The 55,876-nt window shown below is 71.3% G+C and carries 50 protein-coding genes and 2 pseudogenes (1 of these 52 cut by a window edge); 31 read left to right on the top strand and 21 right to left on the bottom strand.

The window, feature by feature from the left end:
• Window positions 1-91: pseudogene (locus ACZ7L4_RS41515) on the bottom strand (electron transfer flavoprotein subunit beta); the annotation flags it as partial.
• A gap of 128 nt (window positions 92-219) precedes the next feature.
• On the opposite strand from ACZ7L4_RS41515, the gene ACZ7L4_RS41520 reads away from it, so the two are divergent.
• The gene (locus ACZ7L4_RS41520; RefSeq protein WP_472110271.1) at window positions 220-939 is read left to right on the top strand and encodes a TetR family transcriptional regulator; all 720 of its coding nucleotides are present in this window, start codon (window positions 220-222) and stop codon (window positions 937-939) included.
• Between the two features lie 133 nt (window positions 940-1,072).
• On the top strand, window positions 1,073-1,504 hold the full coding sequence (locus ACZ7L4_RS41525) for a Zn-ribbon domain-containing OB-fold protein (RefSeq protein WP_472110272.1): 432 nt from the start codon (window positions 1,073-1,075) through the stop codon (window positions 1,502-1,504).
• 39 nt (window positions 1,505-1,543) lie between these two features.
• On the opposite strand, the gene ACZ7L4_RS41530 is transcribed toward ACZ7L4_RS41525, so the two are convergent.
• From ACZ7L4_RS41530 to ACZ7L4_RS41540, 3 genes are all read right to left on the bottom strand, one after another.
• Window positions 1,544-2,020: a (2Fe-2S)-binding protein gene (locus ACZ7L4_RS41530; protein ID WP_472110273.1), complete on the bottom strand. Its 477-nt coding sequence runs from the start codon at window positions 2,018-2,020 to the stop codon at window positions 1,544-1,546.
• Window positions 2,021-2,083: 63 nt separating this feature from the next.
• Window positions 2,084-4,429 (bottom strand): xanthine dehydrogenase family protein molybdopterin-binding subunit, encoded by a 2,346-nt coding sequence (locus tag ACZ7L4_RS41535; protein WP_472110274.1) that lies wholly within the window; start codon window positions 4,427-4,429, stop codon window positions 2,084-2,086.
• A 151-nt stretch (window positions 4,430-4,580) separates the two neighbouring features.
• On the bottom strand, window positions 4,581-4,982 hold the full coding sequence (locus ACZ7L4_RS41540; RefSeq protein ID WP_472110275.1) for a nuclear transport factor 2 family protein: 402 nt from the start codon (window positions 4,980-4,982) through the stop codon (window positions 4,581-4,583).
• A gap of 96 nt (window positions 4,983-5,078) precedes the next feature.
• On the opposite strand from ACZ7L4_RS41540, the gene ACZ7L4_RS41545 reads away from it, so the two are divergent.
• A complete protein-coding gene (locus tag ACZ7L4_RS41545) occupies window positions 5,079-5,681 on the top strand; it encodes a PadR family transcriptional regulator (RefSeq protein ID WP_472110276.1) in 603 nt (200 codons plus the stop codon).
• On the opposite strand, the gene ACZ7L4_RS41550 is transcribed toward ACZ7L4_RS41545, so the two are convergent.
• Window positions 5,639-6,307, bottom strand: coding sequence for a TetR/AcrR family transcriptional regulator (locus ACZ7L4_RS41550; protein ID WP_472110277.1), 669 nt, complete (start codon window positions 6,305-6,307; stop codon window positions 5,639-5,641). The genes ACZ7L4_RS41545 and ACZ7L4_RS41550 overlap by 43 nt on opposite strands.
• A gap of 81 nt (window positions 6,308-6,388) precedes the next feature.
• Window positions 6,389-7,330 carry an alpha/beta fold hydrolase gene (locus ACZ7L4_RS41555; RefSeq protein WP_472110278.1) on the bottom strand — a complete coding sequence of 314 codons (942 nt, stop codon included), beginning with the start codon at window positions 7,328-7,330 and terminating at the stop codon, window positions 6,389-6,391.
• 159 nt (window positions 7,331-7,489) lie between these two features.
• On the opposite strand from ACZ7L4_RS41555, the gene ACZ7L4_RS41560 reads away from it, so the two are divergent.
• From ACZ7L4_RS41560 to ACZ7L4_RS41605, 10 genes are all read left to right on the top strand, one after another.
• The gene (locus ACZ7L4_RS41560; RefSeq protein ID WP_472110279.1) at window positions 7,490-8,884 is read left to right on the top strand and encodes an MFS transporter; all 1,395 of its coding nucleotides are present in this window, start codon (window positions 7,490-7,492) and stop codon (window positions 8,882-8,884) included.
• A complete protein-coding gene (locus ACZ7L4_RS41565) occupies window positions 8,881-9,684 on the top strand; it encodes an enoyl-CoA hydratase-related protein (protein WP_472110280.1) in 804 nt (267 codons plus the stop codon). The genes ACZ7L4_RS41560 and ACZ7L4_RS41565 overlap by 4 nt, the downstream gene beginning before the upstream one ends.
• 154 nt (window positions 9,685-9,838) lie before the next feature.
• Window positions 9,839-11,338: a long-chain-fatty-acid--CoA ligase gene (locus tag ACZ7L4_RS41570; RefSeq protein WP_472110281.1), complete on the top strand. Its 1,500-nt coding sequence runs from the start codon at window positions 9,839-9,841 to the stop codon at window positions 11,336-11,338.
• Between the two features lie 76 nt (window positions 11,339-11,414).
• Complete coding sequence (locus ACZ7L4_RS41575; protein ID WP_472110282.1) at window positions 11,415-12,227, top strand: SDR family oxidoreductase; 813 nt, start codon at window positions 11,415-11,417, stop codon at window positions 12,225-12,227.
• Window positions 12,224-12,853 (top strand): HAD family hydrolase, encoded by a 630-nt coding sequence (locus tag ACZ7L4_RS41580; RefSeq protein ID WP_472110283.1) that lies wholly within the window; start codon window positions 12,224-12,226, stop codon window positions 12,851-12,853. Before ACZ7L4_RS41575 ends, ACZ7L4_RS41580 begins: the two co-directional genes overlap by 4 nt.
• A gap of 11 nt (window positions 12,854-12,864) precedes the next feature.
• Window positions 12,865-14,106: an acyl-CoA dehydrogenase family protein gene (locus ACZ7L4_RS41585; RefSeq protein WP_472110284.1), complete on the top strand. Its 1,242-nt coding sequence runs from the start codon at window positions 12,865-12,867 to the stop codon at window positions 14,104-14,106.
• Entirely contained in the window at window positions 14,103-14,855 is a 753-nt protein-coding gene (locus tag ACZ7L4_RS41590; RefSeq protein ID WP_472110285.1) for an SDR family oxidoreductase, read from the top strand. Before ACZ7L4_RS41585 ends, ACZ7L4_RS41590 begins: the two co-directional genes overlap by 4 nt.
• A 54-nt stretch (window positions 14,856-14,909) precedes the next feature.
• On the top strand, window positions 14,910-15,260 hold the full coding sequence (locus tag ACZ7L4_RS41595; RefSeq protein ID WP_426906363.1) for a luciferase domain-containing protein: 351 nt from the start codon (window positions 14,910-14,912) through the stop codon (window positions 15,258-15,260).
• Window positions 15,261-15,279: 19 nt separating this feature from the next.
• Window positions 15,280-15,858, top strand: a complete 579-nt coding sequence (locus ACZ7L4_RS41600) for a dihydrofolate reductase family protein (protein ID WP_472110286.1) — start codon at window positions 15,280-15,282, stop codon at window positions 15,856-15,858.
• Window positions 15,859-15,925: 67 nt separating this feature from the next.
• Window positions 15,926-16,285: a helix-turn-helix domain-containing protein gene (locus tag ACZ7L4_RS41605; protein ID WP_472110287.1), complete on the top strand. Its 360-nt coding sequence runs from the start codon at window positions 15,926-15,928 to the stop codon at window positions 16,283-16,285.
• 7 nt (window positions 16,286-16,292) lie between these two features.
• Here the strand turns inward: ACZ7L4_RS41605 and ACZ7L4_RS41610 are convergent, their stop codons facing one another.
• Window positions 16,293-16,670, bottom strand: a complete 378-nt coding sequence (locus ACZ7L4_RS41610; protein ID WP_472110288.1) for a DUF488 domain-containing protein — start codon at window positions 16,668-16,670, stop codon at window positions 16,293-16,295.
• A 117-nt stretch (window positions 16,671-16,787) separates the two neighbouring features.
• On the opposite strand from ACZ7L4_RS41610, the gene ACZ7L4_RS41615 reads away from it, so the two are divergent.
• Window positions 16,788-17,414, top strand: coding sequence for an HdeD family acid-resistance protein (locus ACZ7L4_RS41615; RefSeq protein ID WP_472110289.1), 627 nt, complete (start codon window positions 16,788-16,790; stop codon window positions 17,412-17,414).
• Window positions 17,415-17,503: 89 nt separating this feature from the next.
• Here ACZ7L4_RS41615 and ACZ7L4_RS41620 read toward each other — a convergent pair whose 3' ends face one another.
• The 4 genes from ACZ7L4_RS41620 to ACZ7L4_RS41635 form a co-directional block, all read right to left on the bottom strand.
• Window positions 17,504-18,568, bottom strand: a complete 1,065-nt coding sequence (locus ACZ7L4_RS41620; RefSeq protein ID WP_472110290.1) for an ABC-2 transporter permease — start codon at window positions 18,566-18,568, stop codon at window positions 17,504-17,506.
• Between the two features lie 129 nt (window positions 18,569-18,697).
• A complete protein-coding gene (locus ACZ7L4_RS41625; RefSeq protein ID WP_472110291.1) occupies window positions 18,698-19,195 on the bottom strand; it encodes a response regulator in 498 nt (165 codons plus the stop codon).
• Between the two features lie 66 nt (window positions 19,196-19,261).
• Window positions 19,262-19,420, bottom strand: coding sequence for a hypothetical protein (locus ACZ7L4_RS41630; RefSeq protein WP_472110292.1), 159 nt, complete (start codon window positions 19,418-19,420; stop codon window positions 19,262-19,264).
• A gap of 113 nt (window positions 19,421-19,533) precedes the next feature.
• Window positions 19,534-19,935: a VOC family protein gene (locus ACZ7L4_RS41635; protein WP_385770743.1), complete on the bottom strand. Its 402-nt coding sequence runs from the start codon at window positions 19,933-19,935 to the stop codon at window positions 19,534-19,536.
• 162 nt (window positions 19,936-20,097) lie between these two features.
• Between ACZ7L4_RS41635 and ACZ7L4_RS41640 the strand changes: the two genes are divergently transcribed.
• From ACZ7L4_RS41640 to ACZ7L4_RS41650, 3 genes are read left to right on the top strand one after another with little or no spacing between them, the layout of a single operon-like run.
• Window positions 20,098-21,897, top strand: a complete 1,800-nt coding sequence (locus tag ACZ7L4_RS41640) for a thiamine pyrophosphate-requiring protein (RefSeq protein WP_472110293.1) — start codon at window positions 20,098-20,100, stop codon at window positions 21,895-21,897.
• Window positions 21,898-21,953: 56 nt separating this feature from the next.
• A complete protein-coding gene (locus ACZ7L4_RS41645) occupies window positions 21,954-23,150 on the top strand; it encodes an AAA family ATPase (protein WP_472110295.1) in 1,197 nt (398 codons plus the stop codon).
• Entirely contained in the window at window positions 23,147-24,556 is a 1,410-nt protein-coding gene (locus tag ACZ7L4_RS41650; RefSeq protein ID WP_472110297.1) for a VWA domain-containing protein, read from the top strand. Before ACZ7L4_RS41645 ends, ACZ7L4_RS41650 begins: the two co-directional genes overlap by 4 nt.
• A gap of 34 nt (window positions 24,557-24,590) precedes the next feature.
• Here the strand turns inward: ACZ7L4_RS41650 and ACZ7L4_RS41655 are convergent, their stop codons facing one another.
• On the bottom strand, window positions 24,591-25,538 hold the full coding sequence (locus ACZ7L4_RS41655) for a cation diffusion facilitator family transporter (RefSeq protein ID WP_472110441.1): 948 nt from the start codon (window positions 25,536-25,538) through the stop codon (window positions 24,591-24,593).
• Between the two features lie 60 nt (window positions 25,539-25,598).
• Here ACZ7L4_RS41655 and ACZ7L4_RS41660 point away from each other — a divergent pair, with 60 nt between their 5' ends.
• From ACZ7L4_RS41660 to ACZ7L4_RS41690, 7 genes are all read left to right on the top strand, one after another.
• Window positions 25,599-25,769, top strand: coding sequence for a hydrophobic protein (locus tag ACZ7L4_RS41660; protein ID WP_450812107.1), 171 nt, complete (start codon window positions 25,599-25,601; stop codon window positions 25,767-25,769).
• A 181-nt stretch (window positions 25,770-25,950) separates the two neighbouring features.
• Window positions 25,951-26,943 carry an LLM class F420-dependent oxidoreductase gene (locus ACZ7L4_RS41665; protein ID WP_472110299.1) on the top strand — a complete coding sequence of 331 codons (993 nt, stop codon included), beginning with the start codon at window positions 25,951-25,953 and terminating at the stop codon, window positions 26,941-26,943.
• Window positions 26,944-26,959: 16 nt separating this feature from the next.
• On the top strand, window positions 26,960-28,090 hold the full coding sequence (locus tag ACZ7L4_RS41670; protein ID WP_472110301.1) for an enolase C-terminal domain-like protein: 1,131 nt from the start codon (window positions 26,960-26,962) through the stop codon (window positions 28,088-28,090).
• Window positions 28,091-28,185: 95 nt separating this feature from the next.
• The gene (locus ACZ7L4_RS41675) at window positions 28,186-28,758 is read left to right on the top strand and encodes a hemerythrin domain-containing protein (RefSeq protein WP_472110303.1); all 573 of its coding nucleotides are present in this window, start codon (window positions 28,186-28,188) and stop codon (window positions 28,756-28,758) included.
• Between the two features lie 104 nt (window positions 28,759-28,862).
• Window positions 28,863-30,056 (top strand): zinc-dependent alcohol dehydrogenase, encoded by a 1,194-nt coding sequence (locus ACZ7L4_RS41680; protein WP_472110305.1) that lies wholly within the window; start codon window positions 28,863-28,865, stop codon window positions 30,054-30,056.
• A 145-nt stretch (window positions 30,057-30,201) separates the two neighbouring features.
• Complete coding sequence (locus tag ACZ7L4_RS41685) at window positions 30,202-30,624, top strand: four-helix bundle copper-binding protein (protein WP_472110443.1); 423 nt, start codon at window positions 30,202-30,204, stop codon at window positions 30,622-30,624.
• A gap of 120 nt (window positions 30,625-30,744) precedes the next feature.
• Entirely contained in the window at window positions 30,745-31,923 is a 1,179-nt protein-coding gene (locus ACZ7L4_RS41690) for an acyl-CoA dehydrogenase family protein (RefSeq protein ID WP_472110307.1), read from the top strand.
• On the opposite strand, the gene ACZ7L4_RS41695 is transcribed toward ACZ7L4_RS41690, so the two are convergent.
• Window positions 31,880-32,902 carry an endonuclease/exonuclease/phosphatase family protein gene (locus ACZ7L4_RS41695; protein ID WP_472110309.1) on the bottom strand — a complete coding sequence of 341 codons (1,023 nt, stop codon included), beginning with the start codon at window positions 32,900-32,902 and terminating at the stop codon, window positions 31,880-31,882. The two genes, ACZ7L4_RS41690 and ACZ7L4_RS41695, sit on opposite strands and share 44 nt — an antisense overlap.
• Window positions 32,903-33,012: 110 nt before the next feature.
• On the opposite strand from ACZ7L4_RS41695, the gene ACZ7L4_RS41700 reads away from it, so the two are divergent.
• From ACZ7L4_RS41700 to ACZ7L4_RS41710, 3 genes are read left to right on the top strand one after another with little or no spacing between them, the layout of a single operon-like run.
• Window positions 33,013-33,894, top strand: a complete 882-nt coding sequence (locus ACZ7L4_RS41700; protein ID WP_472110311.1) for an oxygenase MpaB family protein — start codon at window positions 33,013-33,015, stop codon at window positions 33,892-33,894.
• A gap of 26 nt (window positions 33,895-33,920) precedes the next feature.
• A complete protein-coding gene (locus tag ACZ7L4_RS41705; protein WP_472110313.1) occupies window positions 33,921-36,194 on the top strand; it encodes a serine/threonine-protein kinase in 2,274 nt (757 codons plus the stop codon).
• A gap of 51 nt (window positions 36,195-36,245) precedes the next feature.
• Entirely contained in the window at window positions 36,246-37,805 is a 1,560-nt protein-coding gene (locus tag ACZ7L4_RS41710) for a phytoene desaturase family protein (protein WP_472110315.1), read from the top strand.
• Window positions 37,806-37,828: 23 nt separating this feature from the next.
• Here the strand turns inward: ACZ7L4_RS41710 and ACZ7L4_RS41715 are convergent, their stop codons facing one another.
• Window positions 37,829-39,589, bottom strand: a complete 1,761-nt coding sequence (locus tag ACZ7L4_RS41715) for a serine hydrolase domain-containing protein (protein WP_472110317.1) — start codon at window positions 39,587-39,589, stop codon at window positions 37,829-37,831.
• Window positions 39,590-39,803: 214 nt separating this feature from the next.
• Between ACZ7L4_RS41715 and ACZ7L4_RS41720 the strand changes: the two genes are divergently transcribed.
• Together ACZ7L4_RS41720 and ACZ7L4_RS41725 are read left to right on the top strand one after the other, a co-directional pair.
• Window positions 39,804-40,904 (top strand): NAD(P)H-dependent flavin oxidoreductase, encoded by a 1,101-nt coding sequence (locus ACZ7L4_RS41720; RefSeq protein WP_450812120.1) that lies wholly within the window; start codon window positions 39,804-39,806, stop codon window positions 40,902-40,904.
• A 9-nt stretch (window positions 40,905-40,913) separates the two neighbouring features.
• Window positions 40,914-42,479: an acyl-CoA synthetase gene (locus tag ACZ7L4_RS41725; RefSeq protein ID WP_472110319.1), complete on the top strand. Its 1,566-nt coding sequence runs from the start codon at window positions 40,914-40,916 to the stop codon at window positions 42,477-42,479.
• Window positions 42,480-42,500: 21 nt separating this feature from the next.
• Here the strand turns inward: ACZ7L4_RS41725 and ACZ7L4_RS41730 are convergent, their stop codons facing one another.
• Complete coding sequence (locus ACZ7L4_RS41730) at window positions 42,501-44,912, bottom strand: penicillin acylase family protein (protein WP_472110321.1); 2,412 nt, start codon at window positions 44,910-44,912, stop codon at window positions 42,501-42,503.
• A gap of 150 nt (window positions 44,913-45,062) precedes the next feature.
• Here ACZ7L4_RS41730 and ACZ7L4_RS41735 point away from each other — a divergent pair, with 150 nt between their 5' ends.
• A complete protein-coding gene (locus ACZ7L4_RS41735; RefSeq protein WP_472110322.1) occupies window positions 45,063-46,580 on the top strand; it encodes an acyl-CoA synthetase in 1,518 nt (505 codons plus the stop codon).
• A gap of 12 nt (window positions 46,581-46,592) precedes the next feature.
• On the opposite strand, the pseudogene ACZ7L4_RS41740 reads toward ACZ7L4_RS41735, so the two are convergent.
• The 5 genes and pseudogenes from ACZ7L4_RS41740 to ACZ7L4_RS41760 all read right to left on the bottom strand — a co-directional run bounded on the left by ACZ7L4_RS41740 (window position 46,593) and on the right by ACZ7L4_RS41760 (window position 54,116).
• Window positions 46,593-49,349, bottom strand: a pseudogene (locus ACZ7L4_RS41740) (alkaline phosphatase family protein).
• A 5-nt stretch (window positions 49,350-49,354) separates the two neighbouring features.
• On the bottom strand, window positions 49,355-50,752 hold the full coding sequence (locus ACZ7L4_RS41745; RefSeq protein WP_472110324.1) for an ABC transporter permease: 1,398 nt from the start codon (window positions 50,750-50,752) through the stop codon (window positions 49,355-49,357).
• Window positions 50,752-51,753 (bottom strand): ABC transporter ATP-binding protein, encoded by a 1,002-nt coding sequence (locus ACZ7L4_RS41750; RefSeq protein ID WP_472110326.1) that lies wholly within the window; start codon window positions 51,751-51,753, stop codon window positions 50,752-50,754. Before ACZ7L4_RS41750 ends, ACZ7L4_RS41745 begins: the two co-directional genes overlap by 1 nt.
• Window positions 51,754-51,917: 164 nt before the next feature.
• A complete protein-coding gene (gene paaK, locus ACZ7L4_RS41755) occupies window positions 51,918-53,219 on the bottom strand; it encodes a phenylacetate--CoA ligase PaaK (RefSeq protein WP_472110327.1) in 1,302 nt (433 codons plus the stop codon).
• Between the two features lie 108 nt (window positions 53,220-53,327).
• A complete protein-coding gene (locus ACZ7L4_RS41760; RefSeq protein ID WP_472110329.1) occupies window positions 53,328-54,116 on the bottom strand; it encodes a GNAT family N-acetyltransferase in 789 nt (262 codons plus the stop codon).
• 82 nt (window positions 54,117-54,198) lie between these two features.
• On the opposite strand from ACZ7L4_RS41760, the gene ACZ7L4_RS41765 reads away from it, so the two are divergent.
• The gene (locus ACZ7L4_RS41765; RefSeq protein WP_472110331.1) at window positions 54,199-54,588 is read left to right on the top strand and encodes a VOC family protein; all 390 of its coding nucleotides are present in this window, start codon (window positions 54,199-54,201) and stop codon (window positions 54,586-54,588) included.
• A 43-nt stretch (window positions 54,589-54,631) separates the two neighbouring features.
• On the opposite strand, the gene ACZ7L4_RS41770 is transcribed toward ACZ7L4_RS41765, so the two are convergent.
• Window positions 54,632-55,876 carry the 3' portion of an acyl-CoA synthetase gene (locus ACZ7L4_RS41770; RefSeq protein WP_472110332.1) on the bottom strand. 375 nt of this gene lie beyond the right edge of the window, so only the last 1,245 of its 1,620 coding nucleotides appear in the window; its start codon lies beyond the right edge, outside the window — the gene reads right to left on this strand; its stop codon occupies window positions 54,632-54,634.

A 55,876-nucleotide genomic window follows, 5' to 3' on the forward strand; every position in this document is an offset into this window, starting at 1 on the left:
CGTCACGGTCCAACGTCAGGTCATCGGCGAAACCCCGGTCGCCCGTGGCGTCCGGCACGTACTTCACGGTGACAACGATCCTCAAGCTCACGCCGACTCCTCCACTGCCCTGCTTGCCCAACTGCAGTCGTCCAACTACTCCCGCCAACGTATGGCACTCAGTTCCCTCTGTAAAGGTACCTAGTGCCAAAGGTGACGCTCCGGTGTTACGTTCCCGGCATGAGCGAGGCGCGCGAGGTCAACGGGGCACAGAAGAAGGCACCCATGCGGGAGGTGCTGGCCGAGGCGGCGTTCCAGCTGTTCACGGAGCGTGGGTTCGAGCGGACGACCGTGGACGACATCGTGGCGCGGGCCGGGGTCGGGCGGCGGTCCTTCTTCCGCTACTTCCCGTCCAAGGAGGACGCGGTCTTCCCGGACCACGAGAGCTGCCTCGCCGACATGACGGCGTTCCTCGACGCCGCGAGCGACGAGAGCGACGCCGTGGACGTGGTGTGCGACGCCGCGTGCCTGGTGCTGCGCGTCTACTCCACGAACCCCGAATTCTCCGTGCAGCGCTACAAGTTGACCCGCGAGGTGCCGGGCCTTCGGACCTACGAACTGTCCGTCGTGCGGCGCTACGAGCGCATGCTCGCCGGGTATCTGCGGCAGCGCTGGGCCGACACCGCCGACGCCTCGCTGCGGGCCGAGGTGGTGGCCGCCTCCGTCGTCGCCGCGCACAACAACGGCCTGCGCTCCTGGCTGCGTTCGGGTGGCGAGGGCGACGCCGAGGACGCGGTCGACCGCGCGCTGCGGCTCGTACGGCGAACGTGGGGTGAAGGTGCCGCCGGTGCGGCTGCGCCCGAGGCCCAACAGGAGGATGTCGTCGTGATGGTGGCGACCAAGGGGGCCCCGATGTGGCGGGTCATCCAGCGGGTGGAATCGGCGCTGCGGGACGACTGAATCGGAGCCCGAAGCAACTTGATGGTACTCAGTGTCTTTACCGGCTGGCACTGAGTGTCATACGCTGAGAGGGCGTCGAGGCACTGCCGCCCGGCGCGCGCCGGCGAGTGCGGGAGGCCGAAGGATGTCAGTGATGTCAGGGACGTTCACGAGCGGCATCGGCGTCATGGCGCCGAAGGGTGGCGAGGGCGTCAGCGGCGCCCCGGACGGTGCGGACGGCGACGCGGGATTCCCCTATCAGCGCTGCCGTTGGTGTCGCACTCCGTCCTTCCGGCGGCTGTTGTGTCCGGTCTGCGCGTCGAGCGAGCTGACCACCGAGCACAGCGCGGGCCCCGGCGTCGTGGTCCAGTCCCGCGTCGTCCACCGCGGTACCGGAGTCGCGCGCAACGAGGCGCTGGTCCGCTTCCCGGAGGACTTCATCGTGCCCTGCCGCATCGTGGGCACCGCACCGCACATGGTGTGGCTCGGCGCCACCGTGCGCCCGGTGGCGAACGCGGCCGCCGACTCCGGCGAGGTCTTCTTCGAGCTCGAGGACGACTTCACCGTCGACTACGACCTGCGCTGACCCCGGCGCCCCGCACCGGTCCCGGCCGCGCGGGCCGCGTCACATGGCCCGCGCCCCCGACTTGATCGCCTCACGGATCCGGTTGTACGTCCCGCAGCGGCACACGTTGCGGATCGCGTCGAGGTCCGCCTCCGTGATCTCGCGGCCCTCCTCCCGCACCTTGCGCACGGTGGCCACCGCGGCCATGATCTGGCCCGGCTGGCAGTAGCCGCACTGCGCCACATCCTGCTCCAGCCAGGCCTCCTGCATCGGGTGCAGCTCGCGGCCGACGGTGGCGGGCAGTCCCTCGATCGTCGTCACCTCGTCGTCCGGATCGATCCGGGAGACCGGCACCGAACACGGGTTGAACGCCTTGCCGTTGATGTGCGACGTACAGGCCTGGCAGACGCCGATCCCGCAGCCGTACTTGGGTCCGGTGACGCCGAGCAGATCGCGCAGGACCCACAGCAGCCGTACGTCGTCCTCGGCCTCGACGGTGATCCGCTCGCCGTTCAGCGTGAAAGTGTGGCGCGGCATCGGGGAATCAGGTCTCCTCGGTAGTCGGGGAACAGCGGATCCAGGATCAGTACGCCGCGTCGATCAGTACGCCCGGTCGAGCCCGTCCGTCGGTGACTGCGGTGTCGACGGCTCGCGCGGCAGCGGCTCGAACGCCAGCTCCGCGTGGTCGATGGGGAAGCGCGTCGGCAGTGTGCCGGTCGCCCGCGCGTAGGCGCACGCGACGGCGGCGAAGGCGGGCGCGACGCCCAACTCCCCGGCCCCCGAAGGCTTTTCGCCGGTGTTCGGCATCACGATGACGCGGAGTTCGGGCGGGGTGTTCCACTGCCGCGTGTAGAAGTAGTTGTCCCAGCTGCCCTCCAGCGGGAGGCCGTCCTCGATGTGCAGGCTTGAGGTGAGCGCCATGGCGAGGCCGTCGTTGAAGCAGCCCATCATCTGCGCGCCCAGGCCCCGCGGATTGATCGCGAACCCGGCGTCCACCACGATCAGCGCCTTGGTGACCCGCGGCCCCGTCACCCCGTCCCTGACCTCGCGGCCCACGGTCTCCGGCCGGCAGTCGATCTCGACGAGGATCGCCACGGCGCCGCGGTACTCGGTGTGCAGGGCGATCCCCTGCGCGACGCCGTCGGGCAGCGACCGGCCCCACCCACCCTCCTCGGCCGCTTTGTCGAGTACGGCCCGCAACCGCTCGTCCTTGAGGAACGAGCGCCGGAACTCCACCGGGTCCCGGTCCATCTTCCGCGCCAGCTCGTCGACCATCAGCTCGCGCGCGCAGGCCACGTTCGGCGAGTAGATGTTGCGCATGCTGCCCGTCGCGAACTTGAGCGGCACCTCGCTGAGCAGCTGCGTGGTGACACCGAAGTCGTACGGGGTGGTCTGCGTCAGCGTGAAGATGGTCTCGGCGAAGGTGAGATTGCCGGCCACGGGCAGCTTCGCGGCCGTCGACGTGATCATCTCGCCGAGCCCGTGTCCGAAGTCCGTCTGCGAACTGGCGTGCCGCTGCTCGTAGCTGAGGACTTCCCTGCCGGTGTACGTGGCGCGCACCCGCGAGACGGACATCGGGTGGGCGCGGCCGTGCCGGAAGCTGTCGGTGCGCGACCAGGACAGCTTGACCGGCTTGCCCATCTTCTGCGAGATCTCCGCCGCCTCGGCGGCGACGTCGTGGAACAGATGCCGGCCGAACGAGCCGCCGCCCTCCACCACATGCACCGTCACCGCGTGCTGCGGGAGGCCGAGCCGCGTCGCGATGTCGCGCTGGGCGACGATCGGGACCTTGAGGCTCGACCAGATCTCGGCCTTCCCGTCGCGCACATCGGCGATGGCGTTGTCCGGCTCCAGCGGGCTGTTGCTGGCGAACGCGAAGGTGAACTCGGCGTCGAGCTTCTTCGTCAGGACCGGCGGCACGATCATCGGGGGAGTGGCCGCCTTGAGCTTGCGCTCGACCGAGTCGTCGGACTCGCCGTCGACGTCGCCCGGGCCCCAGTCGACGTCCAACTCCCTTAGCGCGTCGATGCATTGACCGAAGGTCTCGCCGCGCACCGCGACGCCGTGCTTCAGCTCCACGACGTCCGTGATGCCGGGCATCCGCCGCACGGCGTCCGCGTTGCGCACGGCCCGTACGGTCCCGCCGAGCGTCGGCGGCCTGCGCACCATGGCCGGCTTGGCGTCGGGCACCGCGTGGTCCATGCCGAACTTCTTGCGCCCGGTGACCGCCTCCAGCGCGTCGACGCGGTTCTGGGGTGTGCCGAGCACCTTGAACTCGGACCGCTCCTTCAGCGGCGCCGCCGTCACCTCCAGCGACCGCGTGCTCGCCGCGGCCTTCGCGAGGGAGCCGTACGCGGCACGCCTCGCCGAGGAACCGGAGCCGTGGGACACGATGCCTTCTCGCGTGGTCAGTTCGGAGGTCGCGACACCCCACTGCCGCGCCGCCGTCGCGATCAGGCGCTGCCGCGCGAGGGCGGCTGCGGTGCGTACGGGGCGGTAGATGCTGCGCATCGAGTTGGAGCCGCCGGTGAGCTGGTTCATCAGCAACTCGGGGCGCGCGTCGGCCAGGGAGACCCGCACGGCGTCGAGCGGCAGGTCCAACTCCTCCGCGATCATCATCGCCACCGCGGTGGTCATGCCCTGCCCGACCTCGGCCCGCGGGACAGCGAGGGAGGCGGTGCCGTCCTCGTGCACGCGAACGGTGATCAGGCCCGAGGTCGGGGCCGCCGCGAGATTCTGCATGTCACCGAGGTCGAAGAGCTCCTCCGGCTGGGGCGGCGAGGGCACCGACGCCGCGGCCTCGGCGGAGTCCGCCGCGTCCAGGGCGAACCGGGCACCCACGGCGAGCGTCGGCGCGGCCAGCAGATAGGCGAGCACTCTGCGCCGCCCCGGTGCGCCGGGCGTCGACGGCTCGTCGTGGTGAGGTGAGCGACTCTGCTCGGCCATGGGCGGTCCCTCCGGAACGCGGGCGGGCGCTCGGGCGGGATCGGCCCGGCACCACGGCGGAGCCTGGCACGCCGCCCGTGCGCCCGACATGGACACGGCACGTTCCTCGCCGCTGGTCCACAGGACCGTCACACTTGCCGCGAATTGCCGCTCAGGACCCGTCGGCCCCCGACGCCTCCTGGGCGATCCGGTCGAACTGGGCGCCCATCGCCTCGGCCAGCGCCTGCGCGGCGGACAGCGGACGCACCATCACCATGAAGTCGTCGATCAGGCCGTCCTCGTCGAAGTGCAGGAAGTCGGCGCCGGTGATCTTCCGGTCGCCGACCCGCGCCTCGAAGACGAGCACGTGGTCCCGCCCGTCGGGGTCGCCGATCTCCCGCACGTAGCGGAAGTCCTCGAAGACGCGGGTGACGCCGCGCAGGATCGCCGCGGTGATCGCCCTGCCCGGGTAGGGCTTGAACACGACCGGGCTGGTGAAGACGACGTTCTCGGCCAGCATGGCCTCGACCGCGTCGAGATCGTCCTTCTCCACGGCCGCACGGAAGGGATGCATGCGTGTCACCTCGGTTCCTCGCCCAGGACGTCCATCCATAGGCAACAAGTTGAATAGGTGCGGGTGACAGTAATTGCATCGCTGTATGGTGTCCACATGTCGCTCAAGTACGCCGTCCTGTCCGCGCTCCTCGAGGGCGAGGCCTCCGGGTACGACCTGGCGAAGATCTTCGACGTCTCGGTGTCGAATTTCTGGGCGGCGACGCCCCAGCAGCTCTACCGGGAGCTGGACCGGCTGACCGCCGACGGGCTGATCGACGCCCGGGTGGTGCCGCAGGAGCGCAGGCCGAACAAGCGGATGTTCACGCTGTCCGGGGCCGGCCGCGCCGACCTCGCGGCGTTCACGCGGCGGCAGCCCAAGCCGCTCGCGCTGCGCGACGAACTCATGGTGAAGGTGCAGGCCGTCGACGTCGGCGAGCTCGATGCCGTGCGCGGGCACATCGAGGAGCGGATGGACTGGGCGCGCGGAAAACTCGCCCGTTACGAGCGGGTGCGGCGGCATCTGCTCGGCGAGCTGGACGAGGCGGACTTCCTCGCCGACGGGGAGCGGATCGGCCCCTATCTGACACTGCTGCGCGGCATCTCCTTCGAGGAGGAGAACCTGCGCTGGGGGCGGCGCGTCCTGGAGATCCTGGAGCGGCGCGCCGCCCGCGCCGCTCAGCCCTCCGGGTCCGCGGAGGGCTCGGGCTCCTTGAGCTGAAGCCCGTTCTCCCAGATCTTGTTGAGCGTCGTCACCAGCTTCTCGTACGGGATGCGCTGGCCGAGGACGAACACCAGGTACGCCATGCGGCTCACCATCACCGACAGGGCGTGCGCGGTCACCAGTGGGTCGAGGGCTGGGTCGGCCGCACCGGCGTCCTGCAGGGAACGGATCAGCTTGGCGTTGCGGCGCGCAAACGCGTTGCCCCGCTCGATGCGCAGCTGCTTGAACGTCTCGTCGACCTGGGCGACCTGCTCGAAGAGCGCCATGAGCCGCGCGTTCTTCTTGTACGCGCGCAGATACTCGCGGTTCGACGCGTCGATCATCTCGCGCGGATCCGTGATGCCCGTGCGCTCGCGCAGATGCGGGTGGAGCATCTCCTCCTGCACCTGCGCGACGAGCGCCTGGAAGATCTCTTCCTTGCTGTTGAAGTACGTGTAGAACGAGCCGGACGCGACATGTGCGGCCTTGGAGATGTCCGTGATCCGGGCGTCGAGATACCCGTCGCGCTCGAACACCTCACGGGCGGCGGCCACCAGCGCGTTGCGCGTGCGGACGCCGCGGGCGCTGCGCGGTGTGATGGGTTGCTTCTGTCCGCCGTCTGCGGCCGGGGCGTGGGCAGCCAACGCGGGTCCCTCCGTTCGTGTTTCCACTGGTGGGCGAACATTCCTCAGGGGGTGTGCACCCACCGGTGGCTGCGGATCGTATCAGCCGACACCCTCGAGGAACTCCAGGAGAGCGGCGCTGACCGCACCGGCCCGCTCCTGCTGGATCCAGTGCCCCGCCCCGTCGAGCACGACGTGCCCGCGCAGATCGGTCAGCACCTCCTCGAGGCGGTCGGCGGGCATGAACCGGCCCACCGGGTCGGCGGATCCGGTGACGAACAGCGAGGGGCGGTCGACGGTGCGTCCGGCGAGGTGCTCCGTCAGCTCCCAGGTGCGGTCCAGGTTGCGGTAGTAGTTGAGGCCGCCGGTGAACCCCGTGCGCTCGAACTCCTCGACGTAGTAGGCGAGTTCCTCCTCGCTCAGCCACGGCGGCGGCGGGAACTGCTCGTCCGGGCGCTCGGCCCACTCGGCCGACCAGATCTCCCGCGTCACCAGCGTCCTGCGCACGTTCTGCGCGAGGGCCCGGTCGGCGACACCCGGCTCCTGGAACCACACCATGTAGAAGGCGTCGCCGAGCCTGCGCTGCATGACGGGCAGCGGCGCCACGGGGGAGCGGGGAGCCACCGGCACACTCATCCCGACCACACCCCGCACCCGCTCCGGGTGGGCGAGCGCCATCTGCCACACCACCTGCGCACCCCAGTCGTGCCCCACGAACACCGCGTCGTCCGCGCCTACGTCATCGAGCAGCCCGACGAGGTCCGCGCAGATGGTGAGCGTGTCGTACGCGTCGACATCCTCCGGCCGCGAGCTGCCGCCGAAGCCGCGCATGTCCGGGGCGAGCACCCGGTACCCCGCCGCGCCGAGCGCGAGCACCTGATGGCGCCACGAGAAGGCCAGCTCCGGAAAGCCATGGCAGAACACCACCAGCGGCTTGTCGGAATCGGCGGGGCCGTGCTCGAAGACGCGCAGCGAGATCCCGTTCACCTCGACCTGCCGCGCGGCCACGCGCTTCCACTCGGACACGGGGGCGGGGGTGGTCATCTGGGCAACTCCTCGAACTCGGCACCGGGTGACAACTTGAACAGTCCCTGTTCAAGGGCGTGTTCAAGGTATTGAAGTTGACGTTGGGTTCAAATATACAGGGGGCGGCCGCAGGGCCGCAGCGGTCGTGACATGTTCGACGACGGAGGAGCCCCGCACGTGAATCCGCCCACCGCACAGCCCCGAAAAGGCTCCGAGCAGGCAGCCGCCGGAACAGCTCCGGCGCGCGCCTCGGGCAAGCTCCTTGCCGCGGGTCTCATCGGAAGTTCCATCGAGTGGTACGACTTCTTTCTCTACGGGACGGCCGCCGCGCTGGTCTTCCCGCAGGTCTTCTTCCCCGACTCCTCGGCGCTGACCGGCACCCTGCTGTCGTTCAGCACGTTCTGGGCGGGCTTCGTCGCCCGGCCGATCGGCGGAGTCGTCGCGGGACACCTCGGCGACCGGCACGGCCGCAAGGCGATGGTCGTCCTGTCCATGGCGCTCATGGGCGCCTGTACGTTCCTCATCGGCTGCCTGCCGGGCGCCGGGGTCATGGGCGCCGCCGCGCCACTGCTGCTCGTGCTGCTCCGCTTCGTGCAGGGCCTCGCGTGCGGCGCCCAGTGGGGCGGCATCGCGCTGCTGCTCACCGAGTCCGCGTCACCCAAACGCAAGGGGTACGCGGGCACCTTCGGGCAGATGGGTGTCTCGCTCGGGGTGTTCCTCGGCAACGGGGTCTTCCTGCTCGCGAGCGCGGTCACCTCGGACGAGGCGTTCATGAGCTGGGGGTGGCGCATCCCGTTCCTGGTGAGCGCCGTGCTGCTGCCCGTCGTGATGTACGTGCAGAACAAGGTCGAGGACTCGCCCGAGTTCCGGGCCATGGCCGAGCAGGCCGCCGCGAAGAACGAGAAGGAGAAGGTCGCCCGGGCGCCCGTCGTCGAGGTCATGCGCACCAAGTGGCGCACCGTGCTGCTCGCGGCCGGACTCCTCGCCGGCACCAACTGCCTGTTCTACATCAGCATCGCCGGTGTCATCAGCTACGCCGCCGAACACCTCGGCCTCGACAAGGACGACATCCTCCTGGTCGCGATGCCGGTGACGGCCGTAGGCGCCCTGTTCGTGCTGTGGGCGGGATGGCTGTCCGACCGCGTCGGACGGCGGCCCGCCGTGCTCGTCGGCGCGGCCATCATCGTGCTCTGGGCGTTCCCCTACTTCTGGCTGGTCAACACCGGTTCGCTGCTGTGGCTCGGCGTCGCCGTCCTGATCGGCGGATTCGGCCAGTCCCTCACGTACGGGCCGCTCGCCGCCTACATCGGGGAACTCTTCGAACCGCGCGTGCGCTACTCCGGCGCCTCGCTCGCCTATCAGATCGCCGCGCTGACCATCAGCGGCGGCACCCCGCTCATCATGACCGCGATCATCGGCGGCACCGGAGGCACCACCTGGGTGTCCGTGTTCGTCGCGGTGATGGGCCTGCTCACCTTCGGCTGTGCCTGGGTGCTGCGCGAGACCAACCCGCGCGAGGTGCGCGAGGACCCGACAGCGGTGCCGGGCGCCGCGGAAGGAGCGCGAACGTGACGACGACCGACCAGGACCTCGCGTACGCCGAGCGGCGCGGCGCCGTGACCGTGGTGACACTCAACCGCCCCGACCGGCTCAACGCCTGGACCAACGAGCTGGAGGACCGCTACTTCGCACTCCTCGACGAGGCGGAGGCCGACCCCGAGGTGCGCGCGGTCGTCGTGACCGGAGCGGGCCGCGGGTTCTGCGCGGGCGCCGACATGGCCGAGCTGGAGCGGATCGGCTCGGCCGACGCGGCGAGCGAGGAACGGCCGAAGAGGGAGCGGCCCCGCTGGTTCCCGCTGAGCCTGCGCAAGCCGCTGATCGGCGCGATCAACGGGGCGGCGGCGGGGCTCGGCCTCGTCGAGGCGCTCTACTTCGACATCCGGTTCAGTACGCCGGAGGCGAAGTTCACCACGTCGTTCGCGCGCCGCGGGCTCATCGCCGAGTACGGGATCGCGTGGCTGCTGCCGCGGATCGTCGGGCCCGCACGGGCGGCGGACCTGCTGTTCTCGGGGCGGGTGGTGCGCGGCACGGAGGCGTACGAGATGGGGCTCGTGAACCGGCTCGTCGAGCGGGACGCGCTGCTCGACGAGGCGGTCGCCTACGCCACGGAGCTGGCGACCTGGTCGTCTCCGACGTCGATGAGCGTGATGAAGCAGCAGCTCGGCGAGGCGTTCGAGACGGACTTCGAAGGGGCGGCGCGCAGGGCCGAGGCACTGATGGAGGAGTCGTTCGGGCGGCCCGATGCGGCGGAGGGTGTGCGGAGCTATCTGGAGGGGCGGGAGCCGGTGTTTCGGCCGTTGGGGCCGGCCTGACCGTTTCGTTGCGGTCACCCCGGCGCGGGGTCGCGGGGCTCTGCCCCGGGCCCCGCTGCTCAATCGCCGCAGGGGCTTGATATTGCCGCCGCCGCCGACGGGCTCGATTCGCCGACAGTAGCGACGGCCGGGAAATCCAAACGGGAAGGTTCGCATGACCAACGCCTCCGCACCCATCTGGATCCATGCCGCCTCCGCTCCGGACCGGATCGCATTGCGCGGTTCGACGTCCGGTGTCTGGTCGTACGGACAGCTGCGTGAACGGGCCTCCGCCGTACGGGAGGTGCTGGACTCGCACGGTGTCCGGCCCGGCGACCGAGTCTTGCTCGTCGCACCCTCCGTCCCCGAGTTCGCCATGGCGTACTACGGGATCCTCGCCGCGGGCGGCATCGCGGTCACGGCCAACACCATGGCCACCGAGCGCGAGTTGACGTACATGGGACGGGATGCGGGCGTGCGGCTCGTGCTGGCGTGGAGCGCGCTCGCACCGGTGGCACGTCGTACGGCCGATGAACTCGGCGTCGCGTTCGTGGAGGTGAAGGAAGGGCTGGCGGGAATCGCCGCCGTCTCCTCCACTCCCGAGCCACTCCCCGCCGATGCCCACGACACCGCCGCCCTCCTCTACACCTCGGGCACCACCGGCAAGCCCAAGGGCGCCCAGCTCACCCACGGGAATCTCGAATCCTGCGCCGCCATCTTCTGCGACATCCACGCGATCGGACCCGACGACCGCGCCGTCACCGGGCTTCCGCTCTTCCACGTGTTCGGGCAGGCCTGCGTGATGGGGACGACCCTGCGCGCCGGCGGCTCGCTCACCCTGCTCGAACGGTTCGACGCCGGGGTGATGACAGCGCTCATCCGGCGCGACCGGCCCACCTTCATCGCGGGCGTGCCGACCATGTGGAACGCGCTGCTGAGGGCCACCGACGACGAGGAGGCCGACTTCGCGGGGCTGAGGCTCGCGTCCTCCGGCGGGGCCTCCCTTCCCGTCGAGGTCATGCGGGCCTTCGAGGAGCGGTTCGGGTGCACCATCGTCGAGGGGTACGGGCTCACCGAGACCACCGGCGCGGGCACCTGTCATCTCGCGGGCGAACCGGCCGGGCCGGGCACCGTCGGGCGCGCCCTGCCGGGCTGTGCGGTCGCCGTGCGTGACGACGAGGGCGCCGAGCTGCCGCCGGGGGAGGTGGGTGAGGTGCACATCAAGGGCCCCGTGGTCATGAAGGGGTACTGGAACCGGCCCGACGCGACCGGCGAGGCCCTCGACGCCGACGGCTGGCTGCGGACCGGGGACCTCGGCTCCCTCGACGCCGACGGCGATCTGCGCATCGTCGACCGCAAGAAGGACCTCGTCATCCGCGGCGGCTACAACGTGTACCCGCGCGAGGTCGAAGAGGTGCTGTACGAGCATCCCGACATCGTCGAGGCCGCCGTCATCGGGGTGCCCGACGCGCACTACGGCGAGGAGGTCGCGGCCGTCGTCGCCCTGCGCGCCGGCGCCTCGCTCGATGTGCAGGCGCTGCGGTCCTGGGCCAAGGAGCGGCTGTCCGCCTACAAGGTGCCCCATCTGCTCGCCGTGGTCGACGAGTTGCCGAAGGGGGCCACCGGAAAGATCCTCAAGCGCGCCATCGACCCGGACCTCGTCAGGACTCTCTAGAACTTGACGTCGGATTCAAGTACGGTGAGTGGCACGCACCGGGTGGGACGAAGGAAGCGAAGGAGCGGACAGCGGGATGTTGATCAACGACAAGGTCGCGATCGTGACCGGAGCCGCCGGGGGGATCGGCGCCGCCGTGGCCCAGCGCCTCCTCGAGGCCGGCGCCCGAGGTGTGCTGCTCACCGACCTCGACGCGGCGCGCCTGGACGAGACCGTGCTGCGGCTCGCCGGGAGCCACGAGGGACGTGTCGCGGGACTGGCCGGGGACGCGGGCGACACCGAGCACCTCCGCGGCCTCATCGCCGCGGCGGAGAAGGGCTTCGGGCCCGTCGACCTGTACTTCGCCAACGCCGGGATCAGCGGAGGCGCCGGGCTCGACGCCTCCGAGGAGGAGTGGGACCGCGCGCTCGACATCAACGTGAAGGCGCATGTGCGCGCCGCGAAGCTCCTCGTGCCGGGCTGGGTGGAGCGCGGCGAGGGCTACTTCTTCTCCACCGCGTCCGCCGCGGGCCTGCTCACGCAGATCGGCTCGGCGACGTACTCCGTCAGCAAGCACGCCGCCGTCGCCTTCTCCGAGTGGCTCTCGGTCACGTACGGGGACGAGGGGGTGCGCGTGAGCTGCCTGTGCCCGCAGGGCGTCGAGACCGAGCTGCTCATGGCGGGCACCCGCTCCTCCGACCCCACCGAGCAGGCCGCGGCCCGCGCCGTGCTCGACGCCGGGAACCTGCTCAAGCCGCTCGACGTCGCCGACGAGGTGCTCGCGGCCGTCGCCGACGAGCGCTTCCTCGTCCTTCCGCACCCGCAGGTGCTCGACTTCTACCGCCACAAGGGCAGCGATTACGACCGCTGGCTGCGCGGCATGCGCCGCTACCAGAAGTCCGTGCGATGACCGAGCGCAGCGCCGTCCTCTTCGACTTCGGCGGCGTCCTCACCACGAGCCTCATCGACGCCTTCGAGGACCTCGGGCGCGAACTCACCGGCGAGCCCGGCCTGTTGCTGCGTCTACTGACGCACGACAAGGAGAGCAGCGCCCTGCTGGTCGAGCACGAGAAGGGGCTCATCGGGCAGCGCGCCTTCGAGGAGGGCTTCGCGGCGCGCCTTCGTGCGCACGGCGCGGACGTCGAGGCCGCCGGACTCGTCACCCGCATGCAGGCGAACCTGCGCCCCGACCCCGACATGGTCGCCCTCGTCGCGAAGCTGCGCGCCGACGGCATCCGCGTCGGACTGCTCTCCAACTCCCTCGGCGACGACTGCTACGCGGGCTTCGACCTGCCCGTGCTCTTCGACGCCGTCACCATCTCCGGAGAGATCGGCGTGCGCAAGCCCTCGCGGCGCGCCTACGCCATCGCCTGCGAACGCCTCGGCGTCGCACCCGAACAGACCGTCATGGTCGACGACCTCGAACAGAACATCACGTCCGCGGCCCGCATCGGGATCGCCGGCGTCGTGCACCGCGACGCCGCCACGACCGCCGCCGAACTCGACCGCCTGCTGGGCGTGTCGGGCCGCGTGTGACACCGTACGCAATGACTTGGGAGGAACCACTCGTGTACGAACAGTCCGCCAGGGGCAAGGAGTACCAGGACAAGCTGCTCGCCTTCATGGACGAGCACATCTACCCCGCCGAGGCGGTCTACGCGGCGCAGATGGCCGAGTCCGGCGACCCGCACTTCCACCCGCCGGTCCTCGAGGAGCTGAAGACCGAGGCGAAGAAGCGCGGCCTGTGGAACCTTTTCCACCCGCACCCCGAGTGGGGCCCCGGGCTCACCAACCTCGAGTACGCGCCGCTCGCCGAGATCATGGGCCGCAGCGCGGGCCTCGCCCCCGAGGCCACCAACTGCAACGCGCCGGACACCGGCAACATGGAGGTCCTCACCCTCTTCGGGACCGAGGAGCACAAGGAGAAGTGGCTCAAGCCCCTCCTCAACGGTGAGATCGCCTCCGCGTTCGCCATGACCGAGCCCGCGGTGGCCAGCTCCGACGCCAGCAACATCCAGATGCGGATGGAGCGCGACGGCGACGACTACGTCCTCAACGGCCGCAAGTGGTGGACGTCCAACGCTCTGCACGCGAACTGCAAGGTCATGATCGTCATGGGCAAGACGGACCCCGACGGGCCCGCCTTCCGCCAGCAGTCGATGATGGTCGTGCCGATCGACACCCCCGGCGTCACGATCGTGCGCGGACTGCCCGTCTTCGGCTACCAGGACCGTGAGGGCCACGCCGAGGTCCTCTTCGAGAACGTACGGGTCCCGGCCACCGCCCTGCTCTCCGGCGAGGGCGACGGATTCATGATCAGCCAGGCCCGGCTCGGCCCCGGCCGCATCCACCACTGCATGCGCGCCATCGGCATGGCCGAGCGCGCCCTCGACCTGATGATCGACCGGGCGCAGGCCCGGACGACCTTCGGCTCCCCGGTCGCCGACCGCGGCAACATCCAGGACTGGATCGCCGAGGCCCGCATCGAGATCGACATGGCGCGGCTGCTCACGCTCAAGGCCGCGCACCTGATGGACACCGTCGGCAACAAGGAAGCGCGCACCGAGATCGCCGCGATCAAGGTCGCCGCGCCGAACGTCGCGCTGAAGATCGTCGACCGCGCCATCCAGGTGCACGGCGGCGGCGGTGTCTCCGACGACTTCCCGCTCGCCAGCATGTACGCACACCTGCGCACCCTGCGCCTGGCCGACGGGCCCGACGAGGTGCACAAGCGGACGATCGCCCGGCGCGAGCTGCGCCGCCGGCAGAAGGACCGGGGTGAGAAGTGACCTCTTCCCTGGAGGGGAAGGTCGCCGTGGTGACCGGCGCGTCGCGGGGCATCGGCCTCGCGGCGGCCGGCGCCCTGCGCGACCACGGCGCCCGCGTCGTGGTCACCTCCCGTGACGAGGACCGCGCGAAGGACGCGGCCCGCGAGCTCGGCGACGGCGTCGAGGGGTTCGGGGCGCACGCCACCGACGAGGAAGCCGCGCGCGCCTGCGTCGAGCACGTCGTGGAGACGTACGGCCGCCTCGACATCCTCGTCAACAACGCCGGTACGAACCCGGCGTACGGCCCGATCGTCGACCAGGACCACGCGCGCTTCGCCAAGACCATGGACGTCAACCTGTGGGCGCCGATCCTGTGGACGTCCCTCGCGGTGAAGGCCTGGATGGGCGAACACGGCGGCGTGGTCGTCAACACGGCCTCGATCGGGGGACTTTCGGTCGCGAAGGACGTCGGGATCTACCACGTCTCCAAGGCCGCGCTGATCCACCTCACCAAGCACCTCGCGCTCGAACTCGGCCCGAAGGTACGGGTCAACGCCATCGCGCCCGGCGTCGTGCGCACCCGGCTCGCCGAGGCGCTGTGGCAGGACAACGAGGAGGCGGTCGCGGGCGCGACGCCGCTCGGCCGGATCGGCGAACCCGAGGACATCGGCGAGGCCGTCGCCTTCCTCGCCGGGGAGGGCGCCCGCTGGATCACCGGGGAGACCCTCGTCGTCGACGGCGGTCAACTCGTCGGCTCGGGCCCGCTGTAACCGCGTGGTGGATGGGGGTGGTCCTCCAGGTGAAGCGTGCGCGAGGATGGAGGCATGACCGCGGCCCAGCGCGCCATGACCGAGCTCGGGACATGGCCGACCCTGGTAAGTGGCCCGCCCCGGTGCTCGGTTGGGCACGCGTTTCGCGCGGCGGGCCACGACCTTGTGCACTTCCACGCCGACGACTGCGCCGATCTGTACCTGACGTCGTCGGCCGTGCAGCGACTCCTGCCCCAACTGCGACACAACAGTGCCATCAGGGTGCAACCGGGAGCCTCCTGGATTACCGTGCTTCTCGAATGCGACACGGATGTGCAGCTGTTGCTGAGCCTGGTGAGCGTCGCACTGAAGGAACACGATGCGCACGCCTGCCCCTCACCTCCGTGTGACTGGGAGCGCGGTTAGCGACGAGAGGCGAGCGCCGATGCGCAAGATCGTTTTCATGATGGGCATCTCCCTCGACGGCTATATGGAGGGCCCCGGCCGCGACATCGGCTGGCACCGGGTCGACGAGGAACTGCACCAGCACATGAACGAGGTGTGCGGCTCCTTCGGCGGCATCCTGGCCGGACGCGTCACGCACGAGCTGATGGCCGACTACTGGCCCACCGCCGACAAGGACCCCGAGGCCTCGCCCGCCACCGCCGAATTCGCGGGCATCTGGCGCGAGATCCCGAAGATCGTGTTCTCCCGGACGCTGAAGCCGGGGCCCGCCGAGTGGCACACCACCGTCATGCCGGAGGTGGCGCCCGAGGCGATCCGCGCGCTCAAGGAGCAGTCCGGCGGCGACCTGGTGATCGACGGGGCGAATCTGGCGAAGACGTTCCTGGAGCACGACCTCGTGGACGAGTTCCGGGTCTACGTGCACCCGGTCATGATCGGCACGGGCACCCCCATGTTCCACCGCGCGGAGACCTTCGCCGTGCGCCCCCTGCGCCTCGTGGAGACGCACACGTTCGGGAACGGCGTCGTCCTGCTGCGGCACGAGCGGGACCGCGGCTGACCCCGGGCGATATCGCCGTGGGCGAAGTGCGGGGCGAGGGCGCCCCGCGCGCTCGTACGGTGGGCCGATGAGCATCCAGGAGAGCCCTCGCCCCCGTCCCGCTCCGGCCCAGGAGCCCCTGTGGCGTGATGTCGTCGGCGGGGTGCTGCGGCGGCGCAGGCGGGCGCAGGGGCGGACGCTGCAGGACGTGGCGGACGTCGCCGGGATCTCGATGCCCTATCTGTCGGAGGTCGAGCGCGGGCGCAAGGAGGCGTCGTCGGAGATGCTGGCCGCCGTGGCGGGAGCGCTCGGGCTCGGTCTCGGCGACGTACTCGCCCTCGCGCAGGGGGAGTTGACGCAGGCGGTGCGGCCGGTCCGGCTGGTTTCCCGCGTCGGCGTCACCGCGCCCGGGCAGGGCTCGCGGGGCACCGTCTGCCTCGCCGCCTGAGCTGGGCTCAGTCCTCTTCGAGGTGGCGCCGCAGCACCGGGACGTGGCTGTGCTCGATGTCCTTCACCGACGTCACGAGCGTCACCCGCCCGCGCTCGGCCAGGCCGCGCACGTGGTCGACGAGTTCGGCGCGCTCCGGTTCCGCCAGCTCCGCCGCGTAGCGCTCGGCGAACGCGTCGTATCGGTCCGTCTTGTCCTCGTGGTACCAGGAACGCAGCTCCTTCGACGGCGCGATGTCCTTGAGCCACTCGTCGATGTCGGCGCGCTCCTTCGAGACGCCGCGCGGCCAGAGCCGGTCGACCAGCAGGCGGGTGCCGTCGGCCGGGGCGGCCGGATCGTAGACCCGGCGGACGGCGAAGGATGCGGAGCCGTGGTGTGCGGTCATGGATCCATTGTGCTGCGTTGCCCGGCTGTGCGCCGTGGGTGCGGTGGAGCGGCCGGGTGTCAGCCGTTCGGCCCACGCGCGATGGCGGAGCCCGGTGTTCCGTAGGGACAGTCGAGCATGACCCAAGCACCGTACGACCCGCAGACTCCCCACCGGACGCCCGGCGGCGACGCCCCGCAGGGGCAGGGTCCGCTCGGCAGACTCGCCCAATCCGCCTGGCAGGCCGTGCTGCTCATGGGCGTGGCCTCGGTGATCCTCGGGGTGCTCGTCCTGGCCTGGCCGGGCGTCTCGCTGCGCGTGGCGGGCGTCCTGTTCGGCGTGTACCTGCTGGTGAGCGGCATCTTCCAGCTCGTCGCCGCGTTCGGCACGCACGCCACGGCCGGGATGCGCGTCATCGGCTTCATCAGCGGCGCCCTGTCGGTGCTGCTCGGCCTGTTCTGCTTCCGCGACGCGATGGAGTCGACGCTGCTGCTCGCCCTGTGGATCGGCATCGGCTGGCTGTTCCGCGGCATCACGCAGACCGTCGCCGCGGCCTCCGACCCCGCCATGCCCACGCGCGGCTGGCAGGTCTTCCTCGGTGTCATCACCGCGCTCGCCGGTGTCGTCCTGATCGTGTCGCCGTTCGAGACCCTGGCGGTCCTCACGCTGGTCACGGGCATCTGGCTGATCGTGGTCGGCGTCGTGGAGATCGGCACGTCGTTCGCGGTCCGCAAGCGGGCGAAGGGCATCCCCGCCGGGGTGTGACCCCGGCAGACGGCACGCAGCACATACGGTGAGGGCCCCGCTGATCCAGCGGGGCCCTCACCGTATGCGTGTGTCGGGGGAGCGGGCGGTCAGACGCCCACGGCCTCCTCCATCTCCTCTTCCTGCTCCTGGTCGCGGACGGGTTCCCGCTTGTGCTTGTGCGCGGCGGCCGGTGCGACGGCGGCCGGGGTGCCGCGCCGGCGCTCGGCGAGGGCCGCGACCGCGATCATGGCCGCGCCCACGAGCAGCCAGGCCACCAGCGTCCAGATGTTGCGCGCGAGGTCGTGCTGCCCGAAGTACAGCAGGCTGCGGGCGCCCTCGACATATCCGGCGCCGTTCCAGAAGGCGTGCAGGCCGCCGAAGAAGCCGTTCTGCAGCTCGGGCCGGAAGATCCCGCCGGAACTGGTGAAGTTCAGCATCACGAACAGCACCATCACGCCGAGCGTCGTCCACTTCTTCAGGAACGTGTGCAGCCCCACGCCGATCAGCAGCACACCCGCCGAGTACAGCCACGTCATGCCCCACAGGCCCCACAGGTGGCTGTGCGCGAGGTGGAAGACCGGCCCCGCGAACGCCGCGCCGATCAGGCTGACCACGCCGGACGCGCCGACCACCAGCAGCGCGCGCGTACGCATCCGCAGCACCCCGCCGGCGCCGCCGATCACCGCCACCGAGGCGTACGAGCCGATGCTCACCGCCACGAGCAGGAAGAACAGGCCCTGGCCCGTCGGGTCGTCGTCCACGGAGGGCACCACGTCGGTGACCTTCAGGGGAGCGCCCTGCTCGGCGGCGACCGGCGTGAAGATCTTCTGGACGACGGAGACGGTCGTGTCCGAACCCGCGGAGGCCACGATCAGCTCGGGCTTGTCCCCGAGGACGTAGGCGCCGTCGATGTCCCGGGCCTTGAGCTGGTCGACCGCGCCGGCGCGGTCGTCGAGCGTGCGGACGTCGAGGGCGTCGCCCGCTTTGTCCTTCACGGTCTGCGCGAAGACCTTCGCCTCCGGACCCGAGCCGACGACGGCGATCGGCATGTGGTGCGGCTCCGGCGAGACGAAGGCGCCGAGATAGGCGAGGCCCATGCCGACGCACATCAGAAGCGGGGTGAGCAGATGCGTCAGGACGTGGCGCAGCGCAGGTTCGCGCGTGCCGCTCATGGGCAGGACCTCCACGGTTCGACTGGTTGGCTTATACAACTCTTGGTGCAGTTGTACTCTACAACCATGGAGGGGGTCGAAAGTCCCCGAGCGGGTGTGACCATGGCCACCTGACGGTGAAGCGGCAGGTCAGGCGGGGCGGGGGAGGGGGTGGTCCGGGGCGGCGTGCGCCGGTGGCGCGGGCCGTGTGTCGCCGCCGTTCTCATACGTCCGAAGGCGCTCGCGCAGTGCGTGCATGCGCAGGCTCGTCTCGTACAGATAGCGGACCTTCGTCCGCATCACCCACGGCTCGATCGGCTTGGACACGTAGTCGGCGACGCCGAGCTCGAAGGCCTGGGCGGCGAGCTTGGTGTCCTGGCCCGCGCCGGTGATCAGCATGATGGGGATGTCCTGGGTCTGCTCGAGGCGCCTCATGTAGTGCGCGACCTCGAGGCCGCTGACGTCGGGCATCAGCACGTCGAGCAGGACCAGGCCAATGCCGCCGCGCAGCACCGCCTTGAGCGCGTCGTCCCCGGTGGTGGCCCGGTCGACCGGGTAGCCCAGCGGCGCCAGCGCGCTCTCCATCGCGAACAGGGTGTCGTCGCGGTCGTCGACGACGAGGATCCTCGGCCGTGCAGCGGTGGGCATCGCCAAGCGCCTCCCCTCGTCGGCACCGCCAGCATATGCCGGAATCAACGGGAGGGAAGAGGTCGCTCAGTCCTCTCCGCGCACCAGATTCCAGTCCGTGTCACGGTCGTTCGCGCCACCGGCGGAATCGGGTCCGTCACGCCGCGCCGCCCTGCAGGTGCGGATCCTGCCCTTGACCTCGCGCTTGGTCTCTGCGGGGTGCGGTGCGCGCTCCTTTGTGTTCATGATCGGATCCTCCTCCGACCGAAAACCGATGGGATTCGGTCGAGTTCGGTTGTAGACGAGTTTGTAGACGGGTTTGTGGGCCGGTTCGTGGGCCGGTGTGTGGACGGGCCCGTTCAGCCGGTCTTCGGTGCCGGCTGCTTCGCGCAGTGCGTCGCGAACGGGTGGCCCGCCGGGTCGGAGTAGAGCCGCATCTCGTTGGGGCCCCGCGCGCCACGGGTCTCCAGCGGTCGGGCGCCCAGACCGATGAGCCGGCGCTCCACCTCGTCGAGATCCTCCTGGTCCACCAGGAAGTCGAGATGGGCCTGCTGCGAGTCGTCGGGGCGCGGCCAGCTGGGCGGTGCGGCGTTCAGGTCGCGGCGGAAGGACATCCGCATGCCCTGCTCGCCGACGACGTCGATGCGGTTGCTGCCGGGCGACGCCTCGATCTCGCCGTCCAGCAACGTCCGGTAGAACTCGGCCAGTTCCTCGGGCTCCGCGCAGTCCAGGACCAGTACTCCCGCCCGCACCAGGCTCATGTCTCCTCCTCCGTCGCACCCCCGTGGCGCGCATCGTGGCGCCGAGTACCCAGCGCGCGCGGCGCCAACCCGGGTTTCCCGGCCCCCTGGCTGGTCACCCGGCCCTCAGCAGTCCTCTCCGAACCGAGCGAACCGAACCGAACCGAGCGAAAGGGTCCCGGCATGAGCACCAAGGTCGCCGATCACATCCTCGACCGGCTGCGCGCCTGGGGCGTGGAGCAGGTCTTCGGCTATCCGGGAGACGGCATCAACGGCCTCCTCGCCGCCTGGGGCAGGGCCGACAACCGTCCCGAGTTCGTCCAGGCGCGGCACGAGGAGATGGCGGCCTTCGAAGCGGTCGGCTACGCGAAGTTCAGCGGCCGCGTCGGCGTCTGCGCCGCGACCTCGGGCCCCGGCGCGATCCACCTCCTGAACGGCCTGTACGACGCCAAGCTCGACCACGTGCCGGTCGTCGCGATCGTCGGCCAGACCGCCCGCAGCGCCATGGGCGGCGCGTACCAGCAGGAGGTCGACCTCCACACGCTCTACAAGGACGTCGCCTCCGACTTCGTGGAGACCGTCAACGTCCCCGAGCAGCTGCCCAACGTCCTCGACCGGGCCTTCCGCACCGCGGCCGCGCGCCGCGCCCCGACCGCCGTGATCATCCCCGGTGACGTGCAGGAACTCGACCACACACCGCCGCCGCACGCGTTCAAGATGGTGCCCTCCAGCCTCGACCGCAGCTCGTGGACCGCCGAACCCGCGCAGGAGGCGGTGGAACGGGCCGCCGAGGTGCTCAACGCGGGCGACAAGGTGGCCATCCTCGTCGGCCAGGGCGCGGCCGGCGCGAAGGACGAGGTGTGCGAGGTCGCCGAACTCCTCGGCGCCGGCGTCGCCAAGGCGCTGCTCGGCAAGGACGTGCTCTCCGACGAGCTCCCGTACGTCACCGGGGCCTCGGGCCTGCTCGGCACCCGCCCCTCGTACGAGCTGATGCGGGACTGCGACACCCTCCTCACCATCGGCTCCAGCTTCCCGTACTCCCAGTTCCTGCCCGACTACGGCAAGGCGCGCGGCGTCCAGATCGACATCGACCCGCACATGATCGGCATGCGCTACCCGTACGAGGTGAACCTCGTCGGCGACGCCCGCGCCACGCTCCGCCGCCTGCTGCCGCTGTTGCGCCGCAACGAAGGACGCGACTGGTTCGACGAGACGTGCGCGAGCGTGCGGCGCTGGCACGAGGTCATGGACCGCCGCGCCGAGCTGAGCGCCGACCCGATCAACCCCGAGCACGTGGCCCGCGCCCTCGACCCGCTGCTCCCGGACGACGTGATCCTCACCTCGGACTCCGGTTCCGCCGCCAACTGGTACGCCCGGCACATCACCATGCGCGGCACGATGCGCGGCTCCCTGTCCGGCACCCTCGCCACCATGGGCTGCGGCGTCCCCTACGCGATCGGCGCCAAGTACGCGCACCCCGACCGGCCCGTCGTGGCGCTCGTCGGCGACGGCGCGATGCAGATGAACGGGCTCGCGGAACTCATCACCGCCGCCAAGTACCGGCACCGCTGGAGCGATCAGCGTCTCGTCGTCGGCGTGTTCAACAACCGGGACCTCAACCAGGTGACGTGGGAGCTGCGCGCCATGGGCGGTTCGCCCTCCTTCGTGCCGTCGCAGGAGCTGCCCGACGTCGACTATGCCGCGTTCGCACGGCAGTTGGGGCTCACCGGCATCCGCGTCGAGAAGCCCGGCGACGTCACCGAGGCGTGGCGGGCGGCGCTCGCCGCCGACGGGCCCGCCGTCGTCGACTTCCGCACCGACCCGTCCGTCCCGCCGATCCCGCCGCACGCGACGTGGGAGCAGATGGAGTCCACGGCGGAGGCGATCCTCAAGGGCGACCCGCAGAGCACCGACGTGGTCAAGCAGGGGTTCAAGGCGAAGGTGCAGGAGTTCTTGCCGGGCGCGGGCAAGCGCGGCCACTGACGTAGTTTGGGGTCCGACCTGAGATTGGTGGGGCCTTGCGGGCAGGGGGAGCGGCAGTGGACGCGCGGCACGACACGGGTGAGCGGTTGCGGGCGATCTGCGACGAGCTGTCGGAGCGCTTCTACGAACGCGCCGACGTCGTACGGACGCTGGTGACCGCCCTGCTCGCCGGGCAGCACTCCCTCGTGCTCGGGCCGCCCGGCACCGCGAAGTCCGAGCTGGCCCGCGAGGTCACCGGCCGGGTCGAGGGCGCGGCGTACTGGGAGATCCTGCTCTCCAAGTTCACGGCTCCGACCCGGATGTTCGGACCGATCGACGTCGCGGCGCTGGCGCGCGGCGAGTACCGGCAGGTGTACGACGGCCGGGCCACGACCGCGCACATCGCGTTCATCGACGAGATCTTCAAGTGCTCCACCGCCGCCCTCAACGAGACACTGGGCTACCTCAACGAGCGGATCTACCACCCGGAGAACGGCGGCGCCCCGATCCACTGCCCGCTCATCGGTGCCATCACGGCCAGCAACGAACTGCCGGAGGGCGAGGACTCCGCCGCGATCTACGACCGGCTCCTCGTCCGGATCGAGGTCGGCTACCTGGAGGACCCCTCGAACTTCGCCGCCCTCGTCCGCTCGGTCGTCGGCGGCCGCGCCGAGCCGCAGGCCCGGACCACGGTCCAACTGGCCGACCTTCAGCGGGCCGTGGCCGAGACCGTGCCCGCCGTGGACGTCCCCGACGCCATCGTCGACGCGGTGTGCACGCTGCGCGCCGCGCTGCGCCGCAAGGAACTCGTCGCCTCCGACCGGCGCTGGCGGCAGGCGGTCGGACTGCTTCAGGCCTCCGCGTACCTCGACGGCAGGAACGAGGTCGCAGAGACCGACCTGTCGGTGCTCACCCACGTGCTGTGGGACTCGCCCGCCCAGCGCCCGACCGTCGAGCGCGAGGTGTTGCACCTGGTCAACCCCGACGCCAAGGAGGCGCTCGACCTGGCCGACACCATCGAGGAGCTGGAGACCCAGCTCGACTCCATGGCCGGGCAGTCCCGCGAAGCCCTGAGCGACTGGGTCATCAAGAAGGCCCACCACCAGCTCGCCACGGCCGGGCAGCGCCTGGAGAAGCTCCGCGAGGAGGCGGCGGGCGCGGGCCGCTCCACCGCAGCCATCGACCGGGTCACGGGACGCCAGCGCGCCGTCCGCGCCCGGATCCTCACCGAGGCGCTCGGCGTGGACGCGAGCATGGTGCGGGACCGGGCTTGAACGGCGCCGTGGTCGCGGACCACTTCGACCGCCTGACATGGCGCGACACCTATGAACAGGCAGCGGGCGTACGGGAGTTGACGGCCGAGCTCGCCGCGCGCCACGAGTGCGCGCAGGACCTGCTCGCCGATGTGTTCCTCGCCGCGTACAAGACGCGGGTGCGGCTGCGCGAGCGCTCCGGGACGCCGCGCTCACGGCTGCTCAACCACGAATTCGTCACCGCGCTCGTCGAGTCGCCGCAGTTCGTGGAGGCGCGCCGGGAGACCGTCGGCGACCCGTACGCCGCCGCGATGGCACTCCTCGCGCAGGGGCCCGCGCTGCGCGGGCTGCTGGAACGGGAGACGGCCGAGGAGCGGACGGGCGAGGCGTCGCGGCGCGAGGACCGGGACGTCGCCGAGACAAGGCCCGGCGAAACGAGCGATCCGAGCACTCCAGGCGCCCCGGGCGCCCCCGGTGTCCGTGCCGCCGCCCGTGCCGCCGCCGCGAAGGCCTCACGCGCCGTCCGCCAAGAGGCGTCCCTGATGCGCGCCTGGGGTCTCGGCCCCGGCGAACTGGAACGGCTGCCGTACGAGGAGCGGGCCCGGCTCGCCGAGCGGCTGCGCACCGGGCGGCTCGCCGAATGGGCCGAACTCATCGGCCGCTTCCGGCAGATGGCCGCCGGCGAACGCGCCCGCAAGGTGGAGAACACCGCCGGCGAACTCGTCGGCGTCACCCTCGGAGACGACCTGTCCCGCCTCGTCCCCTCCGAACTCGCGGGGCTCGGCGTGCCCGCCCTGCGCGCGGTGTTCGCCGCCCGGTACGCCGCCGGGGAACTGATGCTCTACGACAGCCGGGGCGAGCGGCCCGCCGGGCGCGGCGCCGTCATCGCCTGCGTGGACACCTCGCACTCCATGTACGAGGCGGGCCCCGGCGGCGTCACGCGCGAGGTGTGGGCGAAGGCGTGCGCGCTCGCGCTGCTCGACCAGGCGCACGCGGGCGGCCGGGACTTCGTCGGCATCCTGTTCTCGGCCGCCGACAAGGTGCGGGTCTTCCGCTTCCCCGCCGACCGGAGCGCGGGCCTCGACGCGACCCTCGAGTTCGCGGAGACGTTCCTCGGCGGCGGCACCAGCTACCAGGCCCCGCTGGGCGCGGCCCGTGATCTCCTCGAGCGCGAGTTCGACGACGCCGCCCGCGCCCGCGGCGACATCGTGCTGCTCACCGACGACGACTGTGGCGTCACCGAGGAGTGGATGCGCGGCTGGAACGCGGCCAAGCACCGCCTCGGATTCCGCGTCTTCGGCGTGGCCGTCGGCGCCCCGCGCGCCGCCGAGGCCGATTCCGTCCTGGCCGCGCTGTGCGACAACCTCCGCTCGGTGGAGGACTTCACCGACGTGCACGCCGCCGCCGACCTGTTCCGCGTGATCTGACCCGGCCGGGGCCGCCGGTCGGGCCCGGCAGGCATCAGCGTTCGCCCACCGGCTTCGGCGCGTTCACCACGTCCAGGAACACCTGGTCCGCCTCGGGCCAGCGCTCCCGCACCGCCCGCTTGATGCGTTCGAGGACCAGTTCGAGGCGCTCGCTCTCGATGCCGGGCGCGAGATCGATCCGCGCCGCGACCAGCGTCGAGTCCGTTCCCAGCTGCATCGTGTGCAGCGCCGCCACATTGTCGATCTCGGGCTGCGCCGCCAGGAGCTCATGGATGCCGCGGTGCAGCTCGGGATCGCCCGCCTCGCCGATCAACTGGTCACGGGCGCTCCTGCCGAGCCGGTACGCCACGTACACGAGCAGCACACCGATGCAGAAGGACGCGGCCGCCTCCCACTCGATCCGCCCCGTCACCATGTGCAGCACCATCCCGCCCGCCGCGAGGAGCACACCGACCACCGCCGTGCCGTCCTCGGCGAGGACCGTGCGCAGCGCGGGGTCCGAGCCGATGCCGTCACCGGGCTGAGCGCGCACCTGGTGCACGGCGCGGGCCAGCGAGCTGCCCTCCGCGACCAGTGCCACACCGAGGACCACGAGACCGGCGACGTACCCGCTGCGGGACTCCTCCTGGCCGCCCGACGTCAGCGCCTCGAACGCCTGGAAGAAGGAGAAGCAGCCGCCCATCACGAAGATGCCCACGGCGGCGAGCAGCGACCAGAAGAAGCGTTCCTTGCCGTATCCGAACGGGTGCCTGCGGTCGGCGGGCCGGCGGCTGCGGCGCAGCGCGGCCAGCAGGAACACCTCGTTGAGGCTGTCGGCCACCGAGTGCGCGGCCTCCGAGAGCAGCGCGGGCGACGCGGCGATGAGGCCGCCGACGGCCTTGGCCACGGCGATCAGCAGATTGGCGGCGAGCGCCACCAGGACGGTGATCCGGGTCCTTCGGTCGTCTTCCTCGGAATTCTTCGCGGTCACGTCAACTCGCAGGGGGTGAGTGGAGTACGGGGGGAATTCGCGGGAACTCGGTGCCCCAAGGAGGTATTCACCGTGATTCCCATTCTGCTGGTCCTGTTACTCGCGCTGCTGCTTTTCGGCGCGGGATTCGCCGTGAAACTGCTGTGGTGGGTGGCCATCGCCGTGCTGGTCGTGTGGCTGCTCGGGTTCGTGATGCGCGGTACGACGGCGGGTGGAACGAGGTCACGCTGGTATCGGTGGTGAGTAACCGAACCAGGTACCGATAAACCCGGGAACGAAACCTTTGAAGTGCCGTCCGGGCCGCTGGGAATGATCCGTGAAAACCCGGCCCGGACGGCACTTGTGTCATGCCGCGGCGGGTTTCCCGTCGGAGGCCGGGGTTACTCGGAAGACCTGGAAGGACACCCACCCCCGGGAGGACGGCATGCCCGAGTTCGGCTATTTTCTGGCGTCGGAGGAATTCGGGCCGCGCGAGCTCGTCGAGCAGGCCCGAATGGCGGAACAGGCGGGCTTCGACTGCCTGTGGATCTCGGACCACTACCACCCGTGGAACGACGCCCAGGGGCAGAGCCCCTTCGTCTGGAACGTCATCGGCGCCCTCGCGGAGGCCGTGTCGCTGCCCGTCGAGACCGCGGTCACCTGCCCCACTGTCCGTATCCACCCCGCTGTGCTGGCCCAGGCCGTCGCCACCAGCGCCGTGCAGCTCGACGGCCGCTTCCGCTTCGGTGTCGGGACCGGCGAGGCGCTCAACGAGCACATCCTCGGCGGCCCCTGGCCCTCCGCGCACGTCCGCATGGAAATGCTCGAAGAGGCCGTCGCCGTGATCCGCAGGCTCCTCGAAGGCGGCGAGGTCACCCACCGCGGCGAGCACTACACGGTCGAGAACGCCCGCATCTACACCCGCCCCGACGAGCCCGTCCCCATCGATATCTCCGGCTTCGGCCCGCAGGCCACCGCGCTCGCCGCCCGGATCGGCGACGGCTACATCACGATGAGCCCCGACGAGGAGCTGGTCACCCAGTTCCGAAAGGGCGGAGGCGGCGCGAAGCCCGTCGCGGGCGGCCTCAAGGTCTGCTACGGCCCCGACAGGGCAGAGGCCGTGCGCCGGGTCCACGGGCTGTGGGCCAACCAGCTGCTGCCCGGCGAACTCGGCCAAGTACTGCCCACGCCCCGCCACTTCGAGCAGGCCGAGACCCTCGTCACCGAGCGAATGGTCGACGGCGCGATGCCCTGCGGACCCGATGTCGACGAGCACGTGAGCGCCCTCGACGCCTTCGCGCGGGCGGGCTTCGACCGCGTGTACGTCAATCAGATCGGCCCGGACCAGCGGGAGTTCTTCGACTTCTACCGGACGAAGGTGCTGCCGCAGCTCCAGGACGGCACACCGCGCGGCGCGAGCAGCGGCTCGGCAGGGTGAGGCACGGCCGACGACCATGATGACCAGCGCCCTGACCTCCCCGAGTACCTGCCTTCCCGTCGAACACCTCGACGTCAGCGCCTACACGGTGCCCACCGATGCCCCCGAGGCCGATGCCACCCTCGCCTGGGACAGCACGACGATCGTCTTCGTCGAGGCCAGGGCCTGCGGGCTGACCGGCGTCGGCTGGACCTACGCGCCCCCGGCCGCCGCCGATCTCGTCCGCCATCAGCTCGCCCCGCTCGTCGAGGGACGCGACGCCTTCGACACCCCCGCCGCGCATGTGGCGCAGTGCCAGGGGGTCCGCGAAGCGGGCCGACCCGGCATCGCGGGCTGCGCGATCTCCGCCGTCGACCTCGCCCTGTGGGACCTCAAGGCCCGCCTCATGGACCTCCCGCTCGTGCGCCTGCTCGGCGCGGCGCGGGACACCGTCCCCGTCTACGGCAGCGGCGGCTTCACCACGTACCACGACAGCCACCTGGCCGCGCAGCTCAGCGGCTGGGTGCACGGCCAGCACATCCCGCGGGTCAAGATAAGGATCGGCGAGGCCTGCGGACGCTCCGTGCCCCGCGACCTCCAAAGGGTGCGCAGCGCCCGCCAAGTCATCGGCACGGACGCCGAGTTGTACGTCGACGCCAACGGCGGCTACAACCGCAAACAGGCCGTCCGCGTCGGCGAGACGCTCGTCACCCACGGCGTGGGCTGGTTCGAGGGACCCGTCTCCTCCGACGACCTCACCGGCCTCCGCCTCGTCCGCGACGCCCTCGTGTGCGACGTCACCGCCGGCGCGTACGGCTACGACCTCCCGGGCTTCGCCCGCATGATCTCCGCGGGCGCCGTCGACTGCCTCCAGGTCGACGTCACCCGCTGCGGAGGCATCACGGAATTCCTCCGCGCCGCCGCGCTCGCCCAGGCTCACGGCCTGGAGATCTCGGCACACGGCGCCCCGCACGCCCACGCGGACGTGGCGGCGTCGGTCCCCAACCTCCGCCACGTCGAGTGGTTCCACGACCACGTACGCATCGAGTCGATGTTCTTCGCGGGCGTCCTCGACCCGAAGGGCGGCACGGTGCGCCCGGGACAGAACGGCCCGGGGAACGGCCTGGTGCTCCGCAGCGAAGAGGTGGAGGAGTACCGGGTGGCCTGATCCGTGCGGGCGGCGGGCCGTCGCGCGCGTAGCGGTCCGCGGCCCGGGTACCCGGCCCGCTCCGCACCCGAGACACAGAATCCCGAGGACACGACATGCCCCAGACCAAGGGCACGAAGGACCCCAACGACGTGGTGCAGCTCCTTCTGCAGCAGCACGTCAGGATCCGCACACTGTTCGAGGAGGTGGCCGCCGCCAAGGGCGAGGAGCGCAAGGAGCGCTTCCACGAACTGGTGCGGCTGCTCGCGGTGCACGAGACCGCAGAGGAAGAGGTCGTGCACCCCTTCGCGCGCAAGAACATCGACGGCGGCGAACACGTCGTCAAGGACCGGATCGACGAGGAGGAGAAGGCGAAGAAGGTCCTGTCGAAGCTCGACGACATGGACCCGGACTCGCCGGAGTTCCTCGACAGGTTCGACGCGCTGCGCGAGGACGTTCTCGCGCACGCGGACGCGGAGGAGCGCTACGAGTTCGCGCACTTCAACGAGGTCGCCGACCGCTCCAGGCTGGAGACCCTGGGCCGCGCCGTGAAGGCGGCGGAGGCCATGGCGCCCACGCGCCCCCACCCCGGCACGGACTCCGCGGCGAAGAACCTCGCCGCGGGCCCCGTGGCCGCGGTCGTCGACCGCACCCGGGACGCGATCCGCAAGGCGACCGGCAAGACCTGAGCGAACACACAGGAGCAGAGGTGCGGGGGGCCACGTGTGCGCCCCGCACCTCTGCTCGTCCGCGCCCGCGCGGACCACAGGGACACGGACATCAGGAGGACACGATGAAGGCAGTGACCTGGCAGGGGCGACGCGACGTACGCGTGGACACCGTCCCCGACCCCCGCATCGAGCGGCCCACGGACGCGGTCGTCCGGATCACCTCCAGCGGCCTGTGCGGATCCGACCTGCATCTGTACGAGGTGCTCACACCGTTCATGACCCCCGGTGACATCCTCGGCCACGAACCCATGGGCATCGTCGAGGAGGTCGGCGACGAGGTGCACGACCTGCACCCCGGGGAACGCGTCGTCGTCCCGTTCCAGATCGCCTGCGGGCACTGCTGGATGTGCGACGCGGGCCTGCCCACACAGTGCGAGACGACCCAGATCGCCGAGCAGGGCACGGGCGCCGCGCTGTTCGGCTACACCTCCCTGTACGGCGCGGTGCCGGGCGCGCAGGCCGAGTATCTGCGGGTGCCGCAGGCCCAGTTCGGCCCCATCAAGGTGCCGCACGGCCCGCCCGACGACCGCTACGTCTACCTCTCCGACGTGCTGCCCACCGCCTGGCAGGCCGTCCGGTACGCCGAGATCCCCAAGGGCGGCACCGTCGCCGTCCTCGGCCTCGGCCCGATCGGCGACATGGCCTGCCGTGTCGCGCTGCACGAGGGCGCCGGCCGGGTCTTCGGCGTCGACCTCGTACCGGAGCGCCTGGAGCGGGCGCGGGCCAGGGGAGTGGAGACCTACGACCTCCGCGACCACGACAAGAGCGAGGACCTGGTCGCCGCGATCCAGGACGAGACCGGCGGCCGCGGCCCGGACGCCGTCATCGACGCCGTCGGCACCGAGGCGCACGGCAGCCCGCTCGGCCGCACCGCGCAGACCGCCGCGGGGCTGCTCCCGCACGCCTGGTCGGCCAAGCTCGCCGAACGCACCGGCGGCGCCGACCGGCTGGCCGCGCTCCGGCTCGCCATCGCCCTCGTGCGGCGCGGCGGCACCGTCTCGCTCAGCGGCGTCTACGGCGGGATGGCCTCGCCGCTGCCGCTCATGACCATGTTCGACAAGCAGCTCCAACTGCGCATGGGCCAGGCCAACGTGCGCCGCTGGTCCGGCGAGATCCTTCCGCTCCTCAGCGACGAGGACCCCCTGGGCGTCGACGAGTTCGCCACCCACCACGTGCCGCTGGGCGAGGCCCCGCACGCGTACGAGATGTTCCAGAAGAAGCAGGACGGCGCGGTCAAGGTGCTGATGCGTCCGTGAGGAACCCCGTGCGGTTTGGCGTCGGTCGATCCGGCTACTCGCACAGCAGCCGTACGTCCTCTGGAAAGGAGCCGGGCCGGTGACCTCCCTGGCGAAGTACCCGAACGCATACGCCGAGGACTCCACGGGCGCCGACCGTGCCCTGATGACCGAACCGCCCAAGGACGACCTCGTGCGCTTCCTCGAGGACCGTTTCGCCTGCGCGCAGTCCTGCACCGAGTGTGCCCGCGCCTGTGCCCTGCTGGTCAGCTCCACCGACCTGGGGCCCGTCGCCCCGCAGGTGCACGGGCCGGTGCGCTCGGTCCCGTCGGAGGGCCGGCCCGACGCGCCGCACGGCCTGCGGCGCGCGCTGCTGCTCAGCGTCGAGGTGTGCGACGCGACCTGCCGGCTGCTGTCGGAGGAGGCACACCAGGACGAGTACGGGCTGCGGCTCCAGGTCGAGTGGTGCCGGGCCGTCACCCTGGAGTGCGCGCACGTCTGCGACCGCACGCGCGACGCGGCCGAATGCGCCGAGCGGTGCCGGGCCTGTGCGCGGGCCTGCACGGACTTCCTCCAGACCCTCGGCTGACGTTCCATCAGTTCCCGCGGTCCGCGGCATTCCCTATTACTGGAACGCGTTCTACTGTGTGCGCCGTCAGGCTGGCGCAAGCCGGCTCCCGGACCACGCAGTCGACCGCCAGGAGGGGCCGTGCACCTCGAATACACGCCTGAGCAGCAGCAGTTGCGCACCGAGCTGCGCGCCTACTTCGCCGAGCTGGTACCCGAGAACGCGTACGCGCGCTACGAGGACCCGGCCGCGCAGAAGCGGTTCTACCGGGAGACGGTGCGCCGGCTCGGCAGCGACGGCTGGCTCGGCGTGGGCTGGCCGAAGGAGTACGGGGGCCGCGGCCTGTCCCCGATGGAACAGTTCATCTTCTTCGACGAGGCGGCACAGGCGGGCGTACCGCTGCCGCTGATGGCGCTCAACACCGTGGGCCCGACCATCATGCAGTTCGGCACGGATGAGCAGAAGGAGTACTTCCTCCCGAGGATCCTCTCCGGCGAGCTCGACTTCGCGATCGGCTACAGCGAGCCCGACGCCGGCACGGACCTCGCGGCGCTGAAGACCCGCGCGGTCCGCGAGGACGACACCTACGTCGTCAACGGCCAGAAGATCTGGACGACCAACGGCGACACCGCCGACTGGGTCTGGCTCGCCGTCCGCACCGACCCGGACGCGCCCCCGCACAAGGGCATCACCATGCTGCTCGTGCCGACGACAGACCCCGGCTACTCCTGCACCGTCATCAACACCCTCGCCTCGCACGACACCACGGCCAGCTACTACGAGGACATCCGCGTCCCGGTCTCGCGCCGGGTGGGCGAGGAGAACAAGGGCTGGCGCCTGATCACAAACCAGCTCAACCACGAACGCGTCACCCTCGCCGCCCACGGCACCATGGCGATCCGCGCCCTGCACGACGTGCAGCGCTGGGCCATGGACACCAAGCTCGCCGACGGCCGCCGCGTCATCGACCTCGGCTGGGTCAGGAAGCGGCTCGCCCAGACCCACACCAAGCTCGACGCGATGAAGCTCCTCAACTGGCAGATGGTGAACGCCGTCCAGCAGGGCACCCTCCTCCCGCAGGACGCCTCCGCCGTCAAGGTCTACGGCTCCGAGGCCCGCCGCGACGCGTACGCCTGGCTGATGGAGGTCGTGGGCGCGGCGGGCGCGCTCAAGGAGGGCAGCGCCGGGACGGTCCTGCACGGCGAACTGGAGCGCGGCTACCGCTCCGCCGTCATCTTCACCTTCGGCGGCGGCAACAACGAGATCCAGCGGGAGATCATCTCGTGGATCGGTCTGGGGATGCCCCGGGTGCGGCGCTGACCGGGTCGTCGAGGGAGATCCGGGCGAGCACGGGCAGGTGGTCGCTGCCGGTCGCGGGCAGGGTGCGGATGCGGCCCACGTTCGCCGAGCGGGCCATGATCTGGTCGATCCGGGCCACCGGGAACGCGGCGGGGTAGCTGAACGCGAACCCGCGGTCCGGCACGTCCAGCTGGGAGGTCAGCGGGGCGAGACCGCGGTCGTCGACCGTGCCGTTGAAGTCGCCGAGGACGAGCACCGTGTCCGTGGGCTCGGCGGCGACCTGCGCGCCGAGCTTGCGGGCACTCTCGTCGCGCCGCTGCGACGCGAGGCCGCCCACGCCGATCCGGATCGAGGGCAGATGGGCGACGTACACGGCGATGTCGCGCTGCGGCGCCTCGACGACAGCGCGCAGCCCGCGGTTCCACGGCTCGGTGATCCCGGCGGGTTTGATGTCCGCCGCCCGGACGCCGGAGAGCGGGTACTTCGACCAGAGCCCGACCGTGCCGATCACCGCGTGATGCGGATGGCTCGCGGACAGGGTGCGCTCGTACTGGGCCCGGGCCTTGGGCAGCAGCTCCTCCAGGGCGATGAGGTCCGGGAAGCGCATGGACAGCGCGCTCGCCGTGCCCTTCGGGTCGGTGTTCTCGTCACTGGCGTTGTGCTGCACCACGGTGAGGTCGTGCCCTTCCGAGCGGGGCTCGGGGAGCAGCACACCGTATTGATATGCCCAGACCGCCGTCGCCGACAGTGCGGCCACTACTGCGAGCCGGGCCCGGCGCAGCAGCGCCAGGCCGAGCAGGACAACCAGGATCAGCCAGCACCACGGCAGGAACGACTCCACCAGGCTTCCAAGCCGCCCCGGCGTGTTCGGGATCCACCGGTGGAAGAGCAGAACGAGCCCGGTCAGGACGGCGAGCGCGGCGAGCACCCGGCCGCGCCGCCGGGGCACCGGGCTCCCGCCGATGTCGTCCGTCGTCGCCGTGCCGACCCGCTCGCTCATGCCGCCCCGCCCCCTGGCCCGTTGTCCCTGCCCACCAGGACGAATCAACCGTTGATCGGGTTCCGCGACGGCCCGGGTGCGTACCCTGCGAGCAGGAGGTGCTGTGCGACATGAGTGACGCGGACCCCGGGCTCTTCGGACCCGAATCGGTGACCTGGCAGATGCACGCCGACCCCATGATGTGGATCGCGGGCGTGCGCGCCCTGTACTTCCAGGCGCTGCACCCGCGCGCCGTGCGCGGCGTCATGCAGAACTCCGACTTCCGGCGCGACGCCTGGGGCCGGCTGATGCGCACCGCGAGCTTCGTCGGCACGACGACGTACGGCACCAGCGAGGCCGCCGAGAATGCCGGCGCCCGCGTGCGGCGGATCCACAGCCACCTGGGGGCGACCGACCCGGTCACGGGGGAGCGGTACGGCGTCGACGAACCCGAGCTGCTGCTGTGGGTGCACTGCGCCGAGATCGACTCCTATCTGCACGTCGCGCGCCGCTCCGGCTTCCGGCTCACCGAGGCGCAGGCCGACCGGTACGTCGCCGAACACCGCACCAGCGCCCGGCTCGTCGGCCTCGACCCGGAGCGGGTGCCGGGCAGCCAGGCCCAGTTGGCGGCGTACTTCGAGTCCGTACGGCCGACGCTCGCCGCCGGGCCCGAGGCCCGCGAGGTCGACGACTTCCTGCAGCGGCCGCCCACCCACCTGCTGTTGATCCCGGCGCGCGAGGCCCTCTGGCGGCGCGTGGCCAACCTGGCGTACGCCTCCCTGCCGCCGTACGCCCATGAGCTGTACGGCAGACGGGTCCCCGAACCGGCCGTCGTCACGCGCCGGTTGCGAGCCACGGGCACCGCGCTGCGCCTGATCCCCGCCCGTGTGCGCTGGCAACTGCCGCCCAAACACATCCTGCGGGCCATGGGGAGACTCGGTGCGGACGCCCGTCCTGCCCCGTACAAAGTCGACAGAGGGGAAGCCATACTGGACGGGCCGGGGAGGGCGTAGCGACGCGACGGGGGCGACGGCGGGAGATGCCAGGGGTGGGGGAGACGCGGGACGTCAGGCTGATCCACGGGCGGTACCGGCTGCTGGACCTGATCGGCCGGGGCGGCATGGGCGAGGTGTGGCGGGCGCGCGACGAGTCGCTCGGCCGGCATGTCGCCGTGAAGTGCCTGAAGCCGCTCGGTCCCGAGCGCGACGAGACCTTCACCCGCGTCCTGCGGGAGCGTTTCCGCAGGGAGGCGCGGGTCGCCGCCGCGCTCCAGCACCGGGGCATCACCGTCGTGCACGACTTCGGGGAGTACGAGGGGATCCTCTACCTCGTGATGGAGCTGCTCGACGGGAAGAACCTCAGCCAGCTCCTCGACGACAACAGGCACCACCCCCTGCCCGTCGACGACATCGTCGACCTGGCCGAACAGGTCGCTTCCGCCCTCGCCTACACCCACGAACAGGGCGTCGTGCACCGCGACCTGAAGCCGGCGAACATCATGCGGCTCGGCGACGGCACCGCGAAGATCTGCGATTTCGGCATCGCCCGCCTCGGCCACGACATCGGGTTCACCGCCCGCCTCACCGGCACCGGCATCGCCATGGGCACCCCGCACTACATGTCGCCCGAGCAGATCGGCGGCGACCAGGTCGACGAGCGCAGCGACCTGTACTCGCTGGGGTGCGTGCTGTACGAGGTCTCCACGGGTGCCCCGCCGTTCGACCTGGAGGACGCGTGGTCCGTGCTCGTCGGGCACCGCGACACCGAGCCCGAGGCGCCGCGCGGGCACCGGCCCGAACTGCCCGGCTACCTCGACCGGATCATCCTGGACCTGCTCGCCAAGGAGCCCGAGCAGCGGCCGCGCGACGCGCGGGAGCTGGCACGGCGGATCACCGAGGGCGCGCGGTCCGGGCGCGGCACGTACGTGCCGACGGTGCGGACGACTCAGCTCGAACCACGTGCGGGCGCGCCCGTCGGTGAGGTGCTCGAACCCCGCGAGCCCCGGCTGCCGTCCTGGACCCGCGGCATGACCACAGGGCACAAGGCCACCGGCGGACCCGGCCCGCGCGTCACGCCCCCGGACACCGCGGCGGGGCTCTCCGGTGAGTGGATCGCGCGCGACACCGACCGCACCCCCGCGGCGCCGGAGGTGGCGGGGCGCCCCACCCCCGCCCCGGAACTGCTCGCCACCCTCGCGTCCCGGCACAACGCGGGGCTCAGCCTCGGCCGGCTCGGACGCTGGGCCGAGGCGGGCGAGGTGCACCGCGCGGTGGCCGCCGAGCGGGAGTTCGCCCTCGGCCCCGAGCACGCCGACACCCTCGCCAGCCGCTACGAGGTCGCCTTCACACTCAGCCGCACGGGCCGGGCCGCCGACGCGCTGCGCGAGTACCGCGGCGTCGTTGAGGGCCGCGAGCGGGTCCTCGGGCCCGAGCACCCCGACACGCTCGGGGCACGGCAGGAGGTCGCGTACGTCCTGGGCAAGCTGGGGCGGCACTTCGAGGCGCACCAGGTGTACAGCGCCGTGCTCGCCGCCCGGGAGCGGGCGATGGGGCCCGAGCACCCGGACACGCTCCGCTGCCGCCACAACCTCGCCTTCAACCTCAGCAGGCTCGGACGGCTCGAGGACTCCTACCGGATGGCGGACGAGGTCGCCGACGCGCGCGCCCGCGTGCTCGGCGCCGACCACCCCGACACGCTCGTCACGCGCTGCGAGGTCGGCTACGCGCTGGGGCAGCTGGGCCGGTGGAGCGAGGCACTGCGCACGTACCAGGAGGTCGCGCAGGCCAGGGCGCGGGCGCTCGGCGCCGACCACCCGGACACCCTCGCCGCCCGCTACGAAGTGGGCATCAGCCTCGGCCGCCTCGGCCGCAGCGCGGAGGCCCTGACGCTCTACCGCGATCTGATCGACGACCGGTCGCGGGTCAGCGGGCCCCACGATCCCGAGACGCTGCGCGCCCGGCACGGGCTCGGCGTGAACCTCGGCCGGATGGCCCGCTGGGAGGAGGCCCTCGCGGAGGCCCGCGACGTGTGCGCGATCCGCGGGCGGGTGCTCGGCGCCGACCACCCGGACACGCTCGTCAGCCGCCGCGAGGTGGCCGTCGGCCTCGGCTGGCTCGGCCGCTGGCAGGACGCCCTCGGCGAGTACCGCGCGGTGTCCGCCGCCCGCGAACGCGTCCTCGGCGAGGCCCACACCAGCACCCTCGCCAGCCTGGGCGACGAGGCGCACTGCCTGGAGCAGCTCGGCCGCACGGCGGACGCGGTCGCCCTGTACCGCAGGGTCGCGGCGCTGCGCCAACAGGGCGCGCCCGGCTGATCGGCGAGCTGCCCTCTGGTCCACCGGGAGCGGCCCGTGTTACCAAGGGCCATGCCCGCACATGATCTCCGCGCCCGCTACGACACGGTCGTCGTCGGCGGCGGCCACAACGGCCTGGTGGCCGCCGCCTATCTCGCCCGCGCAGGACAGTCCGTCGCCGTCGTCGAACGGCTCGGCACCACTGGCGGGGCCGCCGTCTCCACCCGCCCGTTCCCCGGCGTCGACGCCCGGCTCTCCCGCTACTCGTACCTCGTCAGCCTGCTCCCCAAGAAGATCGTGGCCGACCTGGGCCTGCGCTTCGCGACCGCGACCCGCGACGTCTCCTCGTACACCCCGACCGTCCGCGAAGGCCGTCCGACGGGGCTGCTCGTCGGCGGCGGCGAGCAGCGCACGCGCGCCGCGTTCCGCGAACTCACCGGCGGCGACCGGGAGTACGAGGCGTGGTCCCGGTTCTACGAGACGACGCAGCGGGTCGCCCAGCGGGTCTTCCCGACCCTCACCGAGCCGCTCCCGGCACGGGACGCGCTGCGCGAGCGGGTCGGCGACGAGGCCGCGTGGCGGCTGCTGTTCGAGGACCCCATCGGCGTCGGCATCGAGGAGCACTTCACCGACGACCTGGTGCGCGGCGTCGTCCTCACCGATGCCCTGATCGGCACGTTCGCCGACGCCCACGACGCGTCCCTCGCCCAGAACCGCTGCTTCCTCTACCACGTGATCGGCAACGGCACGGGCGACTGGGACGTCCCCGTCGGCGGCATGGGCGCCCTCACGGACGCGCTCGCCGCAGCGGCCCGCTCGGCCGGCGCGGACCTGGTCACCGGGCACGAGGTGACCCGCATCGAGACGGACGGCGCCGAGGCCGAGGTCACGTACAGGACCGCCGACGCCGAGGGCACCGTCGCCGCCCGCAACGTCCTCGTCAACGCCTCCCCGCAGGACCTCGCCCGGCTGCTGGGCGACGCCCCGCCCGCCCCCGCGGAGGGCGCCCAGCTCAAGGTCAACATGCTGCTGAAGCGGCTGCCGCACCTCAAGGACACCTCCGTCGACCCGCGCGAGGCGTTCGCCGGAACCTTCCATGTCGCCGAGGGGTACGGCCAGTTGGCGACCGCGCACGCCGAGGCCGCCGCGGGCGCCCTGCCGAGCGCGCCGCCCTCCGAGATCTACTGCCACTCGCTGACCGACCCCACCATCCTCGCCCCGGACCTGGTCGAACGCGGCTACCAGACGCTCACCCTGTTCGGCCTGCACACCCCGGCCCGGCTCTTCGCCGCCGACAACGACGCGGCCCGCGCGGACCTGCTGAAGGCCACGCTCGCGCAGCTCGACGCCCACCTCGCCGAACCGATCGAGGACTGTCTCGCGCTCGACGGCGACGGGCGGCCCTGCATCGAGGCGAAGACCCCGCTCGACCTGGAGCGGGACCTGCGGCTGCCCGGCGGCAACATCTTCCACCGGGAGCTCTCGTTCCCGTACGCCTCCGAAACCACCGGCCGTTGGGGCGTGGAGACCGGGCACGCCAATGTGCTGCTGTGCGGTGCGGGCGCCGTGCGCGGCGGCGGGGTCAGCGGGATTCCGGGGCACAACGCCGCGATGGCGGTGCTGGGCCACTGACCCCGCCTGCACGCGCGTAGAAACTAGTCGCGGGAGGCCGTCCACCCCTTCGCCTCGATGCGGGACGCGTCCGCCGGGCGTGCCTCGTCGAAGGCCACCTCGTCCCCGTCGAGGACGCGGATGCCGTCGACGTAGGCGCCCCGGCCGACGTACAGCTGGTCCGTCGCATAGCGCCAGCGAAGCCGGAGCGGCGCCGCGGTGAAGGGCCCCAGGTCGGCGGTGAGGCGGTGCCAGGTGCGGTCGGCCCAGCCGTCGACCGAGCCCGCCGGGTGGGCGTCGGCGCGGCCCGTCGTGAACGGCAGCGGTTTCCAGTTCTTGCCGCCGTCCGTCGACGACTCCAGGAACAGGAAGTCGGAGTGCGGCTCCGTGTCCCACCACAGCTCGCACGAGAGCCGCGCCTCGTCCGAGGCGAGTCGCAGGTCCGGCAGCGTGAGCGTCGCCGACGTGGCGCTGGCCATCCCCGAGAACCAGGCGGTGCGGCCGTGCTTGGGCCGGACGGCGACCGCCCGTGCCATGTTGTTGCCCGCGGCGACCCGGGGAGCGGAGCCGGATCGCCAACTGCGCACCGGGTGAACCGAGTTGCCCAGCACGATGAGGAACGAGTCGGTCGTCGGGTCGAGCACCAGGGAGGTGCCGGTGAACCCGGTGTGGCCCGCCGTGCCCGGTGTCGCCATCGCGCCCATGTACCAGTGCTGGTAGAGCTCGAAGCCGAGACCGTGCTCGTCGCCGGGGAAGTCCGTGTTGAAGTTGGTGAACATCAGGTCCACGGACTTCTGGGACAGGATCCTGGCCTTGCCGTAGACCCCGCCGTTCAGCAGCGTGCGGCCGAGCACCGCCATGTCCCAGGCGCAGGAGAACACGCCCGCGTGCCCCGCGACGCCGCCGAACGCGTACGCGTTCTCGTCGTGCACCTCGCCCCACACCAGGCCCCGGTCGAGGCCCGACCACGGCGCGCGGGCGTCCTCGGTCGCCGCCACCTTGGGCCTCCAGGAAGCGGGCGGGTTGTAGCGGGTGCGGGTCATGCCGAGCGGCCCCGTGATCCGCTCGGGCAGCAGCACGTCCAGACGCTTGCCGGTGAGCTTCTCGACGACGAGCTGGAGCGTGATGAGGTTCAGGTCCGAGTACAGGTACGTGCTGCCCGCCGGATTGAGCAGCGCCTCCTTCCACAGGAGGGCGAGCTGGGCCTCGTGCTCGGACTCCTTGTAGAAGGCGATGTCGGGCCTGAACCCCGAGGTGTGGGTGAGGAGCTGGCGAACCGTCACGTCCTGCTTGCCGCCGCCCGTGAACTGCGGGAGGTACGAGACGACCTTCGCCTCGAGGTCCAGCGTGCCGCGCTCGATCTCCTGGACGGCCAGGATCGACGTGAACAGCTTGGAGATCGAGGCGAGGTCGAAGACGGTGTCGTCGGCCATGTCGATCTGCTGGTCCGCCGGGAACTCGATGCCCGTGTCCGTCTTGTCGTCGTAGTGGGAGTAGCGGACAGCCTTGCCGATCGGCTGGTGCAGCGCGACCGTGCCGCCGCGGCCCGCGAGCAGCACCGCGCCCGCGTACCAGGGGTGCTTCGGCGAGGGGCCGAGGAACTTCTCGGCGTCGGCGACCAGTTGGCGCAGATGGCCCGCGAGGAGCCCGGCGCGCTCGGGGGAGCCGCGCCGCAGGGTGGGCCGGGCCGCCGCGGCCTCGGTGCCGGCCGCCGCGGGTCCCGCGGGGAACGGGGCGAGGGCCAGGGCGCCGCCCAGCGCGAGCCCGGCCGCGCCGAACTGCCGCCGGGTCAGGCCCCGGTTCATGGCGCCTCTGTGTGGTCTGTCCGCTGCTTCGGGTGCTCCGCTCATGGACGAGGCCCTCCTGAAAAATTCTTTCGGGATCTACCGAGTCGGATGAAACTTTCAAGTCAGCGATGCCCCGTGTCAACACCCTTGAGCCATGACCACCCCGTGAAGAATCTGACGCCGCATCAGAAAAGCTCTTCCGTCGTCCGCCGCGCTGCGGCATCCTGCGCGCATGCAGACGGAGCTGAGCAAGAAACTGGGGATCGAGCACGCCGTCTTCGGCTTCACGCCGTTCCCTGCGGTGGCCGCGGCCATCAGCAGGGCCGGGGGCTTCGGCGTGCTCGGTGCGGTCCGCTACGCGGCACCCGACGAACTCAAACGCGACCTCGACTGGCTCGACGGACACGCCGACGGCCGGCCCTACGGCCTCGACGTCGTCATGCCCGCCAAGAAGGTCGAGGGCGTCACCGAGGCCGACATCGAGGCGATGATCCCGCCGGAGCACCGGAAGTTCGTCCAGGAGACCCTCGCCAAGTACGGTGTCCCGGAGCTCGCCGAGGGCGAGGCGTCCGGCTGGCGCATCACCGGCTGGATGGAACAGGTCGCCCGCAGCCAACTCGACGTCGCCTTCGACTACCCGATCAAACTCCTCGCCAACGCGCTGGGTTCACCGCCCGCCGACGTCATCGCCCGCGCCCACCAGCACGACATCCTCGTCGCCGCGCTCGCGGGCAGCGCCCGGCACGCCCGCAAGCACGCCGACGCGGGCATCGACGTCGTCGTCGCGCAGGGCTACGAGGCCGGCGGCCACACCGGAGAGATCGCCTCCATGGTGCTCACCCCGGAGGCCGTGGAGGCCGTCGACCCGCTGCCGGTCCTCGCCGCGGGCGGCATCGGCAGCGGCCAGCAGGTCGCGGCTGCGCTCGCGCTCGGCGCGCAGGGTGTGTGGCTGGGCTCGGTGTGGCTGACGACGACCGAGGCCGACATGCACTCGCCCGCCGTCACCCGCAAGCTGCTCGCCGCGGGCTCCGGCGACACGGTGCGCTCCCGCGCGCTGACCGGCAAGCCCGCGCGCCAGCTGCGTACGGAGTGGACGGACGCCTGGGACGACCCGACAGGGCCAGGACCGCTGCCGATGCCGTTGCAGGGCCTGCTCGTCGCCGAGGCCGTGTCCCGCATCCAGAAGTACGAGGTGGAGCCCCTCCTCGGCACGCCCGTCGGGCAGATCGTGGGCCGGATGAACGAGGAGCGCAGCGTCCAGGCCGTCTTCGACGACCTGACACGGGGCTTCGAGAAGGCGATCGACCGCATCAACAAGATCGCAGGACGGTGAGTGACGAGCATGAGCACACCCCCCAACAGCACACCCCCCAATGGTTTCTGGGCGCAGGCCGCCGCCGACCCCGACCGCACGGTCCTGACCGCCCCTGACGGCGAACCGTGGACGGCGGGACGGCTGCACGCCGCCGCCAACCAGATGGTCCACGGCCTGCGCGCGGCGGGCCTGGAACGCGGCGACGCCTTCGCGGTCGTCCTCCCCAACAGCGTCGAGTTCTTCACCGCCTACCTCGCCGCCTCGCAGGCCGGCTTCTACCTCGTCCCGGTCAACCACCACCTCGTAGGACCGGAGATCGCCTGGATCGTCTCCGACTCCGGCGCCAAGGTGCTGATCGCGCACGAGCGGTTCGCCGACGCGGCCAGGTCCGCCGCCGACGAGGCCGGCCTGCCGGACAGTCACCGGTACGCGGTCGGGGAGATCGCGAGCTTCCGCCCGTACGCCCAACTCCTGGACGGGCAGAGCGGATCGGCGCCCGAGGACCGCACGCTCGGCTGGGTCATGAACTACACGTCCGGCACGACCGGTCGGCCCCGCGGCATCCGCCGCCCGCTCCAGGGCAAGCTGCCCGAGGAGGCCTACCTCGGCGGCTTCCTCGGCATCTTCGGCATCAAGCCGTTCGACGACAATGTGGCTCTCGTGTGCTCGCCCCTCTACCACACGGCGGTGCTGCAGTTCGCGGGCGCCGCCCTGAACATCGGGCACCCCGTCGTCCTGATGGACAAGTGGACGCCCGAGGAGATGCTCCGTCTCATCGACACCCACAAGTGCACGCACACGCACATGGTGCCGACCCAGTTCCACCGCCTGCTCGCGCTCCCGCAGGAGGTCAAGGAACGCTACGACGTGACCTCCATGCGGCACGCGATCCACGGCGCCGCGCCCTGCCCCGACCACGTCAAACGCGCCATGATCGACTGGTGGGGGACGTGCGTCGAGGAGTACTACGCGGCCAGCGAGGGCGGCGGCGCGTTCGCGACGGCCGAGGAGTGGCTCAAGAAGCCGGGGACGGTCGGCAAGGCCTGGCCCATCAGCGAACTGGCGGTCTACGACGACGACGGCAACCCGCTGCCCGCCGGTGAACTCGGCACCGTGTACATGAAGATGAGGACCGGCGGATTCTCGTACCACAAGGACGAGGGCAAGACGAAGAAGAACCGCATCGGCGACTTCTTCACCGTCGGAGACCTCGGACTGCTCGACGAGGACGGCTACCTCTTCCTGCGCGACCGCAAGATCGACATGATCATCTCGGGTGGCGTCAACATCTACCCCGCCGAGATCGAATCCGCGCTGCTCACCCACCCTGCCGTCGCCGACGCCGCCGCGTTCGGCATCCCGCACGACGACTGGGGCGAGGAGGTCAAGGCGGTCGTCGAGGTCGCCGAGGGACGGGAGGCCGGTGACGCGCTCGCGGCCGAGATACTCGCCCACTGCGAGACCCAGCTCGCGGGCTACAAGCGGCCCAAGAGCGTCGACTTCATCGAGACGATGCCCCGCGACCCCAACGGCAAGCTCTACAAGCGCCGCCTGCGGGACCCGTACTGGGAGGGCCGGACCCGGGCGGTCTGAGACCACCCGGGCCCGCGCACCTCAGTCGCGCACCCGCACCACCTTCGGGGCGGGCGACCTGAGGATGTCCTTCTCGCAGAAGCGCTCCGTGACCCACTTCTTCTTCGAGAAGAGGTGGGTCTGGTCGCTGTAGTGCGGCGAGTTCGGGTTCGACGACTGGGAGTACGTGAGGAGGGTGCGCGCCACGGGGCAGCGCCCGCCGTCCCAGCCGACGGCCTGGATGTAGCTCGATCCGGTCGTGACGTCGGTGTAGCCGCCGCCCGCGGCGTCCCACACCGGCTCGGCCTTGTTCCACACGCCGAGCGACTCCGTGCCGCCGTGCACGGGGATGCGCTCGCCGCCGCGCGTCACGAACTGGTGGTCGCCGAGCTTCGCGTCCAGGGGGATGTGTGCGGCCTTCAGTTCGGCCACCGCGTCGGCGAGCGCCGTCGCGAAACCGGGCGCCGCCGTGTTCAGTGTGTTCGGCGTCCGCACCGGATCCGCCGCAGAGAACGGCACCTTCCACAGCTGCGCCGCCGGCACCGCCGCCGTCAGCTTCCGCCAGAACCGGTCGAAGAGCAGGGCGCCCCGGCTGTCGGTGTTCATGGTGCGGTCCCACGCGCCGAGCACGCCGCAGGCGGCGGAGATGTCAACGGGTGTGCCATCGCTGCCCGTTGCCGTGCCGCCGGGCAGGGCCGCGCACGCCCTCGCCGTGTCGGCCGCCGCCAGGTCACCGGCGGGCACCCGGTCGGCGAACTGCTGCCGCTGCAGGTCGGCGACCGTCAGCCCGCCCTTGTCGGCCATCCCCGCGACGTCCTCGACGGCGCCGCGCGTCCGCATCGAGCGCTGCGTGCCGATGTTCCCGAAGACCCGCTCGTAGCCGGTGATCGGCTTGTCCGCGTTGGCGAGCCAGGCGCTGTCGTTGGAGTTCTCCGCGTACGGGGCGTCCTTGAGCACCGGCATCTTCGACGGGCCGAAGATGCCCGCCTGCACGGCGTCCTTGTCCCTCCCGAGCCCGCAGTCGCTCTTCGAGCCGTCGAGGACGGCGACACCCGAGGCGGGATACGTGGCCCTGCCGAGCGGCGTCGAGCACCTCGCGGCCAACTCGTCGGTGATCCGCGGCAGCACCTGCGACTGCGTGAACAGCGAATGGCCCGAGGAGTCCGCGGCGATCGTGTTCACCCACGGCAGGCCCTGCGTGCGGCGCAGCGAGCCGAGGATGTCGGCCGTCGAACGGGCCTTGCTGAAGCCGAGCGCCGTGTCGGAGGCCCGCAGATTGACCGCGTTCGGGTCGGCAAGGGCGTAGGCTGTCGTGGCGGTCCAGGGGAGCGGGAGCTGGGCGCCGAGGTTCGTGACGACCGGCCCGTAGCGGGTCCACCACTGGCTGCGGGTCACGTCGCCGCCGCCCTTCACGGGCACGGTCACGGGCCGCTTGGTCATCCGCTCCTTCTTGCCGTCGACCAGGTACGTCGTCGGGTCGGACGGGTCGAGGGTGAGCTGGTGGAGGTTGAGCGTGACACCGGTCGCGACGGTGTGGCTCCACGCGACGTGCGCGTTGTGGCCGATCGAGATGCCGGTGCTGCCGAGCAGCGTGCCGCCCATGACGTTCAGTTCGCCGGGGATCGTCTGCTGCGACTGCCAGAAGCGGCGGCCGCCCTGCCAGGGGTAGTGCGGGTTGCCGAGCAGCAGCCCCCGCTTGTTCGCCGTCGCCGCGCCGCTGAACGCCACCGCGTTCGACCCCATGTCGGAGTCGTCCTGGGCGAACAACTCGCGGGCGGCGCGGGCGGCATCGGCCTTGTCGGGCCGCGCCTGCGCGGCACCGGAGGTGGGTGGCTTCGCGGCGGTGATGCCCTCGATGCCGCGCCCCTGCCCGCCGAGCACCGCGAGCGCGAAGCCGCGCGTCGCCACGTCGAGCGAGGTCACCGGCTCGACCCAGTCCGCGCCCTTGCACGCCGGGTCGGTGATCCGGTTCTGCTTCAGCCACGCGTTGTACCCGGCGGCCCAGCCGCGCATCGCGTCCTTGACGTCGCGACTCGGCCCCGCGGGAGCGGGGACATCGAGCAACCTCTCGACGGTGCGCGCCTCGCGCACCCCCTTGAAATACAGGTCACTCGAGAGATTCTTGGTCGCCGACGACAGCGAGCCGTCGGGCGCCGCGTCCGGCCCGAACACGCGCGAGCGCTCGCCGCGCAGCGTCACGAACCCGTCGGCGAGCGTGCACACCTGGTCCTGGGCCTGCGCCCACCCCGTGCCGAAACCGAGGTTCGCGTAGTCCTTGGCGACGATGTGCGGGATCCCGTACTCGGTGTAGCGGATGGTGGCGGACAGGCCGCCGCCGTGCGGGCGGCTGTCACGGTCGGCCGCGGCGGACGACACCGACGCGGTGCCGGTGAGCGCGGTCAACAGGGCGACCCCGAGGGCCGCGAGGCGTCTGTGTCCCGGGCGTGTGCGCATCGTGCTCCCAACTGCGGTGCGGACAGAGGTGGTTGAGCGGTGCGAGATGCGGCAGAGCGTACCAACCGGTATGTCGGGCGCCGAGGGTCCTGCGCCCACCTGTGCCACACATGCCTTGACCCGGCGCCCGTCACCGCACAGGATCACGCCATGACGAGGTCACCAGCCGCCGAGGCCGCCAGCAGCACCGTCGACGGAGTCCTGCGCCGCAGCGCGCGCCGCACCCCGGCGCGCGTCGCCCTGCGCTACGGGCCGCGCACGTGGACGTACGAGGAGCTGGACGACGCGGTGTCCCGCGCGGCCGGGGCGCTGCGCGCCGAAGGGCTCGCGGCCGGGGACCGGGTCGGCGCCTACGGGCACAACTCGGACGCGTATCTGATCGGCTTCCTCGCCTGCGCCCGCGCGGGGCTCGTGCACGTCCCCGTCAACCAGAACCTGACCGGCGACGACCTCGCGTACATCGTGGGCCAGTGCGGCGCCTCGCTCGTCCTCGCCGACCCCGACATCGCGGACCGGCTCCCCGGCGACGTACCGGTGCTGCCACTGCGCGACGCGGAGGACACGCTGCTCACGCGGCTCGCGGCGAGCGCGCCCTGGGACGGGGAGGCGCCGGACGCCGACGACCTGGTGCAACTGCTCTACACGTCGGGGACCACCGCGCTTCCCAAGGGCGCCCGGATGACGCACCGCGCGCTCGTCCACGAGTACGTGAGCGCCATTCACGCCCTCGACCTCAAGGAGACGGACCGGCCGGTGCACGCGCTGCCGCTGTACCACTCGGCGCAGATGCACGTGTTCCTGCTGCCGTACCTGGCGGTGGGTGCCACGAACACGATCCTCGACGCGCCGGCGGCCGGCCCTGTCTTCGACCTCGTGGAAGCGGGGGAGGCGGACAGCCTGTTCGCGCCGCCAACGGTGTGGATCGGACTCTCCCAGCACCCGGAGTTCGCCGACCGCGACCTGAGCGGCCTGCGCAAGGCGTACTACGGCGCCTCGATCATGCCGGTGCCGGTGCTCGAACGGCTGCGGGCCCGCCTGCCGGGGCTCGCCTTCTACAACTGCTTCGGACAGAGCGAGATCGGTCCCCTCGCCACCGTCCTAGGGCCCGACGAGCACGAGGGGCGGATGGACTCGTGCGGCCGGCCGGTGCTGTTCGTCGAGGCGAAGATCGTCGACGACGAGGGGAAGGACGTGCCCGACGGCACGCCCGGCGAGGTCGTCTACCGCTCGCCGCAGCTGTGCGACGGCTACTGGGACAAGCCCGAGGAGACCGAACAGGCCTTCCGGGACGGCTGGTTCAGGTCGGGCGACCTCGCGGTGCGCGACGGTGAGGGCTACTTCACGGTCGTCGACCGGGTGAAGGACGTCATCAACTCCGGCGGCGTGCTCGTCGCCTCGCGCCAGGTCGAGGACGCCCTCTACACCCACCCGGCGGTCGCCGAGACCGCTGTCGTCGGGCTGCCCGACGAGCGGTGGATCGAGGCGGTCACGGCGGTCGTGGTGCGCAGCGACGCGGGCGTCACCGAGGACGACCTGATCGCCCACGCGCGCGAACAGCTCGCCCACTTCAAGGCGCCCAAGAGGGTCGTCTTCGTGGACGAACTGCCGCGCAACGCCTCCGGCAAGATCCTCAAGCGGGAGCTCAGGGACCGCTTCGCCGAGGGCTAGGAAGGAAGAGGATCAGCCGTCGTTCTCCGCCGAGGGGATGAACGCGCCGGGCACGTCCTTCGGCGCGTAGAGCTTGCTCTCGCCGGGATACGGCTTCTTCCAGCCGTGCGTCTCGTACCAGGTGAAGTGGTTCATCTGCGCCGGGTTGGCGTAGTCCGGCACAGCGTGCTCACCCGTGAGCCGCTGCTTCGACTTCCAGGTCTGCCAGGTGTCGGCCAGCTTCTCCTGGTCCGCCGGGACCTCCGTCGACGGCACGGCCGCCGCCTTCGGGTTCTGCTCCGCGGGCTTGTCCTCGCCGCACGCGGGCGGCGTCGCGAGGCCCGCGGTCAGCGAGGTCCGGTTGGGCACCGCCTTGAACGGGGTGGTGTCCGCCTTCTTGGTGAACGCGGCGGTCATCGGGCTGGCCGCGGTGTCCTTCTGGTTCATCGGGTGGATCCCGAGGATCTGCTCGATGGTGCGGATCATCGTGATCTGCGTGTAGTAGTGGCTGTCGACCGTGCCGCGCTTGGCCCACGGGCTGATGATCTGGACCGGGGCGCGGTGGCCGTCGACGTGGTCGAGGCCCGCCTGGGAGTCGTCCTCGACCACGAAGATCGCGGAGTCTTTCCAGTACTTGCTGTGCGAGATGGTGTCGACGATCCTGCCGGTCGCCAGATCGTTGTCCGCGACCTGCGCGGGCGCGCTCGCCGGACCGCCGGTGTGGTCGCTGGACAGCCAGAACATGTTCAGATTCGCCGGACCGTTCTTGGCGAAGTCCTGCTTCCAGATCTCCGAGCGGTAGACATCCGGCACCGACGTGTCGAACTTGGCGAAGCCCGGCACGGACACCGAGTTCAGCGACGGGATCGGCGAGGACGACGTCAGCTTGTACGCCGTGTCCTTGCCCGTCGCGGCCATGTTCTTGCTGTCGCAGTACAGGTTCTGCCAGCTGGCGTCGGCCGGCTTGTCGAGGAACTGGTGGAACTCGCCGAAGTCCCGCACCGACCTGCCCGCGGACTGCGCGCCACTCCAGAGGAAACCGGACTTCTGGTGGCCGAGCGCGTCGTCCTCGGTGTCCTAGCTGCGCTGGTACTCACCGGCCGAGGACTCGGTGTACTCGGGGTTGTCCGCCTGCATCAGCCAGTTGTGGCCCTCGGCGGAGTTCGTGCCGATGTCGTACGTGTTGTCGTAGAGGCCGAACTGCCGGGCCATGGCGTGCTGGTTGGGCGTGACGTTCTCGCCGAACTCGGCCAGGGAGGCGTCGCCGTTGCCCTCCTTCATGTCGCCGAAGACCTGGTCGTAGGTCCGGTTCTCCTTGACGATCAGGAACACGTGCTTGATCGTCGACGGGTCGCCGAGCCGCGCGGGGACCGGCACCGGCTTCGCGTGGCTGCCGCTGCGCGCCTTCTCGGCGGCCCCGGCCGTCCAGCCGTTCTGCCGGAACACCTTGCCCGTCTGCTTCTTGATCACGTCGTCGCTGGGCAGCGTGAAGTGCTGCACGCTGGACGTCGTGTCGTGCGTGGTGTGCCCGGCCTTCGTGGTGGGGCGGCGGGCGTCGATGCCGCGCGTGTTGGAGACCACGACCTGCTTGCCGACGGCGCTGATCTCGGAGGGGAAGTAGTCCGTCGGCAGCAGACCGACGTAACTCACCGGTTCCTGCGGGGACTTGTACCGGTAGACGGCGACCGCGTTGGCGCGCCCCAGCGTCACCAGGAGGCGGCCGTCGTCGGTGAGCGTCGCCGCGTTCGGCTCGTAGCCGACCGATGCCTCGGGCCACGGCTTGGTGGAGATCGTCTGGACGACCTTGTCCTTGCCGGTGTCGACGACCGACACGTCGTTGGTGGCGGTGTTCGTGACGAACAGTGCGCCCTTCTTCGCGTACAGGGCCGTCGGGTGCAGCCCCACGTCGATGGAGCGGACGGCGGACTCCGGGCTGCCCAGGTCGATGACGCTGAGCGTACCGGTGGTGGTCGCCCCGGTCTTCGGATCGGCGGGCACGTTGGTGCCGTACGAGTTGATGGTGGACTCGCCGGGCTTCGCCGGACGGCCGCCCTCGTTGCTCACGTACAGCTTGTCGCCGACCTGGGCCAGATCGCGCGGCGCGTTGCCCACGGACCAGCTCTTCTTGATCGCGCCGCTCGCCGCGTCCAGGGCGACGACCCGGTTCTGGCCGTTGACGGCCGAGTACACGGTCGCTCCGTCCTTGGAGAACACCGGCTCACCCACGAGCGCGTGCTTCGCGCCGTCCGCCGGGACGGTGACGTACGTCGGGTCGGAGACCGAACCGTCGTCCTTGACCGTGAACCGGGTGTAGCCGTCGATCTGGCCGAGCCACAGCTGCTTGCCGTCGGGGGAGTAGGTGGGGCCTTCCTGGCCGACGTTGTTGCTCTTGATGCGCGGCGACGACGAGGCCGCGTTGCTGACGAGCTGCTGGACCTTCCACGTCCTGAGGTCCACGATGCCGAGTGCGGAGCCGCCGTCGGTGAGCGAGGCTGCGAGGTGCGAGCCGTCCGGGCTGACCTCGGACGACATGATCTTCCCGTTGTCGATGACCGTCCGGTCGCCGTACGGGGCTATGTACTGGTCACTGGAGACGACCCGGCCATTGGCGGTCTCCTGACCGACCTGGTCGGTGCCGAACTGGTGCGTCTGCGCGAAGGCCGTGCCCGCGAGGGCCAGGGCGAGGCCGGTGATGCCCGCGGTGGCGAGCGGTCTGCGGCGGCCGATGCGCCCCGCGAGCGAGCCGAGGCCGGCCCGCGCCACGCGCCTGCGGCGGCGTGTTACCTGCATGGAGTTCATCCCTTCGGAACCTTCTTCACTTCGTGCGGTGCGGCGGACAGCAGTTCGACGGTGCCGTCGAACTGCCACAGCGGGTTCGGTGCGTCCCCGGTCGGGGTGTGCACCAGGAAGTAACCGTTCACTTCCTTCGGTCCGTCGCCGTCGGCGACGAACCGCCCGTCAGCGGTGACGTCGAGCTGATAGACGGCCTGACCGGTGGCCTCGACGTCGGGCAGGTGCCAGGAGACGACGCAGCGCCAGTCGTTGCCCGCCCCCTCGGCTCCGTCGCGCACATCGCCCTTCGTGCACGCCGCGGAGGTGCGGAGCTCGTCCTCGGTGACGGCGGGGCGGTGCAGCAGGTCGGTCTGTGCGCGGTACAGGTGCGCGAACGCGGTGGCGACCGAGCGCTGCACCTTCTCCTGCGTGATCCCGGAGCCTTCGGCAGGAGCGGCTGCGCCCACCGCGACGACGCTCACCACGAGCAGCCCGACCAGCGGCAGCGCCCCCAGAGTGAGCGCCCGGCGCCCTGAGGCGTCGTCGGTCGGGTTGGTGAAGTCCCGCCGTACGAAGAGCAGATACGCGAGTCCGGTCGCGACCGCCGCCCACACCAGCGCGACCACCACGCCGATGAGGAGCGGGGCGAGCTGGACGGGGCCGGTGAACAGCCCGTTCCAGGCGATGAACGCATAGCCGGGCAGGGCCGTGCGCACGCTCACCGGCAGCGGCAGCAACTGCGCGAGCTGCAGGGCGAGGGCGACGAGCGCCGGCAGCAGCAGGCCCATCGGGGAGCGGCCGAGAGCGACCGAGCCGAGGAGGCCGAGCGCGGCGAGGGCCAGCGTCGGCGCGAGGGCGCACAGCCATGCGAGCAGCACCCGCACCGCCGCGTCCGACGCGCCGATGTCGGCTCCGTCGAGGCCGACGAGCGGATGATGACCGGCCGTCAGGACCCCGCCGACCGTGCTGGACACGGCGAGCCCGGCCACGAGCACCAGAAGCACGGACAGACTGGCGAGCGCCTTCGCCGCGAAGATCCGGCCCGGGGAGCGGACCGCCACCAGCAGATGCCGCCAGGTGCCCAGCCGGTCCTCCGCGGCGAACACGTCACCGGCCACCAAGGACGTCAGCAGCGGCAGTGCCCACACGCCCGCGAACCCCAGCATCACCAGGGGACCGGCCCAGCCGGTGGCGTGCATCCAGCGCCCGAACAGGGTGTCGGTGGGCAGTGTGCTCTGCAGGCCGACGGCGGCCACGAAGAGACCCGGCGCGAGCCAACAGGCGAGCACAAGGAGGCGGACACGCCACTGCGAGACGAGCTTGACCAGTTCGAAGCGGTATCCGCGCCGTACGGAGACGGGGCGGGACGTGAGGCTTTCGCCCGGAGGCGCGGCGGAGGGCGCGGTCACGGTGGAGGTCATCACGCGGCCTCCCGCAGACCGGTCGCATCCGATTCGGTCAGCGCCAGGAACGCCGCCTCCAACGGGGAGACCACGGGCGTGAGTTCGCGCAGCGCGAGCCCCGCGCCCACGAGCCGCGCCACGAGGGCGTCGAGGGCGTGCACCCGGGCCCGTACGACGAGGGCCTGTGTGCCGTACCGCGACGCCGCCTCGGAGTCGTCGACCGTGTGGATCCCTTCGGTGGCCTCGGCCAACTCACGGGCCGCGCGCGGGTCGGAGGTCAGAAGCCGGTACTCGAGGTCCTGATGCTCGGCGGCCAGCTTGCTCAACGGACCGGAGAAGACGACCCGCCCGGTCGCGAGGATGGTGACCTCGGAGCAGAGCGCCTCCAGGTCGTCCATGCGGTGGCTGGAGAGCACGACGGCCGTGCCGGCAGCCGCGAGGCGGTGCAGCACGCGGTGCACGTGCCGGGTCCCCGCCGGGTCCAGGCCGTTGGACGGTTCGTCGAGAATCAGCAGCCGCGGCTCGGTGAGCAGCGCGGCGGCGAGCCCGAGGCGCTGGCGCATGCCGAGCGAGAAGCCCCGCACCCGTTCGTCGGCGACCTCGCCGAGCCCGACCTCGTCGAGCGTGCCGCCGACCGGGGCCGTACGGGCGTCGAGGCCGCGCAGCTCCGCCAGCGCGGCCAGATTCTGCCGTGCGGTGAGCGTGGGGTAGAGCCCCGGACCGTCCACGAAACCGGCCACCCCGGCGGGCGCGGCGAGGGCCCGCCCGGCCGCTGTGCCCAGCACCTCCAGGCTGCCGGTGTCGGGGACGGCCAGGCCGAGGAGCAGGCCGAGCAGCGTCGTCTTGCCGGCGCCGTTCGGGCCGGCCAGACCGTGGATCCGGCCCGGCGCCAGGTCGAGGTCGACGCCGTCGAGTGCGACAACGTTGCCAAAACACTTGGTGATGCCGCGCGCCCGGACCGCGAGGCGTCCGTCGTCCTCGCGGCCGCCGCTTCTGTCGTCGAGCTGTCTGTCGTCCATGGGTCCCTTCCTTCAAGACCTCATGGACCCTAGGAATCACACAAGAAGCGCACAGAGCCCGGGAGTTGAACGACACCGGAACGACAGACGGCCGGACGGTGGCCCACCGCTTGTCCACGGTGTGCCACCGTCCGGCCGTCCCTCGCGGGCGGTCGGCGCTCCGGTCACCGCTTCCGCTCGTCCACGATCCGCTTGATCTTCCCCACCGACCGCTCCAGGGACTCCGGCTCCACGATCTCCACGGACACCGTCACCCCCACCCCGTCCTTCATCCCCGCGGCGATGGCGCGCGCGGCCGCCTCCCGGGCCTCGGGTGTCGCGTCCGGTCGGGCCTCGGCGCGCACCGTGAGAGCGTCCATGCGGCCCTCGCGGGTCAGGCGGAGCTGGAAGTGCGGCGCGACGCCGGGCGTACGCAGCACGATCTCCTCGACCTGCGTGGGGAACAGGTTCACGCCCCGCAGGATCACCATGTCGTCGCTGCGCCCGGTGATCTTCTCCATGCGCCGGAACGCGGGACGGGCCGTCCCCGGCAACAGCCGCGTCAGGTCCCGCGTCCGGTACCGGATCACCGGCATCGCCTGCTTGGTCAGCGACGTGAAGACCAGCTCGCCGTGCTCGCCCTCGGGCAGCACCTCACCGGTGAGCGGGTCGACGATCTCCGGGTAGAACTGGTCCTCCCAGATGTGCAGCCCGTCCTTGGTCTCGACGCACTCCTGGGCCACGCCGGGCCCCATGACCTCCGACAATCCGTAGATGTCGACCGCGTCGATCCCGGCCCGCTCCTCGATCTCGCGCCGCATCTCCTCGGTCCACGGCTCCGCGCCGAAGATGCCCACCTTCAGTGAGCTGGCGCGCGCGTCCACGCCCTGGCGCTCGAACTCGTCGAGGAGTGTGAGCATGTACGAGGGCGTCACCATGATGATCTCGGGCTTCAGGTCCTGGATCAGCCGCACCTGCCGCGAGGTCATGCCGCCGGACGCCGGAATCACCGTGCAGCCGAGCCGCTCCGCCCCGTAGTGGGCGCCGAGTCCGCCGGTGAACAGGCCGTACCCGTACGCCACATGGACCTTGTGCCCCGGCCTGCCGCCCGCCGCGCGGATCGCCCGGGCCACCATGTCCGACCACATCGTCAGGTCGGCCTCGGTGTACCCGACGACCGTGGGCAGCCCCGTCGTACCGCTCGACGCGTGCAGGCGCCGTACGTCGGACTGGTCCACGGCGAACATCCCGAAGGGGTAGTTGTCCCGCAGGTCCGCCTTGGTCGTGAACGGGAAGCGCCCCAGGTCGGCCAGTGTCCGGCAGTCCTCGGGCCGCACGCCCGCCTTGTCGAACGCCTCCCGGTAGAACGGCACCCGCTCGTACACCCGCTGCAGCGTCCCGCGCAGCCGCTCCAGCTGCAGCGCGCGCAGCTCGTCCGCGCCGAGCCGCTCGCCCTCGTCCCGCCAGTCCGTCGCCATCGACGCCATCGCACGCTCTCCCGAAACTCCCGACCGATCATTCGGTTGCCCTGCTGTCGATCAGTAATTCAAGGAGTGACCGCCGTCGTCAAGACGTACGACGCGCCGGTTCCGGTGTCAGCGGCTGACAGGGGGCTCCCGGACGTACGGCGTGGTGGTCCCGAGCGCCACGAACCCCAGGCGCTGAAGGATCGGCCGGCTGTAGGAGGACGCGTCCACCTGGACGTACGGGAATCCGCGCTCGGCGGCGACGCGGACCCGGAAGGCGACGAGCGAGCGGTAGATCCCGCGGCCCCGCCACTCGGGGACCGTCCCGCCGCCCCACAGGCTCGCGAAGGCGGTCCCGGGGTGCAGCTCCATGCGGGCGGCGCTCACCGGCTCGTCGCCGTGCAGCGCCACGACCGCGGGCACGGTGGCCGGGTCCTGGGCGAGCTGGGCCCGCAGCTGGTGGCCGATGGTCGAGCGGCCGGAGCCGAAGGCACGCTCGTGCACCCGCTCCACCAGCGTGACCTGCGCGTCGGAGGTGACGGGAACCAGCCGGACGCCGTCCGGCGGCGCGGTGTCGACGGGCAGCGCGGCCGTCTCCGCGACGAGCAGCGTCTCCGTCTCCTCCGCTACGAATCCGGCGGCCGCGAGCCGGTCGGGAAGGTCGGCCGGGCGGTCGTGCGCGTACGTCTTCCACTCGAAGGCCCGGCCGAGCCCGCCGAAGAAGCGGATCTGCTCGGCGATCGCCGCGTCGGCCCCCCGCTCGTCGAGGTCCGACCACAGCACCCCGTTCCAGCCCGCCACAGGGCCGACATGGCGCACCACGTCACCGACGCGCTCGACGCGCGCCCCGGGCTCCTCGGGCCGCGCACCGCGCCGCAACTGCTCGTCGAACAGGTCCCGTACCGCCGCATGATCCATGCGGGAACTCCAGCACCGGGGGAGGAGGGCGGCAACCGAAAATTCTCGCCGCGCAGCAGAACACCCTTGCTAGGGTGCGCCGATGACCACGATCAAGAAGGTTCAGATCACCTTCGACTGCGCGGAGCCCGTGCGGGTCGCCCGCTTCTGGTGCGAGGTGCTCGGCTACGTCATTCCGCCCGGGGCCGACGAGGACGAGGCCTGGGCCGTCGCCGCCGACCCCACCGGCCAGGAGCCGCGCCTGTACTTCCAGCGCGTCCCCGAGGGCAAGGTCGTCAAGAACCGGGTGCACCTCGACGTACGGGCCGGAACCGGGCTCGTCGGCGAGGAGCGCCTCGCGGTGCTCGAGGCCGAGGCCGAGCGTCTGTACAAGCTCGGTGCCACGCATGTACTGACGCAGCGCGCCGACGAGGAGAACGAGTCCTGCATCACGCTGCAGGACATCGAGGGCAACGAGTTCTGCCTCGACTGAGTCGTGATCCTCTTGAGTCCGTGATCCGCTCGCGGAGGGGGGCCTACGCGTTCCCCTCCGCCGCCACCTGCCGCGCCCACCGGTAGTCCGCCTTCCCGCTGGGCGAACGCTGGATGCTGTCCGTCACCACCAGCTGGCGGGGGATCTTGTAGCCGGCGAGGTGGCTGCGGCAGTGCGTCTGGACGGTGTCCAGGGTCAACTCGTCCGCGCCGTCCATGAGCTGGACGACCGCCGCCACATGGTTGCCCCACTTCTCGTCCGGCACACCGGCCACCAGCGCGTCGTAGATGTCCGGATGGGACTTGAGGGCCTGCTCGACCTCCTCCGGGTACACCTTCTCGCCGCCCGTGTTGATGCACTGCGAGCCGCGACCGAGGACCGTGACGATGCCCTGCTCGTCGACCGTCGCCATGTCACCGAGCAGCACCCAGCGCTCGTCGCCCTTCTGGAAGAACGTCTCGGCGGTCTTCGCGGGGTCGTTGTAGTAGCCGAGCGGGACATGGCCGCGCTGCGCGATCCGGCCCACCTCGCCGACCGCGACCGGCTCGTACGTCGCCGGATCCACCACCTGCGTGCGGGAGTTGACCTGGACGTGGAAGCCCGCCCCCGCGCCCGAACCGGCCGTCGCCGTGCCGTTGAAGCCGGACTCGGACGAGCCGAAGTTGTTGAGCAGCATGGTGTTCGGGACCAGCTCCTGGAACTGGGCGCGCACCGTGTCCGACATGATCGCGCCCGAGGACGAGACACTGAACATCGACGAGCAGTCCGTGCCCTTGAGCGGGCCCTTGAGGGCGTCGATGAGCGGGCGCAGCATCGCGTCGCCCACCAGGGACATGCTCGTGACCTTCTCCTTCTCGATGGTGCGCAGCACCTCCTCCGGTGCGAACTTGCGGTGGATGACGACGCGCTGGCCGAAGTTGAAGCCGATGAACGCCGTGAGCGTCGAGGTGCCGTGCATCAGCGGGGGAGTGGGGAAGAACGTGATGCCGTCACCGCCCGCCGCCACCCGCTCGGCCAGCTCCTCGGGCCGTGACACCGGCTCTCCGGTGGGCGCGCCACCACCCAACCCCGCGAAGAACAGGTCCTCCTGACGCCACATCACACCCTTGGGCATGCCCGTGGTGCCGCCGGTGTAGATGATGAACTGGTCGTCGGGGGAGCGCGGCGCGAAGCCGCGTTCGGGGGAGGACTGCGCGGTCGCCTCCTCGAAGTCCACCGCCTTCAGTGGCGGCGCGCCCGCCTCAGGGGCGCCCACCCGCACCAGGTGGCGCAGCTTCTCGGCACGCGG

Source organism: Streptomyces sp. NPDC107575 (genome assembly GCF_055657265.1).

Bases quoted from the DNA above. Each gene is read 5' to 3' on its own strand.
- ACZ7L4_RS41520 (WP_472110271.1), top strand. From the start codon at position 220: ATGAGCGAGGCGCGCGAGGTCAACGGGGCACAGAAGAAGGCACCCATG.
- ACZ7L4_RS41525 (WP_472110272.1), top strand. From the start codon at position 1,073: ATGTCAGGGACGTTCACGAGCGGCATCGGCGTCATGGCGCCGAAGGGT.
- ACZ7L4_RS41530 (WP_472110273.1), bottom strand. From the start codon at position 2,020: ATGCCGCGCCACACTTTCACGCTGAACGGCGAGCGGATCACCGTCGAG.
- ACZ7L4_RS41535 (WP_472110274.1), bottom strand. From the start codon at position 4,429: ATGGCCGAGCAGAGTCGCTCACCTCACCACGACGAGCCGTCGACGCCC.
- ACZ7L4_RS41540 (WP_472110275.1), bottom strand. From the start codon at position 4,982: ATGCATCCCTTCCGTGCGGCCGTGGAGAAGGACGATCTCGACGCGGTC.
- ACZ7L4_RS41545 (WP_472110276.1), top strand. From the start codon at position 5,079: ATGTCGCTCAAGTACGCCGTCCTGTCCGCGCTCCTCGAGGGCGAGGCC.
- ACZ7L4_RS41555 (WP_472110278.1), bottom strand. From the start codon at position 7,330: ATGACCACCCCCGCCCCCGTGTCCGAGTGGAAGCGCGTGGCCGCGCGG.
- ACZ7L4_RS41570 (WP_472110281.1), top strand. From the start codon at position 9,839: ATGACCAACGCCTCCGCACCCATCTGGATCCATGCCGCCTCCGCTCCG.
- ACZ7L4_RS41575 (WP_472110282.1), top strand. From the start codon at position 11,415: ATGTTGATCAACGACAAGGTCGCGATCGTGACCGGAGCCGCCGGGGGG.
- ACZ7L4_RS41580 (WP_472110283.1), top strand. From the start codon at position 12,224: ATGACCGAGCGCAGCGCCGTCCTCTTCGACTTCGGCGGCGTCCTCACC.
- ACZ7L4_RS41585 (WP_472110284.1), top strand. From the start codon at position 12,865: ATGACTTGGGAGGAACCACTCGTGTACGAACAGTCCGCCAGGGGCAAG.
- ACZ7L4_RS41595 (WP_426906363.1), top strand. From the start codon at position 14,910: ATGACCGCGGCCCAGCGCGCCATGACCGAGCTCGGGACATGGCCGACC.
- ACZ7L4_RS41600 (WP_472110286.1), top strand. From the start codon at position 15,280: ATGCGCAAGATCGTTTTCATGATGGGCATCTCCCTCGACGGCTATATG.
- ACZ7L4_RS41605 (WP_472110287.1), top strand. From the start codon at position 15,926: ATGAGCATCCAGGAGAGCCCTCGCCCCCGTCCCGCTCCGGCCCAGGAG.
- ACZ7L4_RS41610 (WP_472110288.1), bottom strand. From the start codon at position 16,670: ATGACCGCACACCACGGCTCCGCATCCTTCGCCGTCCGCCGGGTCTAC.
- ACZ7L4_RS41615 (WP_472110289.1), top strand. From the start codon at position 16,788: ATGACCCAAGCACCGTACGACCCGCAGACTCCCCACCGGACGCCCGGC.
- ACZ7L4_RS41620 (WP_472110290.1), bottom strand. From the start codon at position 18,568: ATGAGCGGCACGCGCGAACCTGCGCTGCGCCACGTCCTGACGCATCTG.
- ACZ7L4_RS41625 (WP_472110291.1), bottom strand. From the start codon at position 19,195: ATGCCCACCGCTGCACGGCCGAGGATCCTCGTCGTCGACGACCGCGAC.
- ACZ7L4_RS41630 (WP_472110292.1), bottom strand. From the start codon at position 19,420: ATGAACACAAAGGAGCGCGCACCGCACCCCGCAGAGACCAAGCGCGAG.
- ACZ7L4_RS41635 (WP_385770743.1), bottom strand. From the start codon at position 19,935: ATGAGCCTGGTGCGGGCGGGAGTACTGGTCCTGGACTGCGCGGAGCCC.
- ACZ7L4_RS41640 (WP_472110293.1), top strand. From the start codon at position 20,098: ATGAGCACCAAGGTCGCCGATCACATCCTCGACCGGCTGCGCGCCTGG.
- ACZ7L4_RS41665 (WP_472110299.1), top strand. From the start codon at position 25,951: ATGCCCGAGTTCGGCTATTTTCTGGCGTCGGAGGAATTCGGGCCGCGC.
- ACZ7L4_RS41670 (WP_472110301.1), top strand. From the start codon at position 26,960: ATGATGACCAGCGCCCTGACCTCCCCGAGTACCTGCCTTCCCGTCGAA.
- ACZ7L4_RS41675 (WP_472110303.1), top strand. From the start codon at position 28,186: ATGCCCCAGACCAAGGGCACGAAGGACCCCAACGACGTGGTGCAGCTC.
- ACZ7L4_RS41680 (WP_472110305.1), top strand. From the start codon at position 28,863: ATGAAGGCAGTGACCTGGCAGGGGCGACGCGACGTACGCGTGGACACC.
- ACZ7L4_RS41685 (WP_472110443.1), top strand. From the start codon at position 30,202: ATGACCGAACCGCCCAAGGACGACCTCGTGCGCTTCCTCGAGGACCGT.
- ACZ7L4_RS41695 (WP_472110309.1), bottom strand. From the start codon at position 32,902: ATGAGCGAGCGGGTCGGCACGGCGACGACGGACGACATCGGCGGGAGC.
- ACZ7L4_RS41700 (WP_472110311.1), top strand. From the start codon at position 33,013: ATGAGTGACGCGGACCCCGGGCTCTTCGGACCCGAATCGGTGACCTGG.
- ACZ7L4_RS41705 (WP_472110313.1), top strand. From the start codon at position 33,921: ATGCCAGGGGTGGGGGAGACGCGGGACGTCAGGCTGATCCACGGGCGG.
- ACZ7L4_RS41710 (WP_472110315.1), top strand. From the start codon at position 36,246: ATGCCCGCACATGATCTCCGCGCCCGCTACGACACGGTCGTCGTCGGC.
- ACZ7L4_RS41715 (WP_472110317.1), bottom strand. From the start codon at position 39,589: ATGAACCGGGGCCTGACCCGGCGGCAGTTCGGCGCGGCCGGGCTCGCG.
- ACZ7L4_RS41720 (WP_450812120.1), top strand. From the start codon at position 39,804: ATGCAGACGGAGCTGAGCAAGAAACTGGGGATCGAGCACGCCGTCTTC.
- ACZ7L4_RS41725 (WP_472110319.1), top strand. From the start codon at position 40,914: ATGAGCACACCCCCCAACAGCACACCCCCCAATGGTTTCTGGGCGCAG.
- ACZ7L4_RS41730 (WP_472110321.1), bottom strand. From the start codon at position 44,912: ATGCGCACACGCCCGGGACACAGACGCCTCGCGGCCCTCGGGGTCGCC.
- ACZ7L4_RS41735 (WP_472110322.1), top strand. From the start codon at position 45,063: ATGACGAGGTCACCAGCCGCCGAGGCCGCCAGCAGCACCGTCGACGGA.
- ACZ7L4_RS41745 (WP_472110324.1), bottom strand. From the start codon at position 50,752: ATGACCTCCACCGTGACCGCGCCCTCCGCCGCGCCTCCGGGCGAAAGC.
- ACZ7L4_RS41750 (WP_472110326.1), bottom strand. From the start codon at position 51,753: ATGGACGACAGACAGCTCGACGACAGAAGCGGCGGCCGCGAGGACGAC.
- paaK (WP_472110327.1), bottom strand. From the start codon at position 53,219: ATGGCGTCGATGGCGACGGACTGGCGGGACGAGGGCGAGCGGCTCGGC.
- ACZ7L4_RS41760 (WP_472110329.1), bottom strand. From the start codon at position 54,116: ATGGATCATGCGGCGGTACGGGACCTGTTCGACGAGCAGTTGCGGCGC.
- ACZ7L4_RS41765 (WP_472110331.1), top strand. From the start codon at position 54,199: ATGACCACGATCAAGAAGGTTCAGATCACCTTCGACTGCGCGGAGCCC.